The organism is Agathobaculum sp. Marseille-P7918, from assembly GCF_900625105.1.
Lineage (GTDB): Bacteria > Bacillota > Clostridia > Oscillospirales > Butyricicoccaceae > Agathobaculum.
Genome location: NZ_UYYD01000002.1, coordinates 340625 through 397382, shown reverse-complemented (window position 1 = coordinate 397382; position 56758 = coordinate 340625). Strand labels below are relative to the sequence as shown.

Sequence of the window (56758 nt, the reverse complement as noted above, 5' to 3'; positions counted from 1 at the left end):
GCTGAGATGATCATGCCGGCAGCCGAGGTTTCCGAGCAGATCTCGATCGCAGGCAAGGAAGCATCCGGTACGGGCAACATGAAGTTCATGATGAACGGCGCGCTCACCATCGGCACGATGGACGGCGCAAACGTCGAAATCTGCGAGGCGGTCGGCCGCGAGAACATCTTCATCTTCGGTATGGAGACGCCCGAGGCAGAGGCGCTGGCAGCGTCCGGCAACTACGAGCCGATGCTGATCTACCAGAACGATCCGGTCATCAAGCGTGTGCTCGACCACATGATCCACGGCTTCGGCGACGGTGTGGACTACACCGATCTGGCCAACCTGCTGCTGCACGGCGGCAACGGCGGCCCGGCGGACCGTTATATGAGCCTGAAGGACTTCTCGTCCTACGCGATCGCGCAGGAGCGCGTCAGCGAGATGTACCGTCATCCGGAGAACTGGAACTATATGTCGCTGATGAACATTGCAAACTCCGGCCGCTTTGCGGCGGACCGTTCGGTCGCGGAGTATGCGCAGAACATCTGGCGCGTCAAGACCAACTTCGCATTCTAAACCCTTTTGGCATGGAAAAAGCCCGGCTTAGCCGGGCTTTTTTGATGAAAAACAGGCCGCAAAAGCGGCCTGTTTTACTATTCTATGGCGCCTTGCGGCGCGTTTGTTCAAATGGTGATGGCGACTTTGAACACGTTATCCCGTTTGCCCTCGAACAGCGCATAAGCGGCGTCGATCTCGCTGAGCGGGAAAATGTGCGTGATCAGCGGGGTGGTGTCCAGCTCGCCCGCGGCGATCAGCCGCAGGATTTCGGCGCAGTCGCAGCCGTCCACGCCGCCGGTCTTGAAGGTCAGGTTTTTGCCGTACATGTCGGGCAGCGGCAGAATCTGCGGCTGCTCATACAGCGCCACGATCGTGACGGTCGCGTTGGGACGCGCGCACTCCCACGCCAGCCGGAAACTGTCTTCCGTGCCCGCGACCTCGAGCACGACATCCGCGCCGCCGTGGCCGCTGTTGTGCCGCACAAACTCGAGCGCATGCGCGGGCGAGACGGTCAGCACGTCCGGATAGTGCTCCTGCACGAAACGCCGCCGCGCGGGATCGCTTTCGCATACGATGACGCGGCGCGGCCGGTGCAGCAGGGTGCACAGCAGCGTGCAGATACCGGTCGGCCCCGCGCCGATGAGGAACACGGTGTCGGTCGGCCGGATGTCCGAAATGCGGGCCGCCCAATAGCCGGTCGCGAGGATATCGCCGGTGAACAGCGCCTGCCGGTCGGAAACGCCGTCGGGGATGCGGTTGAGCCCCTGATCGGCATAGGGCACGCGGACATATTCCGCCTGCCCGCCGTCGATGCGGCAGCCAAGCGCCCAGCCGCCGTTCGGGTCCTCGCAGTTGTTGACAAAGCCGTTCTGGCAGAAAAAGCAGTGCCCGCAGAAGGTCTCGACGTTGACCGTCACCCGGTCGCCGGGCTTGACGGTCTGCACGGCTTCGCCCACCTGCTCGACCACGCCGACCATTTCGTGCCCGACCGTGATGCCGGGGACGGCGCGCGGCACCGACCCGTGCTTGATATGCAGGTCGCTGGTGCAGATGCTGGACAAGGTGACGCGGACGATGGCGTCGCGCACATCGCGCAGAACCGGCTTGGGCTTTTCGCGCAGGGCAAAGTGCCCCGGTTCTACATAGGTGTATGCAAGCATGATCTTCCGCCCCTTTCCGATTGCATTTATTATAGAGCACGGCGCGGATAAAGTCAAATCCGGACGGTTTTTGGCGAAGATATCGGCCGGATGGCTGACAGGTGCTGCATGCTGTGGTATAATAAGGGTTCCAAATCAACAGAAAAGGAAGGATCGACATGCTCGAGAGGATCATTGCCATCCATTTCAGCCCGACGGGCGGCACGCGCCGCGCCGCGCTGCTGCTGGCCGGCGGCATCGCCAAACAGGTGGAGGAGATTGACCTGACGCTGCCGCAGGTGCAGGAGAAAAGCTTTGGACCGCAGGACGTGGTGCTGGTGGCCGGGCCGGTGTACGGCGGGCGGCTGCCCGCGCTGATGACCGAACGGCTGCGCCGGCTGACCGGCGGCGGGGCACGCGCGGTATCTGCGGCAGTGTATGGCGGCCGCGCCTATGAGGACGCGCTGGTCGAGTTGGACGACCTGCTGGAGGCGCAGGGCTTTGCAGTTGCGGCAGCAGCCGCGCTGCTGGCCGAGCATTCGATCGTGCGCAAGCTCGCGGCCGGGCGGCCGGACGCACAGGACGAGGCACAGCTGGCCGCGTTCGGCGCGCGCATTGCGGAAAAGCTCGGCAGGGGCGAGAAAAGCGCGCCGCAGACGCCAGGCAACCGGCCCTATCGCGACTGGGCGGGCATGCCGGTCACCCCGGCGGCGAACGACGCCTGCACGGGCTGCGGAACGTGCGCCAAAAGCTGCCCCGCGCAGGCGATCGACCCGGCAGATCCGCGTCAGACCGACGAAGCGCGGTGCATCACCTGCATGCGGTGCGTAGCGGTCTGCCCGGCGCAGGCACGCGCCCTGCCCGCGCAGGTGCAGGGGATGCTGGGGCAAAAGCTTGCGCCGTTTATGGAAAAACGGCCGGAAAACGAGCTGTACTTATAAGAAAAGACGCAAATGAGGCTGTACCCATTTCTGGGTACAGCCTCATTTCGGTATGGAGGGAGATTATCCGCGAACAATGTTGCGATAGCGTCCCAGCGCGTCGTTCCAGCTGTTGTCGTGCGCTGCGTCGCGCTGGTCGGCCAGACCATAGGTATCCTGCAAGTACTTGCCCAGGAAAGAGGACACCTTGACCGCGCCGGCGTAGTTGAGATGGTCGCCGCGGTCGCGCGTGTCGCGCGCCCAGTCGATGGGCACTTCCTTGGTCATGGTGTTGAGGTCCAGATAGGTCAGGTTGTTCTCCTTGGCGAAGGCCGCGATGCTGTTGTGCCGCGCGTTGTTCCAGTTGATCGTGCTCGGCGTGCTGACCAGCAGCAGCTCGGCGTTGTTTTCCTGGCACAGCGCGATCATGTCCTCCAGACAGGCTTCGTTGAGCGTCGGGATGGGCGCGGATGCCTCGGACGGCAGCATGTAGTTCTGCGTGCTGGCCGCGGCCACCGCCGGGTTATAGCGGAAGCCCTTGAGGTCGTCCGTCCAGGTGTATTCGACCGGACGGCCGAAGTCGTTGACCTTGAGCGCCTTCCAGCGGTCGTGGTAGCGCAGCACGGAAAACAGGTTTTTCGCGCGGGAGAGCAGATAGTCGTTGAGTTTGTACGGCCGGAAGATCGCGTTGGTCTCCAGTATGACAACTTTGGGGCTCTGCCGCTCGAGCGCCTGCCGCAGAAAGCGGTAGGAGTCATAGAGCGGCTGTGCGGGCGTGCTGCACAGGTAGGAGCGGAAGCCGCGCTCCTCCCAGATCTGCATGGGCGAGATCGAGCTGTATGCCTCGCTGTCGCCCACGACCAGCACGTCGATCGAGTCCTCCTTTTCGCCCAGAATACCGCTGGCCAGCATTTCGGCGTCGCTCACGCCGAAGGCCTTGTGGTTGTTTTTGGGCATGAACAGATAGGAGGCGGCCACCATCAGCGCGCACAGCAGCGCGAGAAAGCAGGCCCCTTTGATCAAGGGCGCAAAACGGGTTTTCAAATGGGACACACCTCCTTAAAATGCGGCGTAAATCGGATCGACCGGCACATAGCCGACGCCGTATGCGCCGAAAATGACGAGAAAGAAGAAAGCAGCGTAATAAATCGACCAGCGCAAGGCAAGTGGGCGGCGCGCGATCGACTCGCGCAGCGGCACGCCGCGCTCGCGCAGGATGCCGACCAGCAGCACAATGCCGACCGCGATCAAAACGATCGCAAAGTCCATCTTATCCATGCCGAGCGACAGGAAGCTGCGGTCGAGGAAGGAGCTCAGCGAGAAATCCGTCACCATCGTGCGGAACATCGCCAGACCCGCGCGCAGGCCGTTGGCGCGGAAGAACAGCTCGCCCACGCACACCAGCAGCGCGGTGCGCACGATCTGGAAGATGCGGTAGGGCATGCAGCTGCGGTCGATGTGCAGGAACTTGGTCACGCGCTGCGCCAGCGGGTCGATCAGGTTGCCCGTCAGGATGAGCGCGAAGTGGTACAGGCCGAAAAAGATGTAGTGCCAGCCCGCGCCGTGCCACAGGCCGTTGAACAGCCAGACCACGCCCAGCGCGATCGAGCCGGAGACCAGCGGACCGTAGTGGTTGCCCAAGCGGGGACGCGCCGCGCCGGTCAGCTTTTTCAGCGGGCCGGACATGGAAAGCGGGTAGAACACATAGTCCTTAAACCAGGTGCCCAGCGTGATGTGCCAGCGCATCCAGAACTCGGAAATGCTGCGGGAGAAAAACGGCTGACGGAAGTTTTCAGGCATGCGCACGCCGAACATTTCGGCACTGCCGATGACCACATCCATCGTGCCGGAGAAGTCCATGTAAAGCTGGCAGGTGTAGCACACCATGGCCAGTGCGATCACGCCGCCGTTGTAGGTGGTGTAATCGTTGAAAACGGTTTTGATGAGCAGGTTGAGTCGGTCGGCGATGACGATTTTCTTAATCAGGCCGAACAGGATGCGCTGCATGCCGAAGGTCAGGCCCTGCCAGGTGACCGGGCGGCCTTCCCACAGCTGCTGCGCGGTCTGCCCATAGCGGCAGATCGGCCCTTCCATGATCTGCGGGAAAAAGCCGAGGAAGAGTGCGAGGCGCGCCAGATTGCGGTCGGCGCGGATCGTGCCGCGGTAGACATCGAGCAGATAGGAAAGGGCCTGCAAAGTGTAAAACGAGATGCCGATGGGCAGTAAAAACGAGGGAACGGGCAGCGAAACCGGAAGACGAAGCGAATGCAGCAGCGTGTTCAGGTTCGTGCTGAAAAAGACCGCGTATTTGAGCGTCAGCAGGGTGCCGACGTGCACCAGCACGGCCAGCGCCAGAATGCGCCGCTGCCGCGTGGTGAAACGCTTGCGGATCGCTTTGCGTTCGGCCGGCGCAGCGGCGATCAGCCGCTGGTCACGGTCCTGCTGTTCGGCGGTCAGCCAAAGGCCGAAATGGTGAATGGAAACAGTGGAAAACAGCAAAAACACCAACAGCTTGCCGCTGACCGACCAGAAAAAGATATAACTTGCTGCCAGAAGCGCCGCCCAGCGCAGGCGCTGGGGCAGGAACTTGTAAGCGAGCACCGCCGCCGGCAGAAAAACGGCCAGATACAGCAGCGAGCAGTAGGATGTCATGGATTAGCCTTCCTCCTGTAAACGGACGATCATGGCCCACATATCCTCGGCGGAATTGAAGTTGGCCGGAATGATCTCAACGGTCGGGATGGTGATGTCAAACGCGTCTTCCAGCTCGGCGACCAGCGCGAGAATGGTCAGCGAGTCCAGATAGTGCGCATCGATCAGATTGCGGCAGGTGGCGTAATCCACGCCGGGCTGAAGTTCCTCCAGAATAGCAAGCAGTTGTTCCATAATTGTCCGTCCTTTCATAGTTGGGTGAGTTGATTTCATCGGTGGGCAGCGCGTCGCGCACCAGCAGCGGACGGCCGTCCTGTTGCAGCAGCACGATGCGCGGCAGCGCGCGGCTGAGGAAAAGCGAGATGCCTTCGGTCATGCAGTAGGCGCCGGTCTGCAAAAAGGCGAATAGGTCGCCGCATTTGAGGTCGGCCACGGGCAGCTGCTTGACCAGAATGTCGTTGACGGTGCACAGCGAGCCGCACAGGTTCCACGGCTGCGTCTCGCCCGTGCGGGGCGGGTACATCTGATGGGGCGGCAGCTGCATGGCCATGTGCTGGCCGTAATACACCAGATGGTGGATGCCGCCGTCGAGAATGGCGTAATTCTGCCCTTTGTTGCGTTTGACATCGACCACGCGGGTCAGATAGGTGCCGCAGCTGGCGGCGATGCTGCGCCCGAGTTCGAGCGTCACATGCCCCTTGCAGCGCAGGTTTTTGAGCATCGCGGAAAAACCTGCGAGAAATTCGGTTTCGTCAAAGCTGTCGGGCGAGAAATACTGCACCGGGAAGCCCGGGCCGAACTCCAGTTCGTGCACGGGAAAGCCCAGTTTTTCCTCGAGCGAAACGGCGAAATCGTCCAGCGCGGTCAGTTCGCGCTGCAAGCGCTTGAGCGATGCCTTCTGCGTGCCGGAAAAGTATTGCAGGCCGCGGATGTTGATGTTGGGATGGTCGGCGCGGCCGCGGATGATCTGGATGATCTCCTCCTGCTCCAGACCGAACTGGCTGCCGCTGGTCAGGCGCAGCAGCACATGGATGGTCACGCGGTAGCGCGCGGCCAGTCGGCTGAGCAGCGCAAACTGACGCAGGGATTCCACGGTGAACAGGCGCGGACCGTTTTTCTGCGCGATCATGCGCTCGATGTCCGCCGGGGTCTTATAGACGCCCGAGATCACCTGCTGCCCGGCCGGGATCTGCAAACGGCGGCAGATTGCGGCCTCGCCGGGCGAGCAGACTTCAAAACGCTCCACCTGTCCGCACAGCTCGCGCAGCAGAAAGGGATTGGCCTTGATGGCATAGCACAGGCCGACGCCGTACGGCAGATTGCGCCGCAAAAACGCGATGCGCTGCCGCAGGACCTGCACATCGAACACATACAGCGGCGAGCCGTATTGTGCGGTCAGGGTTTCCATTTGCTGTTCGGTCATACGATCTCCTTTCTTGCCAGTGCAAGCAGAAGCTTGCGGTTGGTTTTGCCGTTTTCGGTCAGCGGCAGGCTGTCCAGCCGCTCGAGGGTGCGCGGCAGCATAAAGACGGGCAGCCGCTGCATGAGCGCGGTGCGCACCGCAGCCTTGTCCGCCGTGCCGGTGTAAAAACCGTGCAGCCGTTCCTTGTTCGCGTCATAGACGCAGCAGCACCGGCTGACGCCTTCGACCTCCTGCACCGCGCGCTCGATCTCTTCCAGCTCGATGCGGTGGCCCATGTGCTTGATCTGAAAATCCTTCCGGCCGAGGAAGCACAGCTCGCCGCGGGCATTCCAGCGCCCGAGGTCGCCCGTGCGGTAGACCGGCTGTAAATAGCGGGAGTTGCCGGGGTGTTGGGTGAATACGGCGCGGGTCTGCTCGGGGTTGTTGTAATAGCCGAGCGCGAGCGCGGCGCCGCTGACACAGATTTCGCCTTCCTGATCGGGCTGATGGATTTCCTGTCCCACCGCGTCCAGCAGGAAGACCCGCTCGTTCGGGAACGCTGTCCCGAGCGGGATGCCCGCTGTATAATCCCGACCACTCTCTATCCTATGGTACGTGCAGTTGCACGTGATCTCGGTGGGGCCGTACAGGTTGACGAAATCCGCGTGCGGCAAATGCTCCATCCAGCTTTTCAGGTGCTTGGGCGGCATCACTTCGCCGCTGAACAGCACCTTGTTCACCGTTTCCGGCGTGCGGTAGTCCAGACCGTGGAAGGAGGACACCAGGCACAGCGCGGAAACAGCCCAGATGAGCGTGGTGACACGGTACGTACACAGAGCGTCCATCAGCGCGGACGGCTGGGAGAACAGCCGCCGCGGCAGCAGGACGAGGGTCGCACCGGTGTGCATAGCGGAATAAATGTCCTTGACCGAAACGTCGAAATCAAGCGGCGCCTGATTGCCGATGATATCGTCCGGACCGATCCGGAACAGTTCGGTGAAGGGAGGGATGAAATCCAGCACGGAGCGGTGGCTGACGACCACGCCCTTGGGCGTGCCGGTCGAGCCGGAGGTGAAATTGCAGTACAGAGGGTCGCCGTCGATCGCGTTTTTGCGGATACGCGCCAACAGCGCGTCGTCGGGCTGCGTTTGCAGCAGCTCTTCGACCAGCAGGACGCGTCCCACGCCGGGCAGCTGTGCGGCCAGTGCTGCGTGTTCGTGATCGGTCACGAGACAAGGGGCGTTGAGCACTGAAAGGATTTGTGCCAGCCGTGGCTGCGGCAGCGCGGGCGAGAGCGGAACATAAAAGCAGCCGGCGTACGCCGCACCGAAAAAGGCATACAGGGCTTCGCGGCCCTTTTCCAGCAGCACCGGGACCGGGGTGGTGGGGGAGAGATGTGCGGCCAGTGCCGTGCCGCAGCAGCGGCTGCGGAAAAGCAGGGTCTCAAAGCGGTCGATGCCGTTTTCGTCGATGACGGCGGTTTTATCCGGCCGCACGGCGGTGGTATGCTCTAAAAGTTCCAGAATGTTGTTCATAACTACCTCGTTTTGCTCCGTGCCGGGTTTCGGCGGAAAAAATTACTTGCTGGCGGACTTCTGGGTGGAAGCTGCCTTCTGGGTGGAAGCGGTCTTGCTGGAAGACTGCGTGGACTTCTGGGTGGAAGCGGCCTTGTCGGTGGACTTGGCAGCCTTCTGGGTGGAAGAAGCCTTGTCGGTGGACTTGGCAGCCTTCTTGGTGGCCTTCTTCTTGGAAGCGGCCGTGCCGCCGGACTGCTTGACCGCGGCCTTCTTCTGGGTGCTGGTCTTGCTCTTGGCGGTGCTGCTCGTTGTGCTCTGGGACTGCGAGGTGGTCTGCTTGGCATCATCGGCCTTGGGCTTTTCCATCGAGCAGCCGGCCAGTGCGGGCAGTGCCATCAGCATGGCCAGAGAGAATGCAGCGACGCCTTTTGCGGCTTTATGGTTGATCGTTTTCATGTGTAAGATCTCCTTTGTGTTGGTTTGGGGGGCTTTTGTTCTTGCTGATGTTAAGATACTATCGCAGTATTCATACAATCTTCAGCAAACCTTAAAAAATCTAAAGAAAACAAAAAAACAGGACAGACCCGGAAAAGGGTCTGTCCCGTTTGGCAAACGGAGGAATTTTATAAGATGCATCGCGGCAGCACCAGCTCGAACTGGGTGTGCCAGCCGTTCTGTGGCGGCCGCACCAGCCGGATCGAGCCGCCGTGCAGTTCGGCCACCTTTTTGACGATCGCCATGCCCAGCCCGGTGCCGCCGCCCGAGGTGCGGGCGCGGTTGCCGGTGACAAACGGCTCGAACAGCGTATCGGCCAGCTCGTCCGGAATGCCGACGCCGTTGTCCGCAATGGTCAGATAGATGTGGTCCGCCTCGTCCTTGAGGCCGAAAAACAGCGTCGTGCCGGCGGGGTTGTATTGCAGCGCGTTCGCGGTCAGGTTTTCCAGCAGCCGCCGGAGCAGGCGCGGATCGAACGCCGCCATGACCGGCGTTTCGGGCAGGTCAAGCGACAAAACAAAGCTGCGCGACTCGATCTCGGGGTATTTTTCCGCCAGATAGCTTTTGCAAAATTCGCACAGGTCGGCGCGCTCCGCTTGCAGCACATAGTCCGGATGCTCGAGACGGACGTAGTCGAACAGCGAGTTCATCAGCACCGTGCTGTCCGACGCCTTGCGGCAGATGGTCTCAAGGTATTGCCGCTGCTTGTCCGGCGGCACTACGCCGTCCACCAGCGCCTGCGCATAGCCCTGAATGACGGTCAGCGGGGTTTTCAGGTCGTGCGACAGGTCGGCAAGCATGCGCTGCTTGTCCGCGTCGGCCGCCTGCTTTTCCGCACTGACCTGCTCGAGCCGGTCGAGCAGATGGGTGAAGCTGTCGGTCACCTGCCGGAATTCGATAGGCAGCGCGTCCGTGTTGACTTCGACTCGTCGGCCCGCGCCGTAGGCAACGATGGCCTTGTGCAGCGGCAGGATTGAGCGGCGGATCTGGCGGCGGAACAGAACGGCCAGCATCAGGATGGCCGCCAGAATGATCGGGATGGAAAGCAGCAGCAGCCGGTTGGCGTTTTCCAGCGCGTTGAGATAGGCGGTTTCGGTGAAACGCGGGCAGACAAAGACCAGCGTGCGTTCCTCGCCGGCGGTGGTGTAATACACGGCCTTGGAGATTTCCCACTGGCTTTGGTAAATGCCTTGCAGCAGCTCAAATTCCCGTTCGGACAGCTGATCGAGCCAGGGGAACAGGTCGCCTTCGAGGATGTTGTAGTTTTCGTCGATGATGCAGTAGTCGAGGAATTCCGCTTCGCCGGTCTCGGCGTCAAAACGGTGCAGCGCAATATAATAGTAGCCTTCGCGCGGCATGTCGGCCATTTCCTGCACGGTATAGTACAGATCGGAGTCGTATTCGTTGATCATCCACAGGTCATCCGACTGAAAATGCTCTTTGAACTCGTTGTCCGAGGCATAAAGGACACGGCTGTCCGCGTCGAACACCATATAGGCGCAGTCGTTAAAGCGGCGCATGGGGATGGCGGCAAAATCGTCCTGCGCGAGCGCTTCCCCGTATTGCAGCATGTTGCCCAGCGAGGGGAAGGCGTTGTCCAGCCGTGCGGAGATCCAGGTGTTGAGCAGGGCGTTGATAAAAAACACCAGCAGCGAGCACAGGACAAAGTAGCTGATGCAGGTGCGCAGGAAACTTTTGCCCAGCAGCAGTTTATTGGTCTTCAATTTTGTAGCCCAACCCCCTGACTGTTTTGATATAGCGCGGGGATGCCGGATCGTGTTCGATCTTGGCGCGCAGGTTGGAGATATGTACCATCATGGTGTTGTCGTCGCTCTCGTAAAAGGTGCCGCCCACACATTCATACAGCTGCGCGCGCGTGAACACCCGGCCGGGGCAGCGCATCATTTCCGCGAGGATCTTGAGCTCGGTCGAGGTCAGCGGCACGATCAGGCCGTTTTTGCGCAGCACGAATTTGTCCGTGTCCAGCTCCAGCTCGCCCACCGTGATGACGCGCGGCGCGGCGGTCGGCGCGCTGTCCGCCCCCAGTTGATAGTACCGCCGCAGCGCGGACTTGACATAGGCCACCACCTCGAGCGCGTTGAACGGTTTGGTGATGTAGGCGTCCGCGCCGATGTTGAGCCCGAGCACTTTGTCGGTTTCCATGCTCTTGGCGGACAGGATGATGATGGGCAGGTTGCTGAACTCGCGCACGCGCTGGATCAGCTCATAGCCGTTCAGACCGGGCATCATGATGTCCACCAGCGCCAGCGAGACCCCGCCCGCGCGGATGGCTTCGAGCGCCTCGGCGCCGTCCGTGACCGACTGCACGGTAAATTCGCTGCTCAGATACAGGGTCAGCAGCTCGATGATGTCGCGGTCGTCCTCTGCGATCAGAATGGTATGCTTCAATTTTTTCTCTCCGTTTCTGCGGCCCGGCAGGGTGAGATGCCGGAAAAATCCCATAATCCTTTTATTGTAAGGCGCGCAGGCGCACTTTTTTTAATACTACTATATTCTTCTGCCGATGGCAAGAGCGTTGTTGGAAAAGGATTGACAGAGCCTTTCGGCAGGGATTAAGATGTTGCAAGGGAAAGGATGAATGGAAATGAGGAAATCGTACGAGATCGACATGACGCGCGGGCCGCTGCTCAGCCGCATCCTGCTGTTCGCGTTCCCACTGATCTGCTCGGGCGTGCTGCAGCTGTTGTTCAACGCGGCGGACATCATCGTGGTCGGACGGTACGCGGGCAGCCACGCGATGGCGGCGGTCGGCTCGACCAGTTCGCTGATCAACCTGCTGGTCAACTTTTTCATCGGCATTTCGGTGGGCGCGAACGTGCTGGTGGCGCGCTTTTGCGGCGCAAACGACTTTGACGATGCGCAGGAAACCGTGCAGACCGCGCTGATCACCGCGGTGGGCGGCGGCATCATCCTGATCGTCGCGGGTATCGGTCTGGCGCGGCCCATGCTGGAATGGATGGCAACGCCGACCGAGGTGCTCGATCAGGCCGTGCTGTACATGCGCATCTATTTTGTCGGCATGCCGGCGACCATGCTGTATAACTTCGGCGCAGCGATTCTGCGCGCGGTGGGCGACACCCGGCGACCGCTGTATTTTCTGCTGTTTTCGGGCGCGGTCAACGTGGTGTGCAACCTGTTTTTCGTGATCGTGCTGCACATGGGCGTGGCGGGCGTCGCCACGGCGACCGTGATCGCGCAGGTGATCTCGGCGGTGCTGATCGTGCTGTGCCTGACGCGGATGGACGGCATGTGCCATGTCAACCTCAAGCGGCTGCGGTTTCATCGGGAAAAGTTTGTGCGCATCATGCAGGTCGGCCTGCCTGCGGGCCTGCAAAGCGTGATCTTCAACATCTCCAACGTGCTGATTCAGTCGTCAATCAACTCGTTCGGCGCGATCGTGGTCGCGGGCAACACGGCGGCCAGCAATATCGAGGGCTTTGTCTACACCTCGATGAACGCACTGTACCAGACCTCGCTCAGCTTCACCAGCCAGAACCTCGGCGCGAAGCAGTATCACCGCATTGATCAGGTGCTCGTGCGCTGTTTTGTGCTGGTCATGCTGATCGGCTTGGTGCTGGGCAACGGCGCGCACCTGCTCGGCCAGACACTGCTGGGCATTTACTCGACCGACGCGGAGGTCATCTCCTACGGCATGATGCGTCTGGGCGTGGTCAGCGTCACCTATTGCCTGTGCGGCATGATGGACGTGGTCGCGGGCAGCGTGCGCGGCCTTGGGTATTCCATCCTGCCGATGCTGGTGTCGCTGGCGGGCGCGTGCGTGTTCCGAATCATCTGGATTTTCACCGTGTTCCAGTGGCAGCACACGCTGTTTTCGCTCTATGTGTCCTATCCGATCTCGTGGGCACTGACCATCTGCGCGCATCTGGTGTGCTATTTTGTGGTGCGGCGGCGGGTGTTCCCCAAAGCGGCGGAGCAAACCGCCTGATCCGGCCGGAAAAAAGCGCGCACAAACCGTTTGGGTTTGTGCGCGCTTTTCTTTGTGCGGTGGAAAGGGCCGGATCGGACAAAAAAGTTGTGCGCGACGGCAAATTTATGATATAATGGGGCATAAGTTGTCTTGACAGCAAAATAGACAGATGGCCGCGCCACGCGGCAAAGAAGGGGTTTTATGGACAAGGTAAAAGAATTTCTCAAACGAAAGGATATCGTGATTTCGGTTAAGCGGTACGGCATTGACGCGCTCGGCGCAATGGCGCAGGGCCTGTTCTGTTCGCTGCTGATCGGCACGATCATTGACACGGTGGGCAAGCAGTTGGGCATCCCGTTTTTGACCATGTCGGTGGCGACGGTCAACGACGTGGCGTACACGGTGGGCGGACTGGCCTCCGCGATGAGCGGCCCGGCGATGGCGGTCGCGATCGGATATGCGCTGCACTGTCCGCCGCTCGTGCTGTTTTCGCTGATTTCCGTGGGCTTTGCGTCCAACGCGCTGGGTGGCGCGGGCGGACCGCTCGCGGTGCTGTTTGTGGCGATCATCGCGGCCGAGGTCGGCAAGGCGGTCGCCGGGGAGACGCGCATCGACATCCTCGTGACGCCGCTTGTGACCATCGGCGTGGGTGTGGCGCTGGCGGCCTGGTGGGCGCCCGCGCTTGGCGCCGCGGCCATGCAGGTGGGCGCGCTCATCATGTGGGCGACCAATTTGCAGCCCTTCCTGATGGGCATTCTGGTATCCGTGCTGGTCGGCATCGCGCTGACGCTGCCGATTTCCTCGGCGGCGATCTGCGCGGCGCTCGGTCTGACCGGTTTGGCCGGCGGCGCGGCGGTCGCGGGCTGCTGCGCGCAGATGGTCGGCTTTGCGGTTATGTCCTTCCGCGAAAACCGTTGGGGCGGTCTGGTGTCGCAGGGCATCGGCACGTCCATGCTGCAAATGGGCAATATCGTCAAAAATCCGCGCATCTGGATCGCGCCAATCCTCACTTCGGCCATCACCGGGCCGATCGCGACCTGCCTGTTCCGGCTGGAGATGAACGGCCCGCCGGTGTCCTCCGGCATGGGCACTTGCGGTCTGGTCGGCCAGATCGGCGTGTATACCGGCTGGCTGGACGATGTGGCGGCCGGCGTCAAGGCGGCGGTCACCGCACAGGACTGGATCGGGCTGGTGCTGATCTCGTTTGTGCTGCCCGCGGTGCTGTGCCCGCTGATCAACATGGTGCTGCGCCGTATCGGCTGGGTCAAGGACGGCGACATGACACTATAAAAAAAGAGGAGGCAAAAGCCTCCTCTTTTTTTCGATGAAAACTACAGTTTCCATCGAGACTGATGGTATCACAAAGTCGGGCAAAGCTCGACTTTGCGATGCCGCTCACAGAGCTGCGGATTGATGCGCGCAAGGGCGCGATTTTTATAGTGTGCCCAGCGCGGGGAAGATCCGCGCAAGGAAAAAGAAGATGATCGGGAAGAGCACGGCGGGCAGCAGGTTGCCGACCTTGACCTTTTTGTCGAACATTAGGTTAAAGCCGATCGCGAAGATCAGCACCGAGCCGATGCAGGACACCTGCGAGATCAGCGCATCGGTCAGCCACGGGCGGATGAACCGCGCCAGCAGCGTGATGCCGCCCTGATAGATAAGCAGCGGCAGGATGGACAGGTAAACGCCCTTGCCGAGCGAGGCGGCGAAAATCACGGACGAAACGCCGTCGAGCACGGCTTTTGCGATCAGGATGGACGGGTCGCCGTTCAGGCCGTCCTCGAGCGCGCCGACGATCGCCATCGCGCCCACGCAGAACAGCAGGGACGCGGCAACAAAGCCCTGCACGAACTTGCCGTCCTCGCTGCTGCCGGAAAAACGGGTCTGGCACCACGAGCCGAAGTCGTTGAGCCGCGTTTCGATGTCGAGCGCCTCGCCGACCACCGCGCCCAGCACCAGACTGAGCACGAGCAGCATGGTGTGCTGGGTGGCAAGCGCGCCGTCCTCGACGGTCACCAGGCCGCTGACCGCGCCGCCGATGCCGATGAAGAATGTGCACAGGCCGAGCGCCTGCATGATGGTGGTTTCAAAGCGCCGCGGCAGGCCGCCCTTGAGGAAAACGCCGAGCGTCGTGCCGGCCGCGATGGTGGCGCAGTTGACAATGGTGCCAAGTCCGATCATGTTGTGTATTACCCCTCTTGATACTTTAGTGTACTAAAATTTATTGTACGGCAAATTCGGGGTAAAGTCAAATATTTTTGTGCTAGTAAATGACGGCTTTGCCGTCTGGGTTGTCAGCAGTTTTCCAGATCAATGACCAGCTTTTTGCAGTAGGAGCAATGCCACGCACGCGCTTCGGCGCGCTGCGTGGGGGTATGGGAGCCGACGGTCAGTCCTCCGCAGGCCCACAGGCCGAACAGCATTTTTTTGTCGTGCGGCTGCCATCGCAGCGCCTTGTGGTCGCCCAGCAGCTTGCCGTCGAGCATTTCTTTTCCGCAGTAAGGACATTGCATCATCGTTTTCCCCTCCCAAAATCATTTTTCTATTGGTATGAGTCATTCCAGACAGAACGGGGTTTTGCGGTATCGCCCGCCGCCCACGCGCAGCGCGGGATCGAGGTAGGCGAGGGCGTACAGATCGTCCGCGAGCGCATCGTGCGCAAGGGCGGGCTGCAATGCGTCCGGCAGTGTGCGCTCGGTGACCGGTTTGACGATGACCGGCAGCGCGCAGGTATCCTTCATGCGCCGCAGGACGTCGCGGCCGCGCGCGCCAACCGCCAGAACGCGGACATAGTCCGCCGTCGGCGGGACGGTGTTCGGCAGGTCGAGCCACGCGCGCAGGAGCGCGCGGCGCACCCGCGCGAGCGGGTAACGGCGGGTCTGCGCGGCGGAACAAACGGCCGCAACATTCGTATTGTCGCGGATCGCTTCCCACAGGCGGTTTTCCAGCCCGTCGCCGCCGCAATAGCGGGCAAGGTCGTCCGGACGGAGCCGCCGCAGGTGCGCCAGAATCGCTTGATCGACTGTTTGCCGCGTGACCGGGGCTTCCCGGTCGTCGATGGCCTGCCGGAGCACGGCAAACGACGCTTCCGGCATGAGTGGGCGACAGGCGTCGATTTCCCCTTGCGCGATTCGCTTGCGCAGATAGGAGGCGGAGGGCAGGCCGTCCGCGGGCAGATCGCTGTCATGCGCGCCGCCCGCGCGTGGGATGGCAAGCGGCTGTATGGCGCTTTGCAGCGTGTCCAGCGCGCACAGATATTCGACCGCAAGCGTGTTGTTCGGGCTTTGAAGCAGCGCGCCGGCCTCCGGGTCGGTGCAGGCGACCGCCTGCTGCACGGCCGCGGCATAGGGCAGACCGGCCGCGAGAGCCTGCTTGAGCGTGTCTGCGTGCACGCCCTGTGCGCGCGACAGGTCGGCCGCGCGGCGCAGCAGCGCAAGGTCGGCGTGTTCCGCGCCGAAAGACAGGTGTGTGACGCATCCGAGCGCGTCCAGCAGGTGCACCGCGCCGAATGCAAAGCCGGACGCCGACCACAGGCAGGCGGACAGCGGCGTTTCCAGCACAAGGTCGGCGCCGCTTTGCACCGCGGCCGCAGCCCGGCGGTACTTTTCCAAAATGGCAAGGTCGCCGCGCTGGACGAAATTGCCGCTCATGGCGCACACAATAGCCGTGTCCGCGCCCAGCGCGCGGCGGGTTTCGGCCAGATGGTGCGCGTGTCCCGCGTGGAAGGGATTGTATTCGGCAACAACGCCGCAGACGGTCATAAACAGGCTCCTTCAAATTGCAAATGAACAAGGGCACGGCCTAAAATTTGGCTTGTACATTTGCGATAAATCGTGTAATATAGTAATGTAACATTATTATATCGGCTTCCGCGGCTTTGTGCAAGCCGCCAAATACGGCACAAGGGAGTTTTGCAAATGAAAGTTCTGGTTATCAATGCCGGCAGCTCTTCGCTCAAGTATCAGCTGCTCGACACCGAGTCCGGCGAGGTCATGGCCAAGGGCCTGTGCGAGCGCATCGGCATCGACGGCGTGCTCACCCACACCGGCAACAAGTCGGATGAGAAGTTTAAGTTTGATATTGCGATGCCGACCCATAAGGAAGCAATCCAGTCGGTCATCAACGTGCTGCTCGACCCCGAAAAGGGCGTTATCTCCTCGATGAGCGAGATCGACGCGGTCGGCCATCGCGTGGTACATGGCGGCGAGTTCTTCTCGGACAGCGTCATCATCACCGAGAAGGTGCTCAAGGCGATCGAGGACTGCGTTCCGCTCGCACCGCTGCACAATCCGCCCAACCTGATCGGCATCGAGGCTTGCCGCGACGTTATGGGTCCGGACGTTCCGATGGTTGCCGTGTTCGACACCGCGTTCCATCAGACCATGCCGCAGTCGCACTATATGTACGCGATCCCGTACGAGTACTATGAGAAGTACAAGATCCGCCGCTACGGCTTCCACGGCACCAGCCATAAGTATGTTTCCCAGCAGGCTGCCGAAATGCTCGGCCGTCCGCTCGAGGAACTGCGCCTGATCACCTGCCATCTGGGCAACGGCTCTTCCATCTGCGCGATCAACCGCGGCAAGAGCTACGATACCTCGATGGGCTTCACCCCGCTGGACGGCCTGCCGATGGGCACCCGCGCCGGCAACCTGGACCCGGCCATCATCGAGTTCCTGTCCGAGCATGAGAATATCTCGGCGGCCGAGGTCATCAACATCCTGAACAAGAAGTCCGGTATGCTGGGCATTTCGGGCGTTTCGTCCGACTTCCGCGATCTGGACGCTGCCATTGCCGACGGCAATGCGCGTGCAGCGCTGGCCAAGGAAATGTTCAACCTGTCGGTCAAGAAGATCATCGGCTCGTACATCGCGGAGATGGGCGGCGTGGACGCCATCATCTTCACCGCGGGCGTCGGCGAGAACGACCGCTCGGTCCGCTGGGATGTATGCGAGCATATGGAATATCTCGGCATCAAGATCGACCCGGAGAAGAACAAGTACCGTGGCAAGCAGATGGATATCTCCATCGACTGGGCGCGTGTGCGCGTGCTGGTCATCCCCACCAACGAGGAACTGATGATCGCCAAGGACACCGAGCGTCTGGTCAACGAAGCAAAGGCAAAGTAACAAAGAGATCGGAAAAACGGGGCGGGGCAACAAGGCTTTGCCCTGTTTTTCTGCCGTCAGGGGGAACCATATGCAGGAAACCGACCTCCGTCAGGAGAAAAAATACTGTTCGCACCTGGGCTGGGCGATGACGCTGACCATAGTGTGCGCGTTTGTCTGGCAGATAGCGCTGCTCGGCCTTTCCTATGCCGGCAGGCTGAACGCGGACCAAACCACCTATATGCTGCTGGCGCTGGTGGGGTATTATGTGCTCGCGCTGCCGCTGTCGTACTGGCTGTGCCGCCGCATGCCCGTGCCCGATAAGATCCGGCGGCCCATGACCGTGCGCCGGATGGGACGCTGGTTTGTCATCGGCATCGGCCTCATGTGGATCGGGTCGCTGGTCGGCTCGTGGCTGAACGATCTGGTTTATCGGGTGGCACATCTGGAGACGGTGGATCTGGTGACCGAGGCGTTCAACGAAATGCCGCTGGCAGCCGTGCTGCTGGGCGCATGCGTGCTCGGCCCGCTGTGTGAGGAGCTGCTGTTCCGCGGCCTGCTGGCCGGGCGGCTCGCGCGGTACGGGCAAAAGCCCGCGGCGCTGGTCTCCGCGCTGCTGTTCGGGCTGTATCACGCCAATCTGTCGCAGTTTTTCTATGCGTTTGCGCTTGGTCTGCTGCTGGCCTATGCGTATTTCTACACCGGCTCGCTCAAAGCCCCGGTGATTCTGCACATGCTGTTTAATTTTTACGGGTCGTTTGTTGTGTTCATCCTGCCCGAAACAGGCGTGCTGCCTGTTTTGTACTGGCTGAGCTGGCCGGTGCTGACCATTGCGGGCGTGGTGCTGCTGGTGCGCGGCAGAAGCTGGCAGTTCTGGTCGCACGGCCCGTGCGAGCCGTCCATGCAAGTGGTGTTCGGCAACATCGGCATGACCGTGGCGATCATCCTGTGCTTTGTGCAGACGGCGGCCATGTATATTTAGAAAGGCGGAAACAGGAAATGCAAGTGGATCTGCATATGCATACCGGGTATTCGGCGGACGCCGCATACCCGCAGACGGTGGAAGACAAGGTGCGCGCCTGCCGCGCGGCGGGGCTGGACATCATCGGCATCACCGACCATCTGGATTTTTACCGCACCCGCGGCCCGGCGGAAAACCGGGATGCGGAAGCCTGCCTGCGCGATGCGCGGGCGGCCAAGGACGCGGCCGAAGGGATCGAGGTGCTGGTCGGCATCGAGATCGGCCAGATCCATGCCGATCCCGCGGCGGACGACTTTGTGCGCGGGCACGAGCTGGACATGGTGATCGGTTCGCTGCACGCGATGCCCAACGATCTGGACATCTATTTCCACGACTATGAGCATCTGGACTGCGATGCGTTTTTGCAGGAATACTTCGATCAGGTGCTCCAAATGGAGGCGCACGGCGGGTTTGACGTGCTGGCGCACATCGACTATCCGCTGCGTGTGATGAAGCACGGCGACTATGTGCCGTCCTTTGACCAGTATATGGACCGCGTCGAGCAGGTGCTGCGCGCGTGCATCGACCACGGCTACGCCCTCGAGCTGAACGCCGCGGGTCTGGCCGGCTGGCAGAAACGGGTCGGCCCGCCGCAGAACATCCTGTATGAATACCGCCGCATGGGCGGCGAGCGCATCTCGATCGGCTCGGATTCGCACACGCTGGACACGGTCGGCCGCGGCGTGCGGGACTGCGCGGCCAATGCGCTGGACGCGGGCTTTACGACCGTCACCGTGTTCCGCGGCCGCCGGCCGGAACAGGTGCCATTAACAAAATAAGCAGGGAGAAATCATGTTATTTCATAACAAAACCGAAATCACGCACGCCGAAACCACGGTGCAGGCGCGCGCGAAGATCAATTTGACGCTGGATGTGACCGGCCGCCGGGACGACGGCTATCATACGGTCAAAATGGTGATGCAGTCGGTCACGCTGCACGACGAGATCAAGGTCGTCGTGACGCACGGCGAGAAAAAGCCGCGCGGCATCCTGCTCAGCTGCAACCTGCCCTATCTGCCGCTGGACGAGCGCAATCTGGCCTATCGCGCGGCGGAGCTGTTCTATGAAACGACGGGCACGCTGCTGGAAACGTGCGAGATCCATATCGAAAAGCGCATCCCGATCGCGGCGGGGCTGGCCGGCGGCTCGACCGACGCGGCGGCGGTGCTGCGCGCGCTGAGCGCGCTGCACGCCACGGGCCTGACCGACGACGAGCTGTGCGCAATGGGGCTGAAACTCGGCGCGGACGTGCCGTATTGCCTGCGCGGCGGCACAATGCTGGCCGAGGGCATCGGCGAGGAGCTGACCGCCCTGCCGCCCATGCCGCATTGCTGGGTGGTGCTGTGCAAGCCGCCGTTTGGGGTATCCACCAAGGAGGTGTACACCGAGATCGACGCGATCGAGCTGAAAAACCGGCCGGACACGGCGGGCATGATCCGCGCGCTCGAGCAGACGGACTACGCGGGCGTGACCAAGCGCCTGTGCAACGTGATGGAAGCGGTGACCGCCTCCAAGCGCCGCCAGATCAGCGAGATCAAGTCCTTCCTCGTGGAAAACGGCGCGGACGGCGCGCTGATGAGCGGCTCCGGGCCGACCGTATATGGTCTGTTTTCGGATGAGGGGCGCGCCAAAACCGCGGCCAAAATGCTCTCCCGCCGCTTTGCGGACACATTCCTGACCGAAACCGTATAATTGGGCCGCCTTCCGGGCATACTGGGGTCACCAGATGACGGAAGGCGGTATTTTTTATGACAGAACAGAGCAAACGGGCGGTCATCGCGGCAGCGACCGCGTGCAGCGTGCTGCTGACCGGGGCGTTCGCGCCGCAGCAGCCCAAAGGCGCGTGGTGGTGCACGGCGTTTGCAGTCACCTGCGATGAGGCGGCGGCGCCGGCGGAACATGGCGAAACGGTTACATTTCGGTGCAAATTGGTCGATTGGTGGCGCGAGATCATGGGATAAAACTTGCCGCGCCTGTCCCTCTGTGGTATAATAGCCGCAAAGCGGCACTGCTGTTTCTGAGCGGAAAACCGGCCGCAAACCTACCAACGGAGGAAAAACATGAAAATCATCAACGAAAAGGGCAAGCTGTTCGGCGTGATCAACATCGTCGATCTGCTCGTGCTGGTGGCGGCGATCGCCGTCATTGCGGGCGTGGGCTATAAGCTGTTTGCCCCGCAGATTGCGGAAGCGACATCCAAGCAGGTCCCGATGACCGTGGTCGTGCGCGTGCGCGGCGCAACGCCTTTCCTGGTGGAAGAGGTTGAGCGCAACAGCCAGGTTGGCAAGAAGATCGTCAGCGGCAGCTCGTATACCAGCGCTACGATCACCGACATGCAGATCGAGCCGTATGACCAGCAGGTAACCACGGCGGACGGCCAGATCGTCACCGCGCGCGATCCGGACAAGCGCGACCTGGTCTTTACGATCGAGACCACCGTGGCCGAGGGTACGGCGGCGCCTTCGATCGGCACGCAGGAAGTGCGCGCGGGCCGCACCTTCATCGTCAAGACCAACGATTTTGAGACGACCGGCAACATTGATTCGGTACAGATCGGCGAGTAAGGCCTATGAAAGCGATTTTTCAAAACAGCCTGCTGGTGCGGGCAGTGCTGCGCCTGCGTGAGTGGTATCACGAGGGCGCGATCGCGGGATTTTTCCGGAAAGTCGCGGACGCCTATCCGGATTCCCGCTTCCGTCGGTTGTGGGACGGCTTTTGCGCCACGCCCATCTGCACGGCGGCCAATAGCCGCTATGCGCGCATCCTTGCCGCGCTGCGGCGCTTTGTCGAGCGTTTGGGCGACGCGGCATCGCAAAGCCTGATCTATCGGATCTGTCTTGCGATCTGGAAGCCGGTTTCGACCTTCCTCGGCGGCGGTGTAGTCGGTCGGGTGTTCCGGTTTTTCGGCGTGCGCGGGCTGTTGCTCGTGTGTCTGGCGATGTATCTGCCGCTTGACTATTTCATCCGCAACTTCATTCCGATCGCCTTTCTCGGCTCGGTGTGGGACGAATGTCTGATGCTCGCGGCGTTTGCCTATATTCTGTGGCATACGGCGATGCGCCGCGCGCCGCTTCAGTCGCGCGCAACACCGGTGGACGCTTATCTGCTGCTGTTCATCGGCGTGGGCTTTTTCCTGATGTGCGCGGTTTCGCCCTATCCGTCCATTGCGCTCGACGGCTACCGCGCGGTCGTGCAGTACCTGTTCTGGTTCTTCCTCGTCACGCGTCTGATCGAGGATGATCACGACTTCGCCATCTTTTATGGCGCACTGCTTGCCATGGCGATCCCGATCGCGCTGCACGGCATCTATCAGTATATCGTCGCCGCGCCCATCCCGGCGGGCTGGGTCTCCCAGACCGAGGAGAGCGTGCGCACGCGCGTGTATTCGCTGACCGGCAGCCCGAACATCATGGGCAGCCTGCTCGTGCTGTTCGCGCCCATGGCGGCGGGCCTTGCGTATTACTGCAAAAAGATGTGGGTCAAGGTGCTGGCCATCTGCGTGACCGGCATGATGTGCCTGTGCTGCATCTTCACCTTCTCCAAGGGCGCCTGGGGCGGTCTGGTGGTGGCGGTGATCGTGTTCGCGATCTTCCTCGACCGCCGTCTGATCGCGCTGATGGGCGTGGCCGGCGCAGGCGCGCTGCTGGCGATCCCGTCGATCGCGAGCCGTATCACCTATATGTTCACCGCGGACTATATGGAGGCCAGCCAGCGGGCGGGCCGTATGGTGCGCTGGGAAACCGGCCTCAATCTGCTGCATGAGTCCAACCCGTGGCTGGGCTTCGGTTTGGGCCGCTTCGGCGGCGCGGTCGCCATGCAGAACAAGATCATCGAGGAGACCGACACCTTCCAGTATTTCTATATGGATAACTACTATCTGAAAACGCTGGTGGAAATGGGCTATATCGGTCTGATCTTCTTCATCATTCTGCTGATCGGCATGGTGATCTGGTGCCTGCGCGCGATCGGCCGCACGAACTACAACCAGACCGACCGCACCCGCGTGCTTGCGGTTTCCATGTTTGCGGGCATGTGCGGCGTGCTGGTGCACTGCTATTTCGAAAATATCTTCGAGGTGCCGTACATGATGGCCTACTTCTGGAGCATGGCGGCGGCGGTGATGTATCTGGGTTATTTCCGGAAAAAGAAAGCGGCGCCGGGCGGCAAGCCCTGACCGGCTTTACAATCCACATGCAATAAAAATGGAATAATCTATCAAAAAGGACGACAAAACATCGGTTTTGCCGTCCTTTTTTGCACACTTTACACAAGGTTTTTCGCTTTACATGGATTTTACAAACACGGGCTTTTGGATTTTACATTGAATCCGTAAGATAATGCTTGTAACGAAAACAAGATCTGAATGAAAAGGAGAAATCTAAACCATGAAAAAGAGTGTATCCCTGCTTCTGGCAGGCCTGATGCTGTGCGGCGCCCTGGCTGGCTGCGGCAGCAACGATGCAACCACCAGTGATTCCAGCACGGACGACAGCGCGTCCTCCGGTACTTCCGGCGCGATCACCGTCATCTCCCGTGAGGACGGTTCGGGCACGCGCAGCGCGTTCGTTGAACTGACCGGCGTAGAAGATGACAACGGCGACAACACCACCGCAGAAGCGGAAATCGCAAACAAGACCGATGTGGTTCTGACCAGCGTTGCCGGCAACGAGAGCGCAATCGGCTATGTTTCGCTCGGCTCCCTGAACGACACCGTCAAGGCGGTTCAGGTTGACGGCGTAGACGCGACCGTCGAGAATGTCAAGAGCGGTGACTACACGCTGTCCCGTCCGTTTAACATTGCCACCAAGGGCGAGCCGACCGGCGTTGCCAAGGACTTCATCAACTTCATCCTGAGCGCTGACGGTCAGGCGATCGTGGAAGAAGAAGGCTACATCAAGGTAAACGACGAAGCTGCTGCGTTCACTTCGGACGGTTCTTCCGGCCAGATCGCGGTAGGCGGTTCCTCTTCGGTATCCCCGGTCATGGAAAAGCTGATCGAAGCTTACAAGGCAGTTAACCCGAATGCGCAGATCGACCTGCAGACTTCGGACTCCACTTCCGGTATGACCGGCGCAATGGACGGCACCTTCGCCATCGGCATGGCTTCCCGTGAGCTCAAGGACGAGGAGAAGGCGGAACTGACGCCCACCTCGATCGCACTGGACGGCATCGCGGTTGTTGTCAACCCGGCCAACACGATCACCAACCTGACGATGGACCAGATCAAGAGCATCTACACCGGTGAGACCACCGACTGGGCCGACGTCGCTGCGTAACAAATAACCGAACAAGGGAAAGCAGGGCGAAATCCGTTTCGCCCTTTCCCACTGTCTATGGGGTGAAAACATGAACGAATCCGCAACCAGGCAGAAGAGCGACATGAAAAACCTGCTCGAAATTGTGATGCACGGCGTGTTTTTTGTCTGCGCGCTTGCGTCCATTCTTGCGGTAGCTCTGATCTGCGTTTTCCTGTTTGCCAACGGCATCCCCGCCATCCGCGAGATCGGCGTGCTGGACTTTCTGACCGGCACGACCTGGAAGCCGGGCAATGATATCTACGGCATCCTGCCGATGATCGTCGGCAGCATTTACATCACGGCCGGCGCCATTGTCATCGGCGTGCCGATCGGCCTGCTGACCGCGATCTTTATGGCATTCTATTGCCCGAAGCGCATCTACGGCGTGCTCAAGCCCTGCACCGAGCTGCTGGCCGGCATCCCGTCGATCGTATACGGCTTTTTCGGCATGGTGGTCATCGCGCCGGTGGTGCTCGATGTGGCCAAGTTCTTCGGCTCGAAGATCTCTTCCGGTTCGACCATCCTGTCCGCTTCCATCCTGCTGGGCATCATGATCCTGCCGACCATCATCGGCGTGTCCGAAGCCGCGCTGCGCGCGGTGCCGAACGCCTACTATGAAGGTGCGGTCGCCATGGGCGCAACCCACGAGCGCGCGATCTTCTCGGTCATGCTGCCGGCGGCCAAATCCGGCGTGCTCGCCGGCATCGTGCTGGGCATCGGCCGCGCGATCGGCGAGACCATGGCGGTCATCATGGTTGCGGGCAACCAGCCGCGTCTGACGGGCAGTCTGCTCAAGGGCATCCGCACGATGACGGCAAACATCGTCATTGAAATGGGCTACGCGACCGGCCTGCACCGCGAGGCGCTGATCGCCACGGGTGTGGTTTTGTTCGTGTTCATTCTGCTGATCAATCTGACCTTCTCGGTGCTCAAAAGGAGGAAGGACGCATGACAACCGAAGCGACTTCTGCCGCCAAGAAAACGGCGGTCCGGGCGTCGGAAAAGCAGCCGCGCGTCTATGGCCGCGGCAAGGCCCGCCTGCAAAAGGGCCTGGTTTACGGCGCGGCGATCATCACATTTGCCGTGTTGCTGTTCCTGATCGCGTACATCCTCATCAACGGCGTGCCGCATCTCAAGCCGTCGCTGTTTGAGTGGACTTACAATTCGGACAACGTGTCCATGATGCCGGCCATCATCACGACCGTGGAGATGACGCTGCTGTCACTGCTGCTGGCGGTGCCGCTCGGCCTGTTCACCGCGGTGTACCTGAATGAGTACGCATCCCGCGGCAACAAGCTGGTGAATGTCATCCGCATCACCACCGAGACGCTTTCCGGCATTCCGTCGATCGTTTACGGCCTGTTCGGCATGCTGTTCTTTGTCACCCAGCTGCACTGGGGCTACTCGCTGCTGGCCGGCGCGATGACGCTGGCGATCATGATCCTGCCGCTCATCATGCGCACGGCGGAAGAGGCGCTCATCTCGGTGCCCGATACCTACCGCGAAGGCTCGTTCGGCCTGGGCGCGGGCCGTCTGCGTACGGTGTTCCGCATTGTGCTGCCCAGCGCGATGCCGGGCATCCTGTCCGGTATCATTCTAGCGATCGGCCGTATCGTGGGCGAGACCGCGGCGCTGATCTTCACCGCCGGCACGATGGCGCAGATCCCGGGGCTGTTCCAGTCCGGCCGTACGCTGGCGATCCACATGTATGTGCTGTCCGGCGAGGGCCTGAACATGAATGAAGCGTATGCGACCGCGGTCGTGCTGCTGGTCGTCGTGCTGCTGATGAACACGCTTTCGGCCATCATTGCCAAAAAGCTGACCAAAAAGTAATCGGAGGAAGCTATGGAACAGAATAAAATTGAGATTCGGGACATGAACCTCTATTACGGAGACTTCCATGCCCTGCATGATATTGATCTGGACATCAAGGCCAACGAGATCACGGCGTTCATCGGGCCTTCCGGCTGCGGCAAGTCCACCCTGCTGCGCTCGCTCAACCGCATGAACGATCTGGTTGAGGGCTGCAAGATCACGGGCGACATCCGGCTCGACGGTGAGGACATCTACCACGACTGCGACGTCAACATTCTGCGCCGCCGCGTGGGCATGGTGTTCCAGAAGCCCAACCCGTTCCCGATGTCTATTTATGATAACATCGCCTACGGCCCGCGCACGCACGGCATCAAGAGCCGCGTCAAGCTCGACGAGATCGTCGAGACCTCGCTGCGCCATGCCGCGATCTGGGACGAGACCAAGGACTGCCTGAAAAAGTCCGCGCTGTCCATGTCCGGCGGCCAGCAGCAGCGTATCTGCATCGCCCGCGCGCTTGCGGCCAATCCGGAAGTGCTGCTGATGGACGAGCCGACCTCTGCGCTCGACCCGATCTCCACCGCGAAGATCGAAGACCTTGTGCTCGAGCTGAAAAAAGATTATACTATCGTTATGGTCACGCACAACATGCAGCAGGCCACCCGCGTATCCGATACGACCGCGTTTTTCCTGCTTGGCGATATGATTGAGGTCGGAGAAACCGAAAAGCTGTTCTCCATGCCCAAGGACAAGCGCACCGAGGATTACATTACGGGGAGGTTTGGCTGATGAGAAACCGTTTCGATTCCCAGCTGCTCGAGCTGAACAACGAGCTGATTGCGATGGGCGCGCTGTGCGAGAACGCGATCGCAAGCTCGGTCAAGGCGCTGCTTGGCGGCGACACCAAGCTGGCCGCGTCCGCCATCCGCATCGATCAGGAGATCGACCGCAAGGAGCGCGAGATCGAGTCCATGTGCTTAAAGCTCCTGCTGCAGCAGCAGCCGGTGGCAAGCGACCTGCGCCTGATCTCGTCGGTTCTCAAGATGATCACGGATATCGAGCGCATCGGCGATCAGGCGAGCGACATCGCGGAGATTGTGACCTATCTGTCCGGCGCATGCGGCCATAACGCACACATTGAGCAGATGGCGCAGGCGACCATCAAGATGGTCACCGACAGCCTGGATGCGTTCGTGCGCCGCGACCTGTCGCTCGCGTGGAGCGTCATCGAGTATGACGACGTGGTCGATGACCTGTTTGCCGAGTGCAAAAAGGATCTGATCACCGAAGTGGCACACAATCCGGACGACGGCGAGCGCGTGCTCGACATCCTGATGATCGCCAAGTATCTGGAACGCATTGGCGACCATGCGACCAACATCGCCGAGTGGGTGGAGTTTTCCATCACCGGCACGCACAAAGCGCCGGCCAACTGAGGAGATATAAAAGGTTTGGAAATGGCTGCCTGGGGCAGCTTTGAGGAGGAAACGCAATGATCTATTGCGTGGAGGACGATGCAGGGATTCGGGAACTGGTCGTCTATACGCTGCAAAACACGGGCATGGAGGCCCGCGGACTCGAGGACGGCGAGGCGCTGTATGCGGCGCTGCGCGAGAAAAAACCGCAGCTGATCCTGCTGGATATCATGCTGCCGGGCGAGGACGGCATCAGCATCCTGCGCCGCCTGCGCGAAACGCAGGAAACGGCGGATATCCCGGTCATCCTGCTGACGGCGAAAAACACCGAATATGACAAAGTGGTTGGGCTGGACAGCGGCGCGGACGACTATGTCGCCAAGCCCTTCGGCATGATGGAGCTGGTCGCGCGCATTCGCGCGGTGCTGCGCCGCACGCACACCGAAGCGGACAGCGGGGAACAGGCCCGTCTGCTGGTCGCGGGGACGATCTGCGTGGACGAGCGCGCGCACAGCGTGTTCGTCGGCGAGCGGGAGGTGCAGCTGACGCTCAAGGAGTACCAGCTGCTGTGCCTGCTGATGAAAAACCGCGGCGCGGTGCTCACGCGCGACGTGCTGCTGGAGAATATCTGGGGTTATGGCAACGAGAGTGAAACCAGAACGGTGGATGTGCACATCCGCACCCTGCGGCAGAAGCTGGGCACGGCCGGTTCCATGATCGAAACCGTGCGCGGCGTGGGCTACCGCATGGGAGAGCACACATGAGAAAACGCGTTTTCAGCAGTATCTTTCTCACCGCGCTCGTGATTCTGGTGGTCACCGTGTCGCTCATGCTGGTGGCCGTGCATTCCGGCCTGTCCAGCGACCTGCGCGACCGGCTGAGCGACGAGTGCAACCACATCGCCTCGGCGATGAGCGCGGAAGGCGAGCAGGCGCTCGGCCGCATCGGCAGCGTATACGCTGACCGCATTACATGGGTGGATACGGACGGCACGGTGCTCTATGACAACAAGAGCGACGCGGCGGATATGGAAAACCATGCCGCGCGTCCCGAAATCGCCGCGGCGATGGACAAAGGCGTGGGCGAATCCAGCCGTCTGTCGGATACGCTGTCCGAGCAGACGTATTATTATGCGATCCGGCTGGTGGACGGCACGGTGCTGCGGGTTTCCTCCACGGCGGACAGCGCGTTCGGCGCGCTCTCTTCCGCGTCCCCGTGGATCGTGCTGGTCGTGCTGCTGGCGCTGCTGGTGGCGGCGCTGCTGGCCAGCTGGCTGACCCATGTGTTCCTCGCGCCGATCGTGTCGCTCGACCTGCATGAGCCGCTCAAAAACGAGGCGTATGACGAACTTTCGCCGCTGCTGCACCGCATGGATAAGCAGAACCACAAGATCGAGTCGCAGATGAACGAACTCAAGCGGCGGCAGGCGGAGTTTGACGACATCACCGCCCGCATGGACGAAGGACTGGTACTGTTCTCCGCGCAGGGCGATATCCTGTTCGCCAACCGCGCGGTGCGGGCGCTGTTCCCCGAGGACAGCGCGACCGGCGGCTATCTGACGCTGTGCCGCGACGCGGAGTACATCCGCGTGGTGGAAAAGGCGCTGGGCGGCGAAAGCGAGCACGGCCGGATGGAAAAAGACGGCCGTGTGTATTCGCTCACGGCCAGCTCGGTCGCGGGCGAAGGCCAGAACCACGCGGCGGTGCTGTTCGTGGTGGACATCACCGAGCGCGATCAGGCCGAGCGCCAGCGGCAGGAGTTTACCGCGAACGTGTCGCACGAGCTCAAAACCCCGCTGACCAGCATCATGGGTTTTGCGGAGATCATGGAAAACGGCATCGTCCGGCCGGAGGACATCGGCCGCTTTGCCGGCAAGATCCGCAGCGAGGCCATGCGCCTTTTGACGCTGATCGAGGATATCATCCGCTTGTCCCGGCTGGATGAGGGCGCGCCCGTGCCCTTTGAACCGGTGGAGCTGTCCGCCCTATGCGGCAGCGTGCGCGACCGGCTGACGCACAAGGCGTCCGAAAACCGCATCACACTGCATGTCAAGGGTTCGCCGGTGACGGTGTCCGGCCAGCGGCGCACGCTTGAGCAGATGATCTTCAACCTCGCGGACAACGCGATCGCATACAACAAGCCGCAGGGCTCGGTGACGATGACGACCGGCGTGGAGGACGGCGCGCCGTTTGTGCGTGTGTCGGACACCGGCATCGGCATCGCGCCGGCCGACCAGCAGCGCGTGTTCGAGCGGTTTTACCGCGTGGACAAGAGCCACAGCAAGCAGACCGGCGGCACGGGACTGGGCCTGTCGATCGTCAAGCATGGCGCAGTGCTGCACCATGCGCAGATCGACCTGCGCAGTGCGCTCGGCAAAGGCACCGAGATCACGCTGCGTTTTCCCAAGGCAGAATAAAAAAGAAAATCCCGCAGGGAAGCTCCCTGCGGGATATTTTTTTGCGTTAGGACAGGCGGTTTTTGAAATCCTCGTAGACAAACATGCGGATGACTTCGTCCGTGCCGTCCGCGCGGCGCACCGCGATGAGTGGCAGCGGCACGCCGTTGAAGGTGTTGGTTTTGACCATGGTGTACAGTGCCATGTCCTCAAATACGACCTGATCGCCCGGACGCAGCGTGTTATCGAACGAGTATTCGCCGATCACGTCGCCCGCGAGGCACGAGCGGCCGGTCAGCAGGTAGGTGAATGCCTTTTTGCCCGGCTCACCCGCGCGGAACACGGGCGGACGGTAGGGCATCTCGATCACGTCCGGCATGTGGCAGGCCGCCGAGGTGTCCAGAATGGCGATTTCCTTGCCGTTTTTCATCACTTCGAGCACGGTGGAGATCAGATAGCCCGCGTTGAGCACGACCGCTTCGCCCGGCTCGAGGTAGATCTGCACGTTGTACTTTTCGCGCAGGTAGTTGATGCAGTTCACCAGCGTTTCGACGTCGTAATCGTCGCGCGTGATGTGATGGCCGCCGCCCAGGTTGAGCCACTTCATGCCTTCCATGTATTCGCCGAAGCGCTCTTCAAACGCCGCGACCGTGCGGACGAGGTCGTCTGCGTTCTGCTCGCACAGGGTGTGGAAGTGCAGGCCGTCGATGCCGTCGAGCAGCTCGGGCTGGAAGTTTTCCAGCGTGATGCCCAGACGCGAGCTCGGCGCGCAGGGGTCATAAATCGCGTGCTCGGCGGGCTGGGTCGAGCACTCCGGGTTGACGCGCAGGCCGCAGCTTTTGCCGGCCGCGCGCGCAAGGTTGCCGTATGCCTTCCACTGGGTAAACGAGTTGAACACGATGTGGTCGGCGTAGTGCAGGATCTCCTGAAATTCGCCCTCGGCATAGGCCGGGGAGTAAACATGGGTCTCGCCGCCGAATTCCTCTTTTCCGAGGCGCGCCTCATACAGGCCGGACGCGGTCGTGCCGGCCAGATATTCGCGCAGCAGCGGATAGACCGAAAACATGGAAAACGCCTTCTGCGCCAGCAGGATTTTTGCGCCCGTGCGCTCGGCCACGTCCCGCAGGACGGCCAGATTCTGCACCAGACGGTTTTCGTCCACGAGGAAGCAGGGCGTGGGCAGTTCGGTAAATCTCATATCAGTCCACCAGCACCGGGTTTTCGTTGATCTGCCACGGCAGACCCCACTTGTTGAGGGCTTCCATGTACGGATCGGGATCGAACTCCTCGACCGTGTACACGCCGGGCTTGTTCCACTTGCCGGTCATCAGCATCGCGGCGCCGATCATCGCGGGCACGCCCGTGGTGTACGAAATGGCCTGCGAGCCGACCTCGCGATAGCATTCCTCGTGGTCGCAAACGTTGTAGATATAGGCGGTCTTTTCCTTGCCGTCCTTCTTGCCGGTGAAGATGCAGCCGATGTTGGTCTTGCCCTTGGTGCGCGGGCCGAGGGTGGCCGGGTCGGGCAGCAGCGCCTTGAGGAACTGGATAGGCACGATCTGGTGGCCCTCAAACTCGATCGGGGTGGTGGACAGCATGCCGACGTTTTCCAGACACTTCATGTGGGTGAGGTACGACTGGCCGAAGGTCATAAAGAAGCGGATGCGCTTGACATTCGGGATGTTCTTCGCCAGCGACTCGATCTCCTCGTGGTGCAGCAGGTACATGTCCTTGTGGCCGACCTGATCGAAGTCGTACTCGCGCTTGATGGACATCGCCGGGATCTCGACCCAGTGGCCGTTCTCCCAGTACGAACCGGGCGCGGAAACCTCGCGCAGGTTGATCTCGGGGTTGAAGTTGGTGGCAAACGGATAGCCGTGGTCGCCGCCGTTGCAGTCGAGGATGTCGATGGTGTCGATCTCATCGAACAGGTGCTTCTGGGCATAGGCGCAGTAAGCCTGCGTGACGCCCGGGTCAAAGCCGGAACCGAGAAGCGCGGTCAGACCGGCCTTTTCGAACTTCTCCTTGTATGCCCACTGCCAAGAGTAGTCAAAGTAGGCGGTGAAGCCCTCTTCCTTGCAGCGCTTTTCGTAGATGGCGCGCCACTCCGGGTCGTCCGTGTCCTCCGGCTCGTAGTTTGCCGTGTCCATATAGTTGACGCCGCACTTGAGACACGCGTCCATAATGGTCAGATCCTGATAGGGCAGGGCGATGTTCATGACGATGTCGGGCTTGTACTCGTCGATGAGCGCGACCAGCTCGTCGACGTTGTCCGCATCGACTTTCGCGGTGCGGATCTTGGTGGGCGTCGTGCCCTCGAGCTTGTCCTTGATCGCGTCGCACTTGCTCTTCGTGCGCGAGGCGATCATGATTTCCTCAAATACGCTGCTGTTCTGGCAGCACTTGTGAATGACGACCGAGGCTACGCCGCCGCAGCCGATGATGAGTGCTTTTCCCATAAGTTACTCCTCTACTTTCTCCAAAAGTTTTTGAACGTAATTCGGCAGATAAAACGCGCCTTTGTGCAGGTTGGTGTTGTAATACTTGGTTTCAATGCCGCGGGCATTCCATGCATCCGCGTCGAGGTCGTGCACCGGGTGCACGCCGCGCGACGAGAAGCCGAACAGCCAGTGGCCGGACGGATAGGTCGGGATGTGCGCCTGGAACAGGCGGGACAGCTCGAACGAATGGACGATGTTGCGGTGCGCGCGCTGGCAGGCGAGCGCGTCGCCCTTGTAGAACGGGCTTTCGTGCTGGTTGACCAGCACGCCGTGTTCTTTGAGCGCCTTGTAGCAGTTGCCGTAGAACTCCATCGTGAACAGGCCTTCGCCCGGGCCGAACGGGTCGGTCGAGTCGATGATGATCAGGTCGTACTCGTCCTCGATGCGGCGGACGTATTTCAGCCCGTCCTGATAGAGGATGTGCACGCGCGGGTCGTCCAGCGAGCAGGCCACGGTCGGCAGAAATTCCTTGCACACCGCAACCACGCGCTCGTCGATCTCGACCAGGTCGATGTGCTCGATGTGCGGATAGCGGCACAGCTCGCGCACGCAGCCGCCGTCGCCGCCGCCGATGACGAGCACTTTTTTGATCTCGTCGCCCAGCACGGCGAGCGGGACGTGCACCATCATTTCATGGTAGATGAATTCGTCGCGCTCGGTCAGCATCATATAGCCGTCGAGCGTCAGGAACCGGCCGAATTCCTCACATTCGAACACGTCGATGCGCTGGAATTCGCTCTGTTCGGTGTAAAGCTGCCGATCGACCTGAATTTGCAGGCCGACGGTCGGCGTGTGCATTTCGGTAAAGGTTAATCGCATGAATCAAGACTCCTTGCGTCAGTCGCAGGGGCTGATAACGCCCCGAATCACCTGTAGGTTGTTCACATCCGGATCTTCGGTGCCGAGCAGCATACAGTTTTTCTCTTTTGCATAGCGGATATAGTCCAGAATTTCGCGGGTGATGCGCTCGCCCGGGGCGAGGATCGGAATGCCGGGCGGATAGCACATGACGAACTCGGCGCAGATGCGGCCGGAGGCGTCGTTCAGCGGCACGGTCTGCTTGTCGGCATAAAACGCCTCCTGCGGGGCAGCGACCACCTGCGGGGAGATGTACTCCTGCCGCATCAGGGTTGCCTTGTCCCGTTTGTAGCGGCGGCGGATGTCGGCCAGCGCCGCGACCAGCCGTTCGAGGTCGCGCTCGCGGTCGCCGACCGAGACATAGGCGAGCAGGTTGCCCAGGTCGCCGAACTCGGTCTGGATGTCGTAAAAGTCGCGCAGCACGTCGTAGACCTCGATGCCGGCAAGGCCGACGTCCAGCGTGTTGACGGCGAGCTTGGTCACGTCAAAGTCGTACACCGTGTCGCCGTTGATGAGCTCGCGGCCGTAGGCGTAGTAGTCGCCGATCTGGTTGATCTCGCCGCGGGCGTATTCGGTCAGGTTCGTGACCTTGCGGAAGATCTCCTTGCCGTAAAGCGCGAGGTTTTTGCGCGAAATGTCCAGGCTGACCATCAAAAGGTACGAGCCCGAGGTGGTCTGCGTCAGGTTGATGATCTGGCGGACGTATTCCGCGTTCATGGACGGGCCGCACAGCAGAAAGCTGGACTGCGTCAGGCTGCCGCCCGATTTGTGCATGGAAACCGACGCCATGTCCGCGCCCGCGGCCATCGCGGACACCGGCATGTTTTCGCCGAAGTAGAAGTGCGTGCCGTGCGCCTCATCGGCCAGCACCTTCATGCCCTTTTCGTGCGCGAGCCGCACGATCTCCTTGATATCCGAGCAGATGCCGTAATAGGTCGGGTTGTTGACCAGCACGGCCTTGGCGGACGGGTGCTTTTCGATCGCGGCCTTGACGTCTGCGACCGACATGCCCAGCGAAATGCCCAGGCGATCGTTCATCTGCGGGTTGACGTAGATCGGGATGGCGCCGGTCAGCACGAGCGCGTTGATGACGCTGCGGTGCACGTTGCGGGGCAGGATGATCTCGTCCCCGCGGGTGACGACGCTTAAGACCATCGACTGCACGGACGAGGTCGTGCCGCCGACCATCAGAAAGGCGTGCGCCGCGCCGAAGGCCTCGGCGGCCAGCTCTTCCGCCTCGCGGATGACGCTGACCGGGTGGCACAGGTTGTCGAGCGGCTTCATGGAGTTGACGTCCACGGTCATGCACTGCTCGCCGAGGAACTTGGTCAGCTCGGGGTTGCCGCGGCCGCGCTTGTGCCCGGGGACATCAAACGGCACGATGCGCATATCTTTAAAGTGTTCGAGCGCCTCCTTGATGGGCGCGCGGGATTGATCCATAGGGATGCCTTCTTTCGGCGGGAATATTACGCGCGAAGCGCGCATTTTACAGGAAATTACGTATCACGGAATTTCCATCAAAAGCGCGGGCTTTGCTCGTGCTTTTGATACCCCGACCCAGCGGCCTTGGGCCGCGTCGTTCGGGTATCGAAAGACGGTTTCTTCGGAACCGGCTTTCGTATATAGGGGACTTGTCCTCATTTCATTCGCGCGCGGCGCGGGAAAAATGATAGGGGCCTACGGGCTGAAGTCCCCTATACTTTAGTAGACGTTTTTGCCCGAGAAAATCTCGATCATTTCGCGCCGCAGGTCGGAGTGGATCTTCAGGCGCGTCTTGGGCGGCAGCTCATAGATGTCGGTGTTGAACAGATAGTTCTGCAAATCGACTTCCTTGAGCAGCATGCGCGTGTGGAACAGGTTGGACTGATAGACGTTGACGTCGTAGGCGTCATAGCGGTCGAGCGTTGCGGGGTCAATAAAGTCCTGAATCGAGGTGATGTGGTGGTCCATGAACAGCTTTTTGCCCTCGATGTCGCGCGTAAAGCCGCGCACGCGGTAGTCCATGGTGATGATATCCGAGTCAAACGAGCCGATCAGATAGTCGAGCGTGGACAGCGGCGTGATCTCGCCGCAGGTCGCCACGTCGATATCGACGCGGAAGGTCGCAAGGCAGGTGTCCGGGTGGTACTCAGGATAGGTGTGCACGGTGACATGGCTTTTGTCCAGATGCGCCACGATCGTGTCCGGCTCGAGGGCGGGCTTCATGTGCTCCTCGGCGATCAGGAAGGTGACCGACGCGCCCTGCGGGTCGTAATCCTGCTTGGAGATGTGCAGAACATGCGCACCGATCATCTCGGTGACGCGCTCGAGGATGCCGGTCAGGCGCTCGGAGTTGTACTGCTGGTCGATATAGGCGATGTAGTCGCGCTGTTCGCGCTCGGTTTTTGCATAACAGACATCATAAATGTTGAAGGAAAGCGCCTTGGTCAGGTTGTTGAACCCATAGAGTTTGAGTTTGTTCTGCATATCCATATCCTCACAATAAATAAAAAAGTCCTCAAGCAAAAGAAAAGCCCCGCGATCGGCGGGACGTACTTTCACTTGAGGAAGGCAATCTCTCTCTTGGTCCGGTCGGGGCCGGACAGTCTGTATCTGGAAGAGGAAAGAGTCTATATAGCAAGAATCTACTTTTACTACTCTTATTGATTGTTTCACAAGTGTGATGTGCCCCGCGGCACACGGCTTTTAGTCAGCCAACTTATAAAATTCAATAAGGCAACAAAGTTGCCAAGTGCGGCATTTGACCCGGCTGTCCGTATGGCCTTGGCGCCTTCCGGGGGAAGGGCGGTCAAAGAATTCTGCTGAAAGGCTTTGCCTCTCCGAGTGAATATTATTATATCGTACAAAACGCCGGATTGCAAGGATTTCTTACAGTTTTTACGCACCGCAGGCCGGTGTTTTGCGGGTACACAAAAAGTTTACAGTCGAACCTTTGAAAATAAGGGCGAATCGTAGTACAATAAAGCATACACAGTACATGTTGGGGAGTTCTTACATCGTGAAAGTAACAGGGTTTCGCACCAAGCGAAAGGGAAAACGCAAGACAAACGGCCGCGTTTTGCTGTTGGCCGCGCTGGTGGTCGTCTCGTTTCTGGCGGGCATGTTCACGCACAGCGTCATCAGCCGGCCGCCGCAGGCGGACGCGGGCCTGTCTTATATAGAGGATATCCCGGTCTATACCGATTACATTCCGGAGGGCAGCCGCGCCCGTCCGGGCGAGATCCGGGAGATCAAATATCTGGTTATCCACGAGACGGATAACTTTTCCGCCGGCGCGGACGCCGCGGCGCACAATTCCTTCATCCATCAGAACGCCAATGCCGAGACCGGCATCGTTTCATGGCACTACACGGTGGACGATCACGAGATTTACCACCATCTGCCGGATAACGAAACCGCCTATCACGCGGGCGATCAGATGGAAAAAAACGGCGGCAATATGAACGGCGTGGGCATTGAGATGTGCGTCAACGAGGACGGCAACTATGAGCAGACGCTCATCAACACGGAAAAACTGTGCGCGCGCTTGCTGCTCGAATACGATCTGAATCCGGATAAGGCGCTGAAAAAGCATCAGGATTTTTCCGGTAAGGTCTGTCCGGCAAAGCTCATTAACGACGGCCGCTGGGATGAGTTCTGCGCGGCGGTGAAGCAGAAATACGAAGAGCTGAAAGCGGCGCAGGCAAACGGTTAGCGCTGTGCAACTGCGTGCAAAAATCAAACGAAACAACAGGGCGTTTTGTAGAAAAACGCCCTTTCTTTTTGTGCACTTTGGTGATATACTGGCAGGGCATATTATTTTTACGAACAAAAGGAGTGAATCGAAATGATCGTTGTACTCAAGCAAAACAGCGACAAGGAACGTGTGGAACGTCTGATGCAGCATTTTACGGATATGGGGCTGAGAATCAACTATTCCGAGGGCGAGCATACCACCATCCTTGGCCTGATGGGAGACACCACGCAGATTGATGAGAGGGATGTTCTGGCCTATGACGTGGTCGAGCGCGTGCAGCGCGTATCCGAGCCGTTCAAGGCTGTCAACCGCAAATTCCACCCCGAGGACACGATCCTTTCGGTCGCGGGGCGCAAGATCGGCGCAGGGTATTTCAACGTCATGGCAGGCCCGTGCTCGGTCGAAAACGAGGCGCAGATCATCGAGGTCGCCGAAGCGGTCAAAAAGGCGGGCGCGTCCTTCCTGCGCGGCGGCGCGTTCAAACCGCGCACCTCGCCCTACTCCTTCCAGGGACTCGAGGCCGAAGGGCTCAAGCTGCTGCTCGAGGCCAAGCGCCAGACCGGTCTGCCGATCGTGACCGAGATCATGAGCGAAAAGCACCTCGACCTGTTCGCGGATGTGGACATCATCCAGCTCGGCGCGCGCAACATGCAGAACTTCATGCTGCTCAAGGAGCTCGGCCGCTCGGACAAGCCGATCCTCTTAAAGCGCGGCCTGTCTGCCACGATCGAGGAGTTCCTCATGGCCGCGGAATACATCTTCGCGGGCGGCAATCAGAACGTCATCCTGTGCGAGCGCGGCATTCGCACGTTTGAAAACCTGATCCGCAACAATCTGGACATCTCCGCCGTGCCGATGGTCAAGATGCTCAGCCATCTGCCGATCATCATTGACCCGAGTCACGCCGCCGGCCGGCGTGATATGGTGCAGCCGCTGTCGCGCGCGGCGATTGCCGCGGGCGCGGACGGCCTGATCATCGAGGTGCACAACGATCCCAAGCACGCGCTGTGCGACGGCGCGCAGTCGCTCGACATCCCGCAGTTTGACGGCGTGATGGCGGATATCCAGCGCCGCGTGGCGTTTGAAGGCCGCGAAATGCAAGGATAAAACAAAAAGAGGAGCATTCGCTCCTCTTTTTTGTTTATGGTCAGCGGTTTCAGATCTTGATAAGCTCGTACTGGCGCGTGCCCAGACCGATCTTTTCCGCGTGCTCGAGTCCGGCCTGCCAGTTGGTGTCCGGATGCGCGGCGTGGAAGTGGTCGGCCTCGTCGTGGATGTGATGGCGCTCATGCTCGTCGCACAGCAGGCTGGCCGGGTTGACCGGCGCGGCGTTGACCGCGTCCACGCAGGCCTGATCGAGTGCGACCGGGTCAAAGGACGCGAACATGCCGATGTTCGGCACGATGGCGACGTCGTTTTCCGCGTGGCAGTCGCAGTTGGGCGACACGTCGATGACGAGCGAAATGTGGAAGCACGGACGGCCGTCCACGACCGCCTTGGTGTATTCCGCGATCTTGCGGTTGAGCACAATGTTGGATTCGTCATACGCGCAGCCGATGGCGTCCTGCGGGCAGACCGCGATGCAGCGGCCGCAGCCGACGCACTTGTCGTGGTCGATGTGCGCCTTTTTGTCCGTGATCGTAATGGCGCTGTGCGCGCAGATGCGCGTGCACATGCCGCAGCCGACGCAGGGGTCCTGATCGACCTGCGGTTTGCCCGCGTTGTGCTGCTCCATCTTGCCCGCGCGCGAGCCGCAGCCCATGCCGATGTTCTTGAGCGCGCCGCCGAAGCCCGCGTTTTCGTGGCCCTTGAAGTGGGTCAGCGAGATGAACACGTCCGCATCCATGATGGCCTGTCCGATCTTGGCTTCCTTGACGTATTCGCCGCCCTCGACCGGCACATAGGCCTCGTCCGTGCCCTTCAGGCCGTCCGCGATGATGACGTGGCAGCCGGTGGAGAACGGCGAAAAGCCGTTGAGATAGGCGGAATCGAGGTGGTCGAGCGCGTTCTTGCGTCCGCCGACATACAGCGTGTTGCAGTCGGTCAAAAACGGCTTGCCGCCGCGCTCCTTGACGAAATCCGCAACCGTTTTCGCCCAGTTCGGCCGCAGGAACGCGAGGTTGCCCGGCTCGCCGAAGTGGATCTTGATGGCGGTGAACTTTTTATCAAAGTCGATCTGGTCCATGCCCGCCGCTTTCATCAGGCGGGTCAGCTTTTGCTGGAGGTTTTCCGTCAGCGTCGTGCGGAAGTCCGCAAAATAAACCTTGGCTTTCTCCATAGGGGTTCGTCCTTTCCTGTCTGGTTTTGTCCTGTTCCCAGTATAACACAGGAATACAAGGCAAAACAAGCAAGTTTGCCCGCAAAGGCGGCGGCACCCAAAGCGCCGCCGCCTTTGCGGATGGGGCAAACCGGTTCAGCAAGCGGCAAGGTCGGCCAGGCTGCCGAAGGTGTAGCCCTCGTTCTCCCAACGGGTGAGCAGCTCGTCGAGGATGCGCGCGTTGGTTTCACTCGTCGAGTGCAGCAGCACGATCGCGCCGTTATGGATGCGCGGCAGCAGCTTTGCAAAGGCCTGTTCGTCGGTCGGCTGGTTGTCGGTGTACCAGTCCACATACGCCAGCGACCAGAACACGGTCGTGTAGCCGAGCGCCTGCGCCTGCTTGAGGTTTTCCTCGCTGAATTTGCCCTGCGGCGGGCGGTAGAACTTCTGCATCGGCTGGCCGGTCAGCGCGGTGAACTTCTCCTCCAGCCCGTTCAGCTCGGCGGCGAAGGCGTCCGCGTCCGCGATCGAGGACATATCCGGGTGGTGCAGCGTGTGGTTGCCGACGATGTGCCCTTCGTCCACCATGCGCTGCACGAGTTCGGGCGCGGAGTCGATGAAGTTGCCCACGACGAAAAAGCACGCGGGCGCGTTGTGCTTTTTCAGCGCGTCCAAAATTGCGCCTGTGTTTCCGTTTTCGTAGCCCGCGTCAAAGGTCAGGTAAATGGTGTTTTTTGTGGTGTCGCCCACATAATAGGCGTCCCATTGCCGCAGCGTGTCGGCTGATACGTTGCCGACCGGCGGTTGGCCTTCGGTCTGGAAGGACAGGCCCCAGTCGCTGATCGACGTCGGCACGGCGCTTTGCGCGTCGGCCGCGGCCTGCGCGGATGCACCGCCGTCGTCGTGCGGCACCAGGAAAAACAGCGCGGCCAGCAGCGCGCACACGCCCGCCGCCGCGCCAATGCGATACAGCGTGTCGCGGGTGATGGTGATGAACATAAGTAAACGCCCCCTTGGTGATACGGTATGCGCGTTCCGCGCCCGATATGCCGCGGTCTCTGGGCAAACTGCCTGCTTTTTCGCGGGAAAACTGGAGAAAACACAAATGGACGGTGCGGGCGGCGGGGCGTACAATAAGGGTAAGGATAGAAAGGGGGCAAAAAACCATGAAACAGAAGAGGAAACGCTGGTTGTCGCTCGTTCTGGCGATGGTGCTGCTGTGCGGCGCGCTGCCCGTGGCGTCCGCGGCTGAGACAGGCACGCCGCTCTATGCGCAGCTGGGATTCGAGAGCGCGGATGCGCTGATGGAGGGGTGGATTTTTGGCCCGGTCGATTACGAGTGGGTGACGGAACGGTATGCGGTCCACTTGGCCGAGCTGACCGCCGACCCGGACAAGGCATTCGAGGAGGGGTATGCCGGCTGGGACTGGGCGATGGCGGAAGAATACTACGGCAGCCGCGAGGAGTTCCTGCGCTATGCCGCGATGCAGCTGGTGATGATGGAAAGCTATGCCTACATCCCGCCCGTTTCCGTGCAGCTGGACGGCAAGACAGTCGATTTTCCGGACGCACAGCCGGAGATGAAAAACGACCGCACGATGGTGCCGTTCCGCGCGATCGCGGAAGCGCTGGGCGCAACAGTCGATTATGACAGCGGCGCGGTCACGGCGGTCAGGGACGGCGTGCGCTGTGATTTTGCGCTCGGCGGCGGCATGCTGACGCTGTCCGATGAGGAAACCGGCGCGGTGCTCAAAACGACGCAGCTGGATGCCGTCCCCTATGAAAAGGAGGGGCGCACCTATGTGCCGGTGCGGTTTTTTGCCGAGGCCTTCGGCCTGACCGTGCAGTGGGACGATTACCAGCAGGTAGCCGTATTGTATGACCGGGACGCGCTGGTCGCGCAGGTGGACGAGCGGTTTTCCGTCGTCAACCGGTGGCTGGCCGCGCAGCCCGTGCGCGACCCGGCGCAGACCATGCGCACCGCGCTGGCGCTGCGGGTATTGTTTACCCAGCTCAACTCGATCGACGGCGACGAGACCACGACGCTGCTCGACGGCACGCTCGAGGTCGTTGACGGCAGCGGCGGCATGACGGTGGACGTGCAGGCCGACCTGCACGGGCTGGTGACGCTGTTTGCGCGGGAATATGACCAATATGGTTGGGATGACGAGCAAACGCTGTCCGCGCAGCTGGCCGCATGGCAGGATCGGCTGCAAAACGCCCGGCTGGAGATGATCTGGGATGCGGAAAACGGCACGCTGTACCTGCGCTGCCCGCTGCTGATGGCGGTGCTGGAAGGGGCTTACGGCGTATCGCTGCCGGGGGATCAATGGATCGTTTTTGCCGATGTGATGGATGAATTGGCTGGGGTGGAAAGCCCGCTGCTCGAGACCGTGTTTACGTTCGATATGTCGTCCGTGGGCGCGATGGTGGTCGGCGCTGCTGAGCAGAATTGCACGCAGACTTACAGCACTTTGTGGGATGAAGTGCAGCAGGCGGCGGATGCGGCCGCATATCTTGCGGGCGACGATTGCTTCACCCAGAGCGGTACACGGTACACAGCGAAGCTGTCCGTGCCGCTGCCGGCGGAAGAAGGGTATGCTTCTGCTACCTATACGCTCGACCTGTCGGACGGCAGCATCGAGGGCGAGGCGGCCTGCCGCCTGCGGGACTGGGACAGCGACGCGCTGGCGACGCTGACCTTTGCCGGGGACACGCGGAAAGGCGAAGCGGCGCTGACCGCACATGTGAAAAACGACAGCATCACCGAGATCGCGCTGTCGTGGTCGCAGCAGAACGCCCCCGCGGGCAGCGAAGTGCAGCTGCCGGACCCGGATCAGGTTGTTACAAGCGACGAGATCGCAAAAATGCTGGACAGCGCGGCATCATAAAAAAGATGCAAAAAACGACGGGCGTCTGCCCGTCGTTTTTATGAGCTGTAGTCCTCGAGCAGGCGCGCCAGCGCCTGTGTGTCCGACAGCAGCACGCCCTGCTCGAGCGCTTCGCGGTCGGCGGAAGGCAGCGTGCGCACGTCGATATCCGTGCGGATGACGACCTCGCCGCCGCGCGAGACAACCAGACGGCCGTCCTCACTCTGCGCCACATAGGGCAGTTCGGTCGTGCTGGCGGGCACGGCCGGGGCGGAAAACCAGACGCGCGCGGCAAAAAAAGCGCTGATGAGCGCCGCCGCACAGGCCAGCAGCGCGATGCGCCGCTGCCGCCGGGCGCGCAGCATGGCGAGCATGTAAAACCCCTGCATCATGGAAATGACCTCCTTTATTCCGGGAGAATTTTCTTGCAGTATGCCCCGAATTGCGGAAAGTATTCCGTGCCGGACGTAAAATTTGTTTGGAATTTGCGGAATAATGTGGTATAATAGCCGCGAACGACTGTTGTTATCCTCGGAGAGGGCGGAAAAAGCCTGCTTTTAAAACCCCTGTTTCTGTGGTATAATGACGGAAAGAAGATAAAAAACTGCGTATTTTGATAAGATATCGGGAACAAAACGGACGGCTGCTGCGTCCGACCTGATAAGACCCGCGGCATGGACCCGGCGGGCAAGGAGGAAACCGAATTGGCAACTGGCAAAAGAAAAGGATCTGGCGTCTGGTATGCGATATCCCGCGTGCTGCTGACGCTGCTGCTTATCGGTGTGCTTTGCGCCTGTTTCTGCGGCATTGCATTTGCCTACTATGTGCATGCGTATATCAACCCGTCCGCGCAGGAAACCGCGGAGGACCTGAGCAAGGGCCTTGGCCTGGATCTCAACTCTTTCATTTATACGGTGGACTCTGAAACCGGGGAGGAAACGCTGTATGAAACCATCCGCGGCACGGAAAACCGCATTTGGGTGGACAGCGAGGACATCCCGGACAACCTGAAAAACGCGGTGGTCGCCATCGAGGACGAACGCTTCTACAAGCACCACGGTGTGGACTGGAAGCGCACCTTCGGCGCGGTGTTCAACTGGCTGGTCGGCGACGATCAGTACGGCGGTTCTACCATCACCCAGCAGCTGATCAAAAACGCGACCGACGAGAACGATTATTCGGTCAAGCGTAAGGTTAACGAGATTTTCCGCGCGCTCGCGCTCGAGGATGAGATCGGTGACAAGGACCGCATCCTCGAGATGTACCTCAATACGATTTACCTCGGCTATAACTGTTACGGCGTCAAAACCGCCGCGACGACCTATTTCGGCAAGGACGTTTCCGAACTGAGCCTTGCGGAATGTGCGGTGCTGGCGGGCCTGACCAACAACCCGTCGATCTACGATCCGTACAACCATCCGGACAAGGTTAAGGAGCGTCAGACGGCCATCCTCGGCAAAATGCTCGAGCTGGGCATGATCGATCAGGCGACGTACGATGCAGCGGTCGCGGAAGAGCTGAATTATCGCCCCTACGAGCAGTATCAGCAGGATATCAGCGACGTATATTCCTACTTTACCGATGCGGTCATCAAGGACGTAACGCAGGATCTGATGGAGCAGAAGGGCTATTCCGAGCAGGTGGCCAGCAACATGGTTGCCTCGGGCGGTCTGAAGATCTATGCAACGATCGACCCTGAAATCCAGCAGATCGTCGATGAGGTCTGGGCGGACGACTCGGTATTCCCGACCACGGAGAAATACGGCGAGCGGCCGCAGAGCGCCATGGTTATCACGGACAAACAGGGCAACATTGTTGCCATTGCGGGCGGACGCGGCGAAAAGACCGAAAATCTGGCCTTCTCGTATGCAACCGATGCGCGCCGTCAGCCCGGTTCTTCGTTCAAGCCGCTGTCCACTTACGGACCGGCGATGGACAAGGGCATTATCGTGCCCAGCACCACGGTTTACGACAAGCCGCTGGAGATCGGCGACGACGGCAAGCCCTGGCCGATGAACGACGGCAAGATGCCGACCGGCAACGCCATGACGATCAAGAGTGGTATCACCAGCTCGGTCAACACCATCGCCGTGCAGGTGATGAGTATGCTGACCCCGCAGGCTTCGTATGATTTCCTGACCCAGCGCCTGGGCTTCGGCGACGCGCTGGTGGGCAGCCGCACCTATGAGGACGGCACGGTCAAGAGCGATATCGACTATTCGCCGCTGGCACTGGGCGCGCTGACCGACGGCGTGACCGTGCGCGAGATGGCGGGCGGCTTTGCCACCTTCATCAACGAAGGCGTCTACGGCGGTACCCGCACCTATACCAAGGTCGAGGACTCCGAAGGCAACGTCGTGCTGGAAAACAACCCGAGCACCGATCTGGGCTTTGAGAATGTGCGCACCGCGTACTATATGCTCGAGTGCCTGCAAAACGTTACCGCATACGGTACCGCGTCCGGCACACAGATCTCCGGTGTGGAGACTGCCGGCAAGACCGGTACCACGACCTCCAACACCGATATCTGGTTCTGCGGCGTAACGCCGGAGTATTCGGCTGCGGTTTGGGTCGGTTATGAGCATAACTACACACTCAACGGCTTGTACGGCCGCAACGCTGCGGCGATCTGGCTGAAGGTCATGCAGAAGGTGCATGAGGGCGATTCCGGTCTGGTATTCGACTCGCACCCGCAGGACTTTGAGACCGTGACCTACTGCATGGATACCGGCTTGCTGGCGTCCGGTGCCTGCCGTGCGGCGGGACGCGCCGCTTCCGGCCGCTTCTGGAAGGATCAAGTGCCGACCGAGACGTGCAGTCATCAGGGCATCACTACGAAATACAACTTCGCGACCGTCGGCGTGACTGATTGGGCGGACGAAGAAGAAGAGGAACCCGAAGAGCAGCAGAAGCCGGACGAACAGAAGCCGACTGATACCAACGATCCTTCGATCGATCCGGAAACCGGCCAGACGGTCACCCCGACTGATCCGGAAGGCGGTTCGACGGGCGGCAATACCGGCGGCAACGCAGGCGGAGAGACCGGCGGCAATACCGGCGGCTCGACGGGCGGAGAAACCGGCGGCTCGACCGGTGGCGAGACCGGCGGCAACACCGGCGGGGAGACCACACCGCCGCCTGACGACCCGGAGGCATAAAATCCGCCGGAAGGCATAGACTAACAACCGAATATCTGTTCAGCGCCGCACAAGGCCGCACACATCGGGGCGTTAGCGGTGTCCTGTACCCGCAATCCGCTACAGCGGGGATGATGCGGGCGAGGAGGGACGTGCGCGCGGCGAAGCCGCTGCCAACAGGGCGATGAGAGACCGGTACTGCGCAACGGAGGACCGTGAACCATGTCAGGCGGGGAACCGAGCAGCATTAAGCGGAAACCATCGTGTGCCGCAGAGCTGCCGATTTTGAGTCCAAACCGCGGAAAGGCAGCCGGGCGTGCGCTTTCGAATCGACCGCGTGCGGTCTTGTGGGGCGCTGAACAGAACGTATAGGGGACTTTAAAAGTCCCCTATATACGAAAGCAGGTTCCGGTAGAAACCTGCTTTCGATACCCGAATGACGCCGCCCAAGGCGGCTGGGTCGGGGTATCAAAAGTCCGGCAGAGCTGGACTTTTGATGAATTGCGCGCATGGCGCGCAGAGAGAACGCTGGGAGGCGGGCTTGCGCCCGCCTCTTTTGTGGTATCATAGAGCAGAAAGGGGTTGGGACGCAATGTATCAGGCGCTGTACCGCAAATGGCGGCCGCAGACCTTTGCCGACGTGATTGGCCAGCAGCATGTGACGGATACGCTGCGTGCGCAGCTCCGCAGCGGACGGCTCAGCCACGCGTACCTGTTCACCGGTACGCGCGGCACGGGCAAGACCACCTGCGCGAAGATTTTGGCGCGTGCGGTCAACTGCGAGCATCCGGTCAACGGCGACCCGTGCAACGAGTGCGCGGCCTGCCGCGGCATTCTGGATGGCTCGGTGCTCGACGTGACCGAGATCGACGCGGCGTCCAACAACGGCGTGGACAACATCCGCGACCTGCGCGACGAGACGCGCTACACGCCCGCGCAGGTGAAAAAACGCGTGTTCATCATCGACGAGGTGCACATGCTCTCGATCGGCGCGTTCAACGCGCTGCTCAAGACGCTTGAAGAGCCGCCCGAGCATGTGCTGTTCATTCTGGCGACGACCGAGCTGCACAAGGTGCCCGCGACCATCCTGTCGCGCTGCCAGCGGTTCGATTTCCGGCGCATCGGCGCGGAGGACATCGCGCGTCGTCTGCTGGATGTGGCCGCGGGCGAGGGCATCGAACTGACCGACGGCGCGGCGCGGCTGATTGCGCGGCTGGCCGACGGCGCGATGCGCGACGCGCTCTCCATGCTCGACCGCGCGGCGGCTGCCGGTGCGGTGGACGAGCAGACCGTGACCACGGCGCTGGGCGTCCTCGGGCAGGACGACGGCATCCGCTTGGCCGAACACCTGAAAAACGGCGATCTCGCGGCGGCGGTCACGCTGATTGACGACTATTATAACGCGGGACGCGATCTCGCCGCGGTTTACGACCAGATGCTGGGCCTGATCCGCGACGCGCTGCTGGTCAAAACCAGCAAGACCGATGTGTCCGCGCTGATTTCCCCGGCGTATACGGTCAAAAGCCTGCAAAAACTGTGCGACGGGCTGGCCTCGTCCACACTCATCGCGTGGAGCCGCGTGATCGGCGAGGCGCTCGACCGCATGCGCAGCGCGGCCAACCGCCGCGTGGAAGCCGAGCTGTGCGCTGTGCGGCTGTGCAGTCTGGGCGCGGAGCAATACGATACGCTGAGCGGGCGCGTGGAAGCGCTCGAGGAAAAAATCAAGCACGGCGTGCCGGTCGCGGCCGCACCGACACAGACCGCGGCGCGCGTGGACGACACGCCGCCTCCGCCGGGCGATGAGGACGCACCGCCCCCGCCGGATGACGGCGACGCGCCGGTTTGGGCGGCGGAAGAGGCGGCAGCGGGGCAACCCGCGGCAAAATCCAAGGCACAGGCGCAGCCGTCGGCGGCGGACTGGCCGCAGTGGCCGCAGCTGCTCGAAGCGCTGACCGGCAAGATCAACACGGGCGCGCACACCAACCTCAAGCTGTCCGCCAAGGGCATTCTGGAGGACGGGGCGCTCGTCATCCTGTGCGAGGACGGCATCACCGCCATGCTCGCCAAGGCGGAGCCGACCATGAAGGTCATCCGTGAACAGGCGGCCGCGCTCGCGGGCGCGCCGATCAAGGTCAAGGTGCGCGAGGCGGGCGACGAACCCGTGATACAAAAAAACGCCGCGGTCGATGAGATCATCGGCCGGGCGAAGGCATTTGATATTCAAGTAAAAGAACTTTGAGGAGGACATAACAGATGGCAAAGGGAAAAGGCTTTGGCGGCGGCTTCGGCGGCGGCATGAACATGCAGGCGATGATGAAGCAGGCGCAGAAGATGCAGGAAAATATGATGAAGGCGCAGGAAGAGATCGCGCAGATGGAGACCACCGGCACGGCGGGCGGCGGCATGGTGACCGCGACCGTGACCGGCACCTCGACGCTCAAGTCGATTGAGATCAAGCCCGATGTGGTCGATCCGGATGACATCGACATGCTGCAGGATCTGGTCGTTGCGGCGGTCAACGAGGCGCTCAAGGCGGCAAACGAAAAATCCCAGAGCCAGATGTCGGCGATCACCGGCGGCATGGGCGGTCTGGGCGGCGGCCTGTTCTGATGGATTATTTCGCGCCGCCGGTCGAGCGGCTGATCGAGGAATTTGCCAAGCTGCCCGGCATCGGGCAGAAAACCGCGCAGCGGCTGGCGTTCCATGTGCTCGACCTGCCCAAGGAGGACGCGGAGCGCTTTGCCGACGCCATCCGTGAGGCAAAGGCCAAGACGTTCACCTGCAAACGATGCCAGAACCTGTCGGACAGCGAGCTTTGCCCGATCTGTTCCGACCAGACCCGCGACCAGAAAACCATCTGCGTCGTGGCGGAGCCGCGCGACGTGATCGCGTTTGAGCGCACCAAGGAGTACCGCGGGCTGTACCATGTGCTGCATGGCACGCTGTCCCCGATGGGACACATCGGGCCGGACGATATCCGCATCCGCGAGCTGGTGCAGCGCGTGGCCGACGAGGACACCGAGGAGGTCATCCTCGCCACCAACCCGGACACCGAGGGCGAAGCCACCGCGATGTACATTTCGCGTCTGCTGCAGCCTTTCGGCATCCGCATCACCCGTCTGGCCTACGGCATCCCCGTGGGCGGGCATTTGGAATATGTCGATGAGGTCACGCTGACCCGCGCACTCGAAGGCCGGCGGGACCTGTAACGGGTACGCTTTCTGCTTTGTTCCTGCCTTTTACGCGGCCAAACCGCGCAAAAAAACAGGAACGGCCGGACGATTGTCCGGCCGCTCCCGCAATAAAAGGTAGGATAGAGAGTAGAAAGCAAGAACATGTGGGGGGATCTTACGCTTTCCACAATTTTATGATATCGGGGAATTGTGAACATTCTGTGTACATTTCGCAAAAAATTTCGTTTTTGTACAATCGGGAGGAAAAAAGTCAGTGGCAGAACTGAAAAAAGAAATCGAAAACCGGCGCACGTTTGCGATCATTTCGCACCCGGACGCCGGCAAAACCACCATTACGGAGAAGTTTTTGCTGTACGGCGGCGCGATCCAGGAGGCCGGTATGGTCAAGGGCAAGAAAAACGCCCGCCATGCGGTGTCCGACTGGATGGAGATCGAGAAGCAGCGCGGTATTTCGGTCACCTCTTCGGTGCTGCAGTTCCGCTATGAGGGCAAGTGCATCAACATTCTGGATACCCCGGGCCATCAGGACTTTTCCGAGGATACCTACCGCACGCTGATGGCGGCGGACTCGGCCGTCATGGTCATCGACGCCTCCAAGGGCGTCGAGGCGCAGACCCGCAAGCTGTTCAAGGTCTGCGCGATGCGCGGCGTGCCGATTTTCACCTTTATCAACAAGATGGACCGCGAATCGCGCGATCCGTACGAGCTGTTGGAGGAAATCGAAAACGAACTGGGCATCGGCACCTATGCCGTCAACTGGCCGATCGGCTCGGGCAAGCGCTTCAAAGGCGTATACGACCGCATGGACGACGAGGTCATTGCGTTCGAGGGCGCGGACTTCCGCCACGAGGTCAAATCGCAGCGCCTGTCGATCGACGACCCGGTGCTTGAGGGCCTGTTGCCCGAGGACCAGTACCAGACGCTGATCGACGACATCGAGCTGCTCTCCGGTGCGGGCGACGAGTTCGACCTCAAGGCGGTGCACGAGGGCAAGCTGTCGCCGGTGTTCTTCGGCTCGGCGCTGACCAACTTCGGCGTAGAGCCGTTCCTGAAAAAGTTTTTACAGATGACTCCGCCGCCGACCGCGCGCACGGCCGATATTGGCGTGATCGATCCGTTTGAGGATCATTTCTCGGCCTTTGTGTTCAAAATTCAGGCCAACATGAACAAGGCGCATCGCGACCGCATCGCGTTCCTGCGCATCTGCTCGGGCAAGTTTGTGCGCGGCGAAGAGGTGCTGCACATGCGCACGGGCAAGAAGATGGTGCTCGCCGCGCCGCAGCAGCTGATGGCGCAGGACCGTTCGATCGTGGACGAAGCCTATGCGGGCGACATCATCGGCATTTTCGACCCGGGCGTGTTCGCGATCGGCGACACGGTCTGCGATCCCAAGCGCAAGTGCGTGTTCTCGGGCATCCCGACCTTCGCGCCCGAGCTGTTCGCCACCGTGCGGCAGAAGGACACGCTCAAGCGCAAGCAGTTCGTCAAGGGCGTCGAGCAGATCGCGCAGGAAGGCGCGATCCAGATCTTCCGCGAGCCGGGCGCCGGCATGGAGTCGGTCATCGTGGGCGTCGTGGGCGTGCTGCAATTCGAAGTGCTCGAATACCGCCTGAAAAACGAGTACAACGTCGAGATCATCCGCGAAAACCTGCCGTATGAGCACATCCGCTGGGTGGAAAACGACGAAGAGGACTTCGACATCAAGTCGCTGCAGCTGACCAGCGACACCAAGATCGTCGAAGATCTCAAGGGCAACAGCCTGCTGCTGTTCTCCTCGCCGTGGAACATCACCTATGCGCTCGACCACAATGAGGGTCTGCGTCTGGCGGAGTTTTCGGAAAACGCTTGAGTGCAATAAAAATCCCCGAAACCAAAACGGTTTCGGGGATTTTTGCGTTAAAACGACAGCGGGTCGTCCTCGCGCACCTGCACGGCACGCATGTACTGCCGCAGCAGCACAAGCGGCACGATCTGCGCGCCCAGCTGCACGATGACAGCCACGACCAGCAGCGTCAGCTGTCCGGCCAGCATGAGCAGGCTCGCCGCGAACGCGCCCAGCAGCGGCGCATACAGGCACCAGCGGATGCGGCGCGCGGGATAGTTGTACGCATGGGGGATGATGCGCTCATCCAGCCCCCAGTACAGGTAATAATCGCTCAAAAGGCCGGCCACGCTGCCCGCCATCGACAGCAGGGACATGAAGTTTTGCAGCATCAGGTTGTCGCCCGCCAGCTGGGTGACGACCAGCGCCATCCCGATCAGCACGATCGACAGCATCTGCGCGGGGAAGGCGCGCCCCAGCAGCGCGGATTCGTCCGACAGGCGATACAGCACATACGCGACCACGACATAGGCCAAAAGGTTGATGATGTTGGCGGCGAGCAAAACGGCCATGGAATTGCTCAGCGCGGCCAGGTTGACCGCCGCGGACACCGCAAGCGCGCCCCATAAAACGCGCAGAAGGGGGTAAATTTTCATAGGTTTCGTTCCTCCGATATGGCCTATTATAGCATAGCCGCGCCCGGATGAAAAATATTTTTTGTCAGGGCTTGACAATGATGTATTATTGTATTATTATCATAGTACAATATAACAGAGAGAGGAGCGAGGCTATGCAGTGGCAACTGCGGGGCGATCGGCCGATCTACCAGCAGCTGGTGGAAAAGCTGACCGAGCAGATCGTCAGCGGACAGCTGGCGGCGGGCGATAAGGTGCCGACGGTGCGCGAGCTGGCGGCGCAGGCGGGGGTCAACCCCAATACGATGCAGCGCGCGCTGGCAGATATGGAACGCGAAGGGCTGATGCACTCCAACCGGACCAGCGGACGCTATGTGACGGAGGATAAAGAGATGATCCAGAAGATTCGGGAACAGATCGCGGGAGACCGCATCGCGGAATTTTTGGCTGGCATGAGCCAGCTGGGCTTTTCCGAGCAGGAGGTTTACGACCTGCTGCAAAAACGACATGGGGAGGGAAACCAGAATGGAACAGAGAAATGAACTGCTTGTCTGCGCGGGGCTGACCAAAACCTATGGCGGCACCAAGGCGCTGGACAATCTGAATCTGACGCTGGGCGGCGGCCGGTTCGTCGGCCTGCTCGGCCCGAACGGTTCGGGCAAGACCACGCTGATCAAGCTGATCAACGGCCTGATCCAGCCGACGTCGGGCACGGTGCAGGTGGATGGGCAGGTGCCGGGCGTACACACGCACAGCGTCATCAGCTACCTGCCTGACCGCGGCTATCTGAACGACTGGATGCGGGTAAGCGACCTGATGGACTTTTTCGCTGATTTCTATGCGGATTTTGACCGCGTCAAGGCGAACGATATGCTGCAATCGCTGCACATCAGCGCGCTGGACCGGCTCAAGACGCTGTCCAAGGGCACCAAGGAAAAGGTGCAGCTCATCCTGACGATGAGCCGCAAGGCAAAGCTGTATCTGCTCGACGAGCCGATCGCGGGCGTCGATCCGGCGGCGCGTGACTACATCCTCAACACGATTCTGTACAATTACAGCGAGGATGCTTCGGTGCTGCTGTCCACCCACCTGATCGCGGATATCGAGCGGGTGCTGGACGAAGTGATCTTCCTGAAAAACGGCGTGATGACGCTGCATGAGAGCGTGGACACGATCCGGGAAGAACACGGAAAATCGGTGGATATGTTGTTCCGGGAGGTGTTCGCATGCTGAAGCTGCTCAAATATGAATGGAAGGCGTGCGCGCGCGTTTTCCTGCCGCTGTACGGCGTCGTGCTGCTGATGAGCGTCATCAACGCCTTGATGACAACCGACAGCGCGCAGAACTTCATGAACGGTATTCCGTCGGTCATTCTGGCGCTGCTGTTCGTGGCGCTGCTGGTAGCGGTGTTTGTCGTGACGGTGGTCATCCTGATCCAGCGGTTTTATCAAAACCTGCTGGGCGACGAGGGCTATCTGATGTTCACTCTGCCGGTAACGGTTGCGCAGCACATCTTGAGCAAGATGATCGTCGCCGTGGCGGTCTGCCTGCTGAGCGGTCTGGTCGCTCTGGTGAGCATCGCCATCATCGGCGCGGACACCAATTTGATTTTCGGCATCGGCATGATGCTCAATGAGTTTGGCAAGGCCATTGCGGCCGACCCCAATGGGCTGGGCTACATGATCGAGGGCATCCTGCTCTTGCTGGTGTCGCTGGCCAGCGGCGTGCTGTTTATCTATCTGTGCATGGCGCTCGGCCATCTGGCCAAAAAGCACCGCGTGCTGATGTCGGTCGTGTGGTATTTCGTGCTCTCGACCGCGGCGCAGTTCCTGTTCACCTTCGTGATGTTTGGCACGATGAGCGGCCCGATGGAAACGCTGATGACCGCGCTGGGCAGTGCGCTGAACGGCATGCCGCAGCAGGTGCTGCTGCACGGCGTGCTGATCGGCTTCTGCGTGGCCACCGCGATTCCGGGTGCGATCTGCTACTTCGTCACACATTATATCCTCAAAAACCGTCTGAATCTGGAATAAGCATGGCTTACACGGGGGACGCGCTTCCGCGCGTCCCTTTTTGCACCCCAAAATGGGGGATGCTCATAAAATCTTAAGGATTTTGCAGCGACAATCCAAAGAATTGCCGCGTACAATGAAAGGGTAAAACCGGGGGAGGGATGGATATGACGGCGGTATTGCGCAAGGCGCGCCGGGCGCGTTGGAACACGGCGGGGCGGTACACGCTCTGCGAAATGACCGGGTTGTTTCTGGTTTTTTCGGCAGCGGGGTGGCTGTTCGAGGTCGGGCTGCATCTGCTGCTCGACGGCGAGCTGGTCAACCGCGGCACATTGCTCGGGCCGTGGCTGCCGATTTACGGCGCGGGCGGGCTGCTGTCCGTCCTGCTGCTGACGCGGTTCGCGGCGCGGCCGCCCGTGGTGTTCGCGCTGGGCGCGCTCCTCTCGACGGCGATCGAATTCGCCACCGGAAAGTACCTGCTGTCGGTGTACGGCCTGCGCTGGTGGGATTACAGCATGTTCCCGCTCAACATCGACGGCCTGGTCAGCCCGCCGTCCACGCTGGTGTTCGGATTTGGCTGCTGCGCGGCCGTCTATCTGGTGTCGCCTCTGCTGCTGCGCGGGTTCCGGCATGTGCCGCGCGGCGCCCTCCGGCTGCTGTGCGCGGGGCTCGCCGTGCTGTTTGTGCTGGATTTCGGCGTGTCCGCGCTGCATCCGAACACCGGGCGCGGCGTTGCATCTCCCGCGACGGCGCAGGACGGCCTGCAGGTGATCGAACCGGCGCAGATTGAGCTGCTGCTGCACAATTTGCCGAAATAAACTTGCGGATGCTCCCGCGGTCTGTTATGATGAAAGCAGAGAGAGGGGGGCGTACGCATGAAGTGTCAGCATTGCGGGATCAATTACAGCGACGAGGATCGCGAGTGCCCGATCTGCGGGGCGCGCGCGGGAACGCGCGGCCGTGTCGGCGAGCTGGAAAAGAAGGCGGCCGCATGGCGGGAGAAACAGTTCGAAGACGAACCGACCTATCGGAAAACACACACGCGTGCGAAAAAAGCCAAGCCCAGCGCAAAGCCGATCCGGGAAACCAAAAAGGGCAAGGGCAAGGTCGCGGCGGTGGTTGCGGCCGCGGTGGTATTGCTCAATGTGCTGCCGTCTGCCATTCCCCTGCTGCAGGATTTCGCGGATAATCTGGGCGACAGCTTCCGGACGTATCAGGAGGATCTGGGTTGGGGCAGTTCCGAGCAGGAGGCCGAAGCCTGGGACAGCTACGACGACGGCACAGTGTATTACACGCCGGGCGAAACCTATGAATACGACGAAGATCATTATGTCAGTGTGTATGCGATCCTGTATGACCTGATCGACGGCCATGCGGCCGCGACGCTGGCGGACGGCACGACGGTCGATTTGCAGGCCGAGCCGGGCGAGATGAGCGATTATACGCTGACTATCTCGGACGGCACGGGCACCTATACCGAAAGCGGTTACTCCTGGAGCATGTACAATTATCCGGAGGAAGCGTGGTATGATGAGGCCTATCCGCCCGAGCGGTATGATTCGCTGTCGCTCTGTCTGAGTATGGAGGATGCGCGCTATACCGGCAGTATGAGCGAGCGGTATGCTGCCCGGCAGGAAAACACCGACCTCTGGCTGGTAGCGTATGTGGACCGGGATACCTATGATATCACTTTGCAGGATATCGACGACACTGGCGTGTTCGGCGGCGAAACGTTCGTGCCGCTGATGCGGGTGCAGCAAGGATAAGAAAAAAAGGAAGCCGAAAGGCTTCCTTTTTTTTATTCCCGTTTGGCTTTTCGCAGGTTTTGCAGGGTCTCTGCCACGTTTTCCTGATGCAGGTCGGCGGCGCGGAAGTGCAGCAGATGGAAATTGATGTTGAACAGCGAGCCGAGGCCGACCGCGCAGATCACGGTGCCGATGCCGACCTGCCCGCCGAGCAGGAAACCGGCGATGATGACGAAAATCTCGACGGTCGCGCGGCACAGGCCGACCGACCGGCCGGTTTTGCGCGCCAGCGCCACCATGAGCGCGTCGCGCGGGCCGGCGCCCAGCGCGCTTTTCATGTACATCCAAGTGCCCAGCGCGAGCAGTTCCAGCCCGACCAGCAGCAGCGGCAGGCCGGTGATCAGCGAATGCATCTGCGGAATCCAGCCCAGCCAGAGCAGACCGTCGATGAACACCGCGCACAGGATGATGTTGATGATCGTGCCGAAGCCGAAGCTTTCCCCGCACAGCATGGCCGCGCCGATGGCTGCCGCGCCGACAATCATCGAGGCGGTGCCGTAGGTGATGCCGAGCGTCTGGGCCAGACCCTGCTGCAATACGCTCCACGGTTCCAGACCGATGTTGGCTTGCAGCATCATGGCGATGCCCACCGCGCTGACCAGCATGCCGGCAACCAGCCAGAGCAGGCGGCGGATATAATGATTGGGCATGGTTCACCCCTCCGCGGCGAAGGTGCGCACCAGACGCGCGGCCTGATCGCAGTCCTCGCGAGAAATATCGTGATGGCAGACCATGCGGTACTCGCCGCCCATGCAGCCCGTGACCTTGACGCCGTATTCCAGCATCCAGCCGGGGAAGCGCGCGGCCTTGTCCGCGTCCCAGTCGGTGGTGAAAAAGATCATATCGATATCCAGACGGTCGTGGAACACCTGCACGCCGTCCATCGCGTCCAGCTGCGCGGCGAGGAATTTTGCGTTTTCGTGGTCCTCCCCGACCCGGCCCGTCATGTCGCGCAGCGCGATCAGACCAGCTGCCGCGAGAAAACCACCCTGCCGCATGCCGCCGCCCAGAATGCGGCGCGCGCGGCGCGCCCGCCAGATCAGGTCCTTTGGTCCGGCCAGAATGGAGCCGACCGGTGCGCACAGCCCCTTGGACAGGCAGCACATCACGGTGTCGCAGTACTGCGTCAGCTCGCGCACGTCGGAAACGCCGAGCGCCGCGGCGGCGTTGAACAGCCGCGCGCCGTCCAGATGCACAGATACGCCCTTTTCGTGCGCGATCTCATAGATTTGGCGCATGTTGTCGAGCGGAACGACCGCGCCCGAGGAGTGCGCGTTTTCCACCACGACGAGCGTCGCAGGTGCGACCTGCACGTCGCTGTCGTCGGTCAGGCAGGCGCGCACGGAATCCGGGTCCATCGTGCCGTTGACGCTTTGGGGATAGCGCATGGAGACGCCGGAAAGCTGGGCGTACGAGCCGGCCTCATGGTCGGCGATATGGGAATGCGGGTCGATGATGACGCAGTCGCCGCGGCGGGTGTGCGCCATGAGCGCACAGGCGTTGCCCTGCATGCCCGAAGTGACAAAGACTGCCGCTTCCTTGCCCAGCCGTTCGGCTGCGTAGGTTTCCAGCTCGTGCAGCGTGGGGTCGTCCTCAAAAACGTCGTCGCCGACCACGGCTTTGGCCATGGCGTCCCGCATGGCCTGCGTCGGCTGGGTGACTGTGTCGCTTCGCAAATCAATGTACCGCATAAGTCTATCCTCCTATAAATATAATTCGCCCCACCGGCCGCAGGGCGCAAACCCGATCTGCCGGTAGAGTTCGGCGACTTCGTCATAGCCCGCGATCAGACGCGGGGTCTTGCCGGCCTGCTGGATGCGCTGCACCAGAAAGCGGCTGATGCGGCTGCCCAGCCCGCGGTGCCGGTACTCCGGCACGACCGCGACTTCGCCGATCACGCCGCATTCGTCGTCCCAGGAGACGATGCTGCCCGTGCCGACGACTTGGCCGTCCGCCTCCAGCTGGTAAAGCGCCGCCAGTCCGCGCGACAGGCGGCCGTTCAGATCCGCGGCCCACGGCGCAAAGTCCAGATGGGTGCGGTAATACGCGTGGCTGCGCTGCAATACCGTGAAAACGGCATGCAGATCGCCGTGGGCGATGTCGGGGAAGTCCTCGGGCGGCTGTTTGCCGCTGCGATAGACCATATAATAGGAGCTGTCGGTATGTCCGCCGATCAGCTTTTGCAGCGCCTGGCACTGCGTCCAGTTGGTGTCGATTTCATGTACCTGCATGCGCTGCGCGAGTTCCGCGATCGGCGCGGGATCGGCGC

55 protein-coding genes and 1 other RNA gene (2 of these 56 cut by a window edge) are annotated in these 56758 nt (G+C 60.9%); 32 read left to right on the top strand and 24 right to left on the bottom strand.

What is annotated here, in order from left to right:
- Positions 1 to 558: the end of a glycogen/starch/alpha-glucan phosphorylase gene (locus EJL02_RS05430; protein ID WP_125115392.1), read on the top strand. It extends 1890 nt beyond the left edge of the window; 558 of the gene's 2448 nt are visible here — the last part of the coding sequence; the start codon falls outside the window, past its left edge; its stop codon occupies positions 556 to 558.
- Between the two features lie 107 nt (positions 559 to 665).
- On the opposite strand, the gene EJL02_RS05425 is transcribed toward EJL02_RS05430, so the two are convergent.
- Positions 666 to 1700: an alcohol dehydrogenase gene (locus tag EJL02_RS05425; protein WP_125115391.1), complete on the bottom strand. Its 1035-nt coding sequence runs from the start codon at positions 1698 to 1700 to the stop codon at positions 666 to 668.
- A gap of 158 nt (positions 1701 to 1858) precedes the next feature.
- On the opposite strand from EJL02_RS05425, the gene EJL02_RS05420 reads away from it, so the two are divergent.
- On the top strand, positions 1859 to 2620 hold the full coding sequence (locus EJL02_RS05420; protein ID WP_243114406.1) for an EFR1 family ferrodoxin: 762 nt from the start codon (positions 1859 to 1861) through the stop codon (positions 2618 to 2620).
- A gap of 63 nt (positions 2621 to 2683) precedes the next feature.
- Here the strand turns inward: EJL02_RS05420 and EJL02_RS05415 are convergent, their stop codons facing one another.
- The 8 genes from EJL02_RS05415 to EJL02_RS05380 all read right to left on the bottom strand — a co-directional run bounded on the left by EJL02_RS05415 (position 2684) and on the right by EJL02_RS05380 (position 11074).
- Positions 2684 to 3643: an SGNH/GDSL hydrolase family protein gene (locus tag EJL02_RS05415; protein ID WP_125115389.1), complete on the bottom strand. Its 960-nt coding sequence runs from the start codon at positions 3641 to 3643 to the stop codon at positions 2684 to 2686.
- 15 nt (positions 3644 to 3658) lie between these two features.
- Complete coding sequence (locus EJL02_RS05410) at positions 3659 to 5251, bottom strand: MBOAT family O-acyltransferase (protein ID WP_125115388.1); 1593 nt, start codon at positions 5249 to 5251, stop codon at positions 3659 to 3661.
- A gap of 3 nt (positions 5252 to 5254) precedes the next feature.
- Entirely contained in the window at positions 5255 to 5416 is a 162-nt protein-coding gene (locus EJL02_RS05405; RefSeq protein WP_243114416.1) for a phosphopantetheine-binding protein, read from the bottom strand.
- Complete coding sequence (locus tag EJL02_RS05400) at positions 5349 to 6674, bottom strand: diaminopimelate decarboxylase family protein (RefSeq protein ID WP_243114405.1); 1326 nt, start codon at positions 6672 to 6674, stop codon at positions 5349 to 5351. Before EJL02_RS05400 ends, EJL02_RS05405 begins: the two co-directional genes overlap by 68 nt.
- Positions 6671 to 8188: an amino acid adenylation domain-containing protein gene (locus EJL02_RS05395; protein ID WP_125115386.1), complete on the bottom strand. Its 1518-nt coding sequence runs from the start codon at positions 8186 to 8188 to the stop codon at positions 6671 to 6673. The genes EJL02_RS05400 and EJL02_RS05395 overlap by 4 nt, the downstream gene beginning before the upstream one ends.
- Before the next feature lie 42 nt (positions 8189 to 8230).
- Positions 8231 to 8626 (bottom strand): hypothetical protein, encoded by a 396-nt coding sequence (locus tag EJL02_RS05390; protein ID WP_125115385.1) that lies wholly within the window; start codon positions 8624 to 8626, stop codon positions 8231 to 8233.
- Positions 8627 to 8793: 167 nt separating this feature from the next.
- Positions 8794 to 10389 (bottom strand): sensor histidine kinase, encoded by a 1596-nt coding sequence (locus tag EJL02_RS05385; RefSeq protein WP_125115384.1) that lies wholly within the window; start codon positions 10387 to 10389, stop codon positions 8794 to 8796.
- Positions 10376 to 11074, bottom strand: a complete 699-nt coding sequence (locus tag EJL02_RS05380; protein ID WP_125115383.1) for a response regulator transcription factor — start codon at positions 11072 to 11074, stop codon at positions 10376 to 10378. The genes EJL02_RS05385 and EJL02_RS05380 overlap by 14 nt, the downstream gene beginning before the upstream one ends.
- Before the next feature lie 196 nt (positions 11075 to 11270).
- Here EJL02_RS05380 and EJL02_RS05375 point away from each other — a divergent pair, with 196 nt between their 5' ends.
- Both EJL02_RS05375 and EJL02_RS05370 read left to right on the top strand, forming a co-directional pair.
- Positions 11271 to 12632, top strand: a complete 1362-nt coding sequence (locus EJL02_RS05375) for an MATE family efflux transporter (protein ID WP_125115382.1) — start codon at positions 11271 to 11273, stop codon at positions 12630 to 12632.
- Between the two features lie 183 nt (positions 12633 to 12815).
- Positions 12816 to 13904, top strand: coding sequence for a PTS transporter subunit IIC (locus EJL02_RS05370; RefSeq protein WP_125115381.1), 1089 nt, complete (start codon positions 12816 to 12818; stop codon positions 13902 to 13904).
- A 144-nt stretch (positions 13905 to 14048) separates the two neighbouring features.
- Here EJL02_RS05370 and EJL02_RS05365 read toward each other — a convergent pair whose 3' ends face one another.
- The 3 genes from EJL02_RS05365 to EJL02_RS05355 all read right to left on the bottom strand — a co-directional run bounded on the left by EJL02_RS05365 (position 14049) and on the right by EJL02_RS05355 (position 16375).
- A complete protein-coding gene (locus EJL02_RS05365) occupies positions 14049 to 14795 on the bottom strand; it encodes a DUF554 domain-containing protein (RefSeq protein WP_125115380.1) in 747 nt (248 codons plus the stop codon).
- Between the two features lie 113 nt (positions 14796 to 14908).
- Positions 14909 to 15130, bottom strand: a complete 222-nt coding sequence (locus tag EJL02_RS05360) for a PF20097 family protein (RefSeq protein ID WP_125115379.1) — start codon at positions 15128 to 15130, stop codon at positions 14909 to 14911.
- Positions 15131 to 15169: 39 nt separating this feature from the next.
- Positions 15170 to 16375 (bottom strand): tRNA(Met) cytidine acetate ligase, encoded by a 1206-nt coding sequence (locus EJL02_RS05355; protein ID WP_125115378.1) that lies wholly within the window; start codon positions 16373 to 16375, stop codon positions 15170 to 15172.
- Positions 16376 to 16531: 156 nt separating this feature from the next.
- Here EJL02_RS05355 and EJL02_RS05350 point away from each other — a divergent pair, with 156 nt between their 5' ends.
- The 14 genes from EJL02_RS05350 (at position 16532) to EJL02_RS05285 (ending at position 29683) form a co-directional block, all read left to right on the top strand.
- Complete coding sequence (locus EJL02_RS05350) at positions 16532 to 17743, top strand: acetate/propionate family kinase (RefSeq protein ID WP_125115377.1); 1212 nt, start codon at positions 16532 to 16534, stop codon at positions 17741 to 17743.
- 70 nt (positions 17744 to 17813) lie between these two features.
- A complete protein-coding gene (locus EJL02_RS05345; protein ID WP_125115376.1) occupies positions 17814 to 18704 on the top strand; it encodes a type II CAAX endopeptidase family protein in 891 nt (296 codons plus the stop codon).
- Positions 18705 to 18721: 17 nt separating this feature from the next.
- A complete protein-coding gene (locus tag EJL02_RS05340; protein ID WP_125115375.1) occupies positions 18722 to 19522 on the top strand; it encodes a histidinol-phosphatase HisJ family protein in 801 nt (266 codons plus the stop codon).
- A gap of 13 nt (positions 19523 to 19535) precedes the next feature.
- A complete protein-coding gene (gene ispE, locus EJL02_RS05335; RefSeq protein WP_125115374.1) occupies positions 19536 to 20435 on the top strand; it encodes a 4-(cytidine 5'-diphospho)-2-C-methyl-D-erythritol kinase in 900 nt (299 codons plus the stop codon).
- 56 nt (positions 20436 to 20491) lie between these two features.
- Entirely contained in the window at positions 20492 to 20704 is a 213-nt protein-coding gene (locus EJL02_RS05330; RefSeq protein WP_125115373.1) for a hypothetical protein, read from the top strand.
- Positions 20705 to 20803: 99 nt separating this feature from the next.
- Positions 20804 to 21307: a DUF4330 domain-containing protein gene (locus tag EJL02_RS05325; protein ID WP_125115372.1), complete on the top strand. Its 504-nt coding sequence runs from the start codon at positions 20804 to 20806 to the stop codon at positions 21305 to 21307.
- 5 nt (positions 21308 to 21312) lie between these two features.
- Positions 21313 to 22917 (top strand): O-antigen ligase family protein, encoded by a 1605-nt coding sequence (locus tag EJL02_RS05320; protein ID WP_125115371.1) that lies wholly within the window; start codon positions 21313 to 21315, stop codon positions 22915 to 22917.
- A 211-nt stretch (positions 22918 to 23128) separates the two neighbouring features.
- Positions 23129 to 24019 (top strand): substrate-binding domain-containing protein, encoded by an 891-nt coding sequence (locus EJL02_RS05315; RefSeq protein WP_125115370.1) that lies wholly within the window; start codon positions 23129 to 23131, stop codon positions 24017 to 24019.
- Positions 24020 to 24122: 103 nt separating this feature from the next.
- Positions 24123 to 24992: a phosphate ABC transporter permease subunit PstC gene (gene pstC, locus EJL02_RS05310; RefSeq protein ID WP_125115558.1), complete on the top strand. Its 870-nt coding sequence runs from the start codon at positions 24123 to 24125 to the stop codon at positions 24990 to 24992.
- The gene (pstA, locus tag EJL02_RS05305; RefSeq protein WP_125115369.1) at positions 24989 to 25873 is read left to right on the top strand and encodes a phosphate ABC transporter permease PstA; all 885 of its coding nucleotides are present in this window, start codon (positions 24989 to 24991) and stop codon (positions 25871 to 25873) included. The genes pstC and pstA overlap by 4 nt, the downstream gene beginning before the upstream one ends.
- Before the next feature lie 12 nt (positions 25874 to 25885).
- The gene (gene pstB / locus EJL02_RS05300) at positions 25886 to 26641 is read left to right on the top strand and encodes a phosphate ABC transporter ATP-binding protein PstB (RefSeq protein ID WP_125115368.1); all 756 of its coding nucleotides are present in this window, start codon (positions 25886 to 25888) and stop codon (positions 26639 to 26641) included.
- A complete protein-coding gene (gene phoU / locus EJL02_RS05295) occupies positions 26641 to 27288 on the top strand; it encodes a phosphate signaling complex protein PhoU (protein ID WP_125115367.1) in 648 nt (215 codons plus the stop codon). The genes pstB and phoU overlap by 1 nt, the downstream gene beginning before the upstream one ends.
- 56 nt (positions 27289 to 27344) lie before the next feature.
- Positions 27345 to 28031, top strand: a complete 687-nt coding sequence (locus tag EJL02_RS05290; RefSeq protein WP_125115366.1) for a response regulator — start codon at positions 27345 to 27347, stop codon at positions 28029 to 28031.
- Positions 28028 to 29683, top strand: coding sequence for a sensor histidine kinase (locus EJL02_RS05285; RefSeq protein WP_125115365.1), 1656 nt, complete (start codon positions 28028 to 28030; stop codon positions 29681 to 29683). Before EJL02_RS05290 ends, EJL02_RS05285 begins: the two co-directional genes overlap by 4 nt.
- Before the next feature lie 46 nt (positions 29684 to 29729).
- Here the strand turns inward: EJL02_RS05285 and nspC are convergent, their stop codons facing one another.
- The 5 genes from nspC to speD form a co-directional block, all read right to left on the bottom strand.
- A complete protein-coding gene (nspC, locus tag EJL02_RS05280) occupies positions 29730 to 30860 on the bottom strand; it encodes a carboxynorspermidine decarboxylase (protein ID WP_125115364.1) in 1131 nt (376 codons plus the stop codon).
- Between the two features lies 1 nt (position 30861).
- Complete coding sequence (locus EJL02_RS05275; protein WP_125115363.1) at positions 30862 to 32121, bottom strand: saccharopine dehydrogenase family protein; 1260 nt, start codon at positions 32119 to 32121, stop codon at positions 30862 to 30864.
- Between the two features lie 3 nt (positions 32122 to 32124).
- On the bottom strand, positions 32125 to 32982 hold the full coding sequence (speE, locus tag EJL02_RS05270; protein ID WP_125115362.1) for a polyamine aminopropyltransferase: 858 nt from the start codon (positions 32980 to 32982) through the stop codon (positions 32125 to 32127).
- Positions 32983 to 33000: 18 nt separating this feature from the next.
- On the bottom strand, positions 33001 to 34461 hold the full coding sequence (locus tag EJL02_RS05265; protein ID WP_125115361.1) for an aminotransferase class I/II-fold pyridoxal phosphate-dependent enzyme: 1461 nt from the start codon (positions 34459 to 34461) through the stop codon (positions 33001 to 33003).
- Positions 34462 to 34722: 261 nt separating this feature from the next.
- Complete coding sequence (speD, locus tag EJL02_RS05260) at positions 34723 to 35493, bottom strand: adenosylmethionine decarboxylase (protein ID WP_442857999.1); 771 nt, start codon at positions 35491 to 35493, stop codon at positions 34723 to 34725.
- A gap of 526 nt (positions 35494 to 36019) precedes the next feature.
- Here speD and EJL02_RS05255 point away from each other — a divergent pair.
- Together EJL02_RS05255 and aroF are read left to right on the top strand one after the other, a co-directional pair.
- Entirely contained in the window at positions 36020 to 36715 is a 696-nt protein-coding gene (locus EJL02_RS05255; RefSeq protein WP_164510299.1) for a peptidoglycan recognition protein family protein, read from the top strand.
- A gap of 132 nt (positions 36716 to 36847) precedes the next feature.
- The gene (gene aroF / locus EJL02_RS05250) at positions 36848 to 37864 is read left to right on the top strand and encodes a 3-deoxy-7-phosphoheptulonate synthase (RefSeq protein WP_125115358.1); all 1017 of its coding nucleotides are present in this window, start codon (positions 36848 to 36850) and stop codon (positions 37862 to 37864) included.
- Between the two features lie 49 nt (positions 37865 to 37913).
- On the opposite strand, the gene EJL02_RS05245 is transcribed toward aroF, so the two are convergent.
- Together EJL02_RS05245 and EJL02_RS05240 are read right to left on the bottom strand one after the other, a co-directional pair.
- The gene (locus tag EJL02_RS05245; RefSeq protein WP_125115357.1) at positions 37914 to 39035 is read right to left on the bottom strand and encodes a DUF362 domain-containing protein; all 1122 of its coding nucleotides are present in this window, start codon (positions 39033 to 39035) and stop codon (positions 37914 to 37916) included.
- 135 nt (positions 39036 to 39170) lie between these two features.
- Positions 39171 to 40013 carry a polysaccharide deacetylase family protein gene (locus tag EJL02_RS05240; RefSeq protein ID WP_125115356.1) on the bottom strand — a complete coding sequence of 281 codons (843 nt, stop codon included), beginning with the start codon at positions 40011 to 40013 and terminating at the stop codon, positions 39171 to 39173.
- A gap of 167 nt (positions 40014 to 40180) precedes the next feature.
- Between EJL02_RS05240 and EJL02_RS05235 the strand changes: the two genes are divergently transcribed.
- Positions 40181 to 41905 carry a stalk domain-containing protein gene (locus EJL02_RS05235; protein ID WP_164510298.1) on the top strand — a complete coding sequence of 575 codons (1725 nt, stop codon included), beginning with the start codon at positions 40181 to 40183 and terminating at the stop codon, positions 41903 to 41905.
- Positions 41906 to 41943: 38 nt separating this feature from the next.
- Here the strand turns inward: EJL02_RS05235 and EJL02_RS05230 are convergent, their stop codons facing one another.
- Complete coding sequence (locus tag EJL02_RS05230; RefSeq protein ID WP_125115354.1) at positions 41944 to 42276, bottom strand: BofC C-terminal domain-containing protein; 333 nt, start codon at positions 42274 to 42276, stop codon at positions 41944 to 41946.
- A 312-nt stretch (positions 42277 to 42588) separates the two neighbouring features.
- On the opposite strand from EJL02_RS05230, the gene EJL02_RS05225 reads away from it, so the two are divergent.
- From EJL02_RS05225 to EJL02_RS05200, 6 genes are all read left to right on the top strand, one after another.
- Complete coding sequence (locus tag EJL02_RS05225; RefSeq protein WP_164510297.1) at positions 42589 to 45042, top strand: transglycosylase domain-containing protein; 2454 nt, start codon at positions 42589 to 42591, stop codon at positions 45040 to 45042.
- Between the two features lie 55 nt (positions 45043 to 45097).
- Positions 45098 to 45364, top strand: an RNA gene (gene ffs, locus EJL02_RS05220) — signal recognition particle sRNA large type.
- Between the two features lie 249 nt (positions 45365 to 45613).
- The gene (gene dnaX / locus EJL02_RS05215; RefSeq protein ID WP_125115352.1) at positions 45614 to 47260 is read left to right on the top strand and encodes a DNA polymerase III subunit gamma/tau; all 1647 of its coding nucleotides are present in this window, start codon (positions 45614 to 45616) and stop codon (positions 47258 to 47260) included.
- Positions 47261 to 47274: 14 nt separating this feature from the next.
- On the top strand, positions 47275 to 47631 hold the full coding sequence (locus tag EJL02_RS05210) for a YbaB/EbfC family nucleoid-associated protein (RefSeq protein ID WP_125115351.1): 357 nt from the start codon (positions 47275 to 47277) through the stop codon (positions 47629 to 47631).
- On the top strand, positions 47631 to 48230 hold the full coding sequence (recR, locus tag EJL02_RS05205) for a recombination mediator RecR (RefSeq protein WP_125115350.1): 600 nt from the start codon (positions 47631 to 47633) through the stop codon (positions 48228 to 48230). The genes EJL02_RS05210 and recR overlap by 1 nt, the downstream gene beginning before the upstream one ends.
- A 238-nt stretch (positions 48231 to 48468) precedes the next feature.
- Complete coding sequence (locus EJL02_RS05200) at positions 48469 to 50064, top strand: peptide chain release factor 3 (RefSeq protein WP_125115349.1); 1596 nt, start codon at positions 48469 to 48471, stop codon at positions 50062 to 50064.
- A gap of 47 nt (positions 50065 to 50111) precedes the next feature.
- Here EJL02_RS05200 and EJL02_RS05195 read toward each other — a convergent pair whose 3' ends face one another.
- Positions 50112 to 50693, bottom strand: a complete 582-nt coding sequence (locus EJL02_RS05195) for a hypothetical protein (protein WP_125115348.1) — start codon at positions 50691 to 50693, stop codon at positions 50112 to 50114.
- Positions 50694 to 50827: 134 nt separating this feature from the next.
- On the opposite strand from EJL02_RS05195, the gene EJL02_RS05190 reads away from it, so the two are divergent.
- The 5 genes from EJL02_RS05190 to EJL02_RS05170 all read left to right on the top strand — a co-directional run bounded on the left by EJL02_RS05190 (position 50828) and on the right by EJL02_RS05170 (position 54450).
- Positions 50828 to 51214, top strand: a complete 387-nt coding sequence (locus EJL02_RS05190) for a GntR family transcriptional regulator (RefSeq protein ID WP_125115347.1) — start codon at positions 50828 to 50830, stop codon at positions 51212 to 51214.
- Entirely contained in the window at positions 51198 to 51905 is a 708-nt protein-coding gene (locus tag EJL02_RS05185; RefSeq protein WP_125115346.1) for an ABC transporter ATP-binding protein, read from the top strand. Before EJL02_RS05190 ends, EJL02_RS05185 begins: the two co-directional genes overlap by 17 nt.
- Positions 51899 to 52705, top strand: a complete 807-nt coding sequence (locus EJL02_RS05180) for a hypothetical protein (protein ID WP_125115345.1) — start codon at positions 51899 to 51901, stop codon at positions 52703 to 52705. The genes EJL02_RS05185 and EJL02_RS05180 overlap by 7 nt, the downstream gene beginning before the upstream one ends.
- Before the next feature lie 146 nt (positions 52706 to 52851).
- Positions 52852 to 53502 carry a putative ABC transporter permease gene (locus tag EJL02_RS05175; RefSeq protein WP_164510296.1) on the top strand — a complete coding sequence of 217 codons (651 nt, stop codon included), beginning with the start codon at positions 52852 to 52854 and terminating at the stop codon, positions 53500 to 53502.
- A gap of 57 nt (positions 53503 to 53559) precedes the next feature.
- Entirely contained in the window at positions 53560 to 54450 is an 891-nt protein-coding gene (locus EJL02_RS05170) for a zinc ribbon domain-containing protein (protein WP_125115343.1), read from the top strand.
- Between the two features lie 32 nt (positions 54451 to 54482).
- Here the strand turns inward: EJL02_RS05170 and EJL02_RS05165 are convergent, their stop codons facing one another.
- The 3 genes in view from EJL02_RS05165 to EJL02_RS05155 are tightly spaced (at most 12 nt apart) and all read right to left on the bottom strand, a layout consistent with a single transcriptional unit that may run on beyond the window.
- The gene (locus EJL02_RS05165) at positions 54483 to 55139 is read right to left on the bottom strand and encodes a YczE/YyaS/YitT family protein (RefSeq protein WP_125115342.1); all 657 of its coding nucleotides are present in this window, start codon (positions 55137 to 55139) and stop codon (positions 54483 to 54485) included.
- Between the two features lie 3 nt (positions 55140 to 55142).
- Complete coding sequence (locus EJL02_RS05160) at positions 55143 to 56180, bottom strand: threonine aldolase family protein (protein WP_125115341.1); 1038 nt, start codon at positions 56178 to 56180, stop codon at positions 55143 to 55145.
- Positions 56181 to 56192: 12 nt separating this feature from the next.
- Positions 56193 to 56758 carry the 3' portion of a GNAT family N-acetyltransferase gene (locus EJL02_RS05155; protein WP_164510295.1) on the bottom strand. 208 nt of this gene lie beyond the right edge of the window, so only the last 566 of its 774 coding nucleotides appear in the window; its start codon lies beyond the right edge, outside the window; its stop codon occupies positions 56193 to 56195.

Coding starts and splice junctions, on each gene's coding strand:
- EJL02_RS05425 (WP_125115391.1), bottom strand. CDS start 1,700: ATGCTTGCATACACCTATGTAGAACCGGGGCACTTTGCCCTGCGCGAA.
- EJL02_RS05420 (WP_243114406.1), top strand. CDS start 1,859: ATGCTCGAGAGGATCATTGCCATCCATTTCAGCCCGACGGGCGGCACG.
- EJL02_RS05410 (WP_125115388.1), bottom strand. CDS start 5,251: ATGACATCCTACTGCTCGCTGCTGTATCTGGCCGTTTTTCTGCCGGCG.
- EJL02_RS05400 (WP_243114405.1), bottom strand. CDS start 6,674: ATGACCGAACAGCAAATGGAAACCCTGACCGCACAATACGGCTCGCCG.
- EJL02_RS05395 (WP_125115386.1), bottom strand. CDS start 8,188: ATGAACAACATTCTGGAACTTTTAGAGCATACCACCGCCGTGCGGCCG.
- EJL02_RS05390 (WP_125115385.1), bottom strand. CDS start 8,626: ATGAAAACGATCAACCATAAAGCCGCAAAAGGCGTCGCTGCATTCTCT.
- EJL02_RS05375 (WP_125115382.1), top strand. CDS start 11,271: ATGAGGAAATCGTACGAGATCGACATGACGCGCGGGCCGCTGCTCAGC.
- EJL02_RS05370 (WP_125115381.1), top strand. CDS start 12,816: ATGGACAAGGTAAAAGAATTTCTCAAACGAAAGGATATCGTGATTTCG.
- EJL02_RS05365 (WP_125115380.1), bottom strand. CDS start 14,795: ATGATCGGACTTGGCACCATTGTCAACTGCGCCACCATCGCGGCCGGC.
- EJL02_RS05360 (WP_125115379.1), bottom strand. CDS start 15,130: ATGATGCAATGTCCTTACTGCGGAAAAGAAATGCTCGACGGCAAGCTG.
- EJL02_RS05355 (WP_125115378.1), bottom strand. CDS start 16,375: ATGACCGTCTGCGGCGTTGTTGCCGAATACAATCCCTTCCACGCGGGA.
- EJL02_RS05350 (WP_125115377.1), top strand. CDS start 16,532: ATGAAAGTTCTGGTTATCAATGCCGGCAGCTCTTCGCTCAAGTATCAG.
- EJL02_RS05345 (WP_125115376.1), top strand. CDS start 17,814: ATGCAGGAAACCGACCTCCGTCAGGAGAAAAAATACTGTTCGCACCTG.
- EJL02_RS05340 (WP_125115375.1), top strand. CDS start 18,722: ATGCAAGTGGATCTGCATATGCATACCGGGTATTCGGCGGACGCCGCA.
- ispE (WP_125115374.1), top strand. CDS start 19,536: ATGTTATTTCATAACAAAACCGAAATCACGCACGCCGAAACCACGGTG.
- EJL02_RS05330 (WP_125115373.1), top strand. CDS start 20,492: ATGACAGAACAGAGCAAACGGGCGGTCATCGCGGCAGCGACCGCGTGC.
- EJL02_RS05325 (WP_125115372.1), top strand. CDS start 20,804: ATGAAAATCATCAACGAAAAGGGCAAGCTGTTCGGCGTGATCAACATC.
- EJL02_RS05320 (WP_125115371.1), top strand. CDS start 21,313: ATGAAAGCGATTTTTCAAAACAGCCTGCTGGTGCGGGCAGTGCTGCGC.
- EJL02_RS05315 (WP_125115370.1), top strand. CDS start 23,129: ATGAAAAAGAGTGTATCCCTGCTTCTGGCAGGCCTGATGCTGTGCGGC.
- pstC (WP_125115558.1), top strand. CDS start 24,123: ATGAAAAACCTGCTCGAAATTGTGATGCACGGCGTGTTTTTTGTCTGC.
- pstA (WP_125115369.1), top strand. CDS start 24,989: ATGACAACCGAAGCGACTTCTGCCGCCAAGAAAACGGCGGTCCGGGCG.
- pstB (WP_125115368.1), top strand. CDS start 25,886: ATGGAACAGAATAAAATTGAGATTCGGGACATGAACCTCTATTACGGA.
- phoU (WP_125115367.1), top strand. CDS start 26,641: ATGAGAAACCGTTTCGATTCCCAGCTGCTCGAGCTGAACAACGAGCTG.
- EJL02_RS05290 (WP_125115366.1), top strand. CDS start 27,345: ATGATCTATTGCGTGGAGGACGATGCAGGGATTCGGGAACTGGTCGTC.
- EJL02_RS05285 (WP_125115365.1), top strand. CDS start 28,028: ATGAGAAAACGCGTTTTCAGCAGTATCTTTCTCACCGCGCTCGTGATT.
- nspC (WP_125115364.1), bottom strand. CDS start 30,860: ATGAGATTTACCGAACTGCCCACGCCCTGCTTCCTCGTGGACGAAAAC.
- EJL02_RS05275 (WP_125115363.1), bottom strand. CDS start 32,121: ATGGGAAAAGCACTCATCATCGGCTGCGGCGGCGTAGCCTCGGTCGTC.
- speE (WP_125115362.1), bottom strand. CDS start 32,982: ATGCGATTAACCTTTACCGAAATGCACACGCCGACCGTCGGCCTGCAA.
- EJL02_RS05265 (WP_125115361.1), bottom strand. CDS start 34,461: ATGGATCAATCCCGCGCGCCCATCAAGGAGGCGCTCGAACACTTTAAA.
- speD (WP_442857999.1), bottom strand. CDS start 35,493: ATGGATATGCAGAACAAACTCAAACTCTATGGGTTCAACAACCTGACC.
- aroF (WP_125115358.1), top strand. CDS start 36,848: ATGATCGTTGTACTCAAGCAAAACAGCGACAAGGAACGTGTGGAACGT.
- EJL02_RS05245 (WP_125115357.1), bottom strand. CDS start 39,035: ATGGAGAAAGCCAAGGTTTATTTTGCGGACTTCCGCACGACGCTGACG.
- EJL02_RS05240 (WP_125115356.1), bottom strand. CDS start 40,013: ATGTTCATCACCATCACCCGCGACACGCTGTATCGCATTGGCGCGGCG.
- EJL02_RS05235 (WP_164510298.1), top strand. CDS start 40,181: ATGAAACAGAAGAGGAAACGCTGGTTGTCGCTCGTTCTGGCGATGGTG.
- EJL02_RS05230 (WP_125115354.1), bottom strand. CDS start 42,276: ATGATGCAGGGGTTTTACATGCTCGCCATGCTGCGCGCCCGGCGGCAG.
- dnaX (WP_125115352.1), top strand. CDS start 45,614: ATGTATCAGGCGCTGTACCGCAAATGGCGGCCGCAGACCTTTGCCGAC.
- EJL02_RS05210 (WP_125115351.1), top strand. CDS start 47,275: ATGGCAAAGGGAAAAGGCTTTGGCGGCGGCTTCGGCGGCGGCATGAAC.
- recR (WP_125115350.1), top strand. CDS start 47,631: ATGGATTATTTCGCGCCGCCGGTCGAGCGGCTGATCGAGGAATTTGCC.
- EJL02_RS05195 (WP_125115348.1), bottom strand. CDS start 50,693: ATGAAAATTTACCCCCTTCTGCGCGTTTTATGGGGCGCGCTTGCGGTG.
- EJL02_RS05190 (WP_125115347.1), top strand. CDS start 50,828: ATGCAGTGGCAACTGCGGGGCGATCGGCCGATCTACCAGCAGCTGGTG.
- EJL02_RS05185 (WP_125115346.1), top strand. CDS start 51,198: ATGGAACAGAGAAATGAACTGCTTGTCTGCGCGGGGCTGACCAAAACC.
- EJL02_RS05180 (WP_125115345.1), top strand. CDS start 51,899: ATGCTGAAGCTGCTCAAATATGAATGGAAGGCGTGCGCGCGCGTTTTC.
- EJL02_RS05175 (WP_164510296.1), top strand. CDS start 52,852: ATGACGGCGGTATTGCGCAAGGCGCGCCGGGCGCGTTGGAACACGGCG.
- EJL02_RS05170 (WP_125115343.1), top strand. CDS start 53,560: ATGAAGTGTCAGCATTGCGGGATCAATTACAGCGACGAGGATCGCGAG.
- EJL02_RS05165 (WP_125115342.1), bottom strand. CDS start 55,139: ATGCCCAATCATTATATCCGCCGCCTGCTCTGGCTGGTTGCCGGCATG.
- EJL02_RS05160 (WP_125115341.1), bottom strand. CDS start 56,180: ATGCGGTACATTGATTTGCGAAGCGACACAGTCACCCAGCCGACGCAG.